Annotated in this window: 51 protein-coding genes and 1 tRNA gene (2 of these 52 only partly in view); 19 read left to right on the top strand and 33 right to left on the bottom strand. The window is 64.8% G+C overall.

What is annotated here, in order from left to right:
- The 10 genes from ACFODV_RS05840 to ACFODV_RS05795 form a co-directional block, all read right to left on the bottom strand.
- Nucleotides 1-1,217, bottom strand: the 5' portion of a protein-coding gene (locus tag ACFODV_RS05840) for an ABC-F family ATPase (protein ID WP_379756296.1). It extends 394 nt beyond the left edge of the window; only the first 1,217 of its 1,611 coding nucleotides appear in the window; the start codon lies at nt 1,215-1,217; its stop codon lies beyond the left edge, outside the window.
- A gap of 59 nt (nt 1,218-1,276) precedes the next feature.
- Complete coding sequence (locus tag ACFODV_RS05835; RefSeq protein ID WP_379756046.1) at nt 1,277-1,708, bottom strand: hypothetical protein; 432 nt, start codon at nt 1,706-1,708, stop codon at nt 1,277-1,279.
- Nucleotides 1,709-1,718: 10 nt separating this feature from the next.
- Complete coding sequence (locus tag ACFODV_RS05830; RefSeq protein ID WP_379756043.1) at nt 1,719-2,183, bottom strand: 2-hydroxyacyl-CoA dehydratase; 465 nt, start codon at nt 2,181-2,183, stop codon at nt 1,719-1,721.
- A gap of 136 nt (nt 2,184-2,319) precedes the next feature.
- The gene (locus ACFODV_RS05825) at nt 2,320-2,793 is read right to left on the bottom strand and encodes a LabA-like NYN domain-containing protein (RefSeq protein WP_379756293.1); all 474 of its coding nucleotides are present in this window, start codon (nt 2,791-2,793) and stop codon (nt 2,320-2,322) included.
- A 29-nt stretch (nt 2,794-2,822) separates the two neighbouring features.
- The gene (locus tag ACFODV_RS05820; RefSeq protein WP_379756040.1) at nt 2,823-5,969 is read right to left on the bottom strand and encodes an efflux RND transporter permease subunit; all 3,147 of its coding nucleotides are present in this window, start codon (nt 5,967-5,969) and stop codon (nt 2,823-2,825) included.
- A complete protein-coding gene (locus ACFODV_RS05815) occupies nt 5,966-7,120 on the bottom strand; it encodes an efflux RND transporter periplasmic adaptor subunit (protein WP_379756037.1) in 1,155 nt (384 codons plus the stop codon). Before ACFODV_RS05815 ends, ACFODV_RS05820 begins: the two co-directional genes overlap by 4 nt.
- The gene (locus ACFODV_RS05810; RefSeq protein WP_379756034.1) at nt 7,117-9,348 is read right to left on the bottom strand and encodes a TolC family protein; all 2,232 of its coding nucleotides are present in this window, start codon (nt 9,346-9,348) and stop codon (nt 7,117-7,119) included. Before ACFODV_RS05810 ends, ACFODV_RS05815 begins: the two co-directional genes overlap by 4 nt.
- A gap of 34 nt (nt 9,349-9,382) precedes the next feature.
- Nucleotides 9,383-9,847: a DUF6586 family protein gene (locus ACFODV_RS05805; protein WP_379756031.1), complete on the bottom strand. Its 465-nt coding sequence runs from the start codon at nt 9,845-9,847 to the stop codon at nt 9,383-9,385.
- Nucleotides 9,844-12,483, bottom strand: coding sequence for a type I DNA topoisomerase (topA, locus tag ACFODV_RS05800; protein ID WP_379756028.1), 2,640 nt, complete (start codon nt 12,481-12,483; stop codon nt 9,844-9,846). The genes ACFODV_RS05805 and topA overlap by 4 nt, the downstream gene beginning before the upstream one ends.
- A 245-nt stretch (nt 12,484-12,728) precedes the next feature.
- Nucleotides 12,729-15,182 (bottom strand): DUF3141 domain-containing protein, encoded by a 2,454-nt coding sequence (locus tag ACFODV_RS05795; RefSeq protein ID WP_379756025.1) that lies wholly within the window; start codon nt 15,180-15,182, stop codon nt 12,729-12,731.
- A gap of 302 nt (nt 15,183-15,484) precedes the next feature.
- Here ACFODV_RS05795 and lipA point away from each other — a divergent pair, with 302 nt between their 5' ends.
- A complete protein-coding gene (gene lipA, locus ACFODV_RS05790; protein WP_379756022.1) occupies nt 15,485-16,552 on the top strand; it encodes a lipoyl synthase in 1,068 nt (355 codons plus the stop codon).
- Here the strand turns inward: lipA and lipB are convergent.
- The 11 genes from lipB to ACFODV_RS05735 form a co-directional block, all read right to left on the bottom strand.
- Entirely contained in the window at nt 16,539-17,240 is a 702-nt protein-coding gene (gene lipB / locus ACFODV_RS05785) for a lipoyl(octanoyl) transferase LipB (protein ID WP_379756019.1), read from the bottom strand. The genes lipA and lipB overlap by 14 nt on opposite strands.
- Nucleotides 17,240-17,551 carry an HP0495 family protein gene (locus ACFODV_RS05780; protein ID WP_379756016.1) on the bottom strand — a complete coding sequence of 104 codons (312 nt, stop codon included), beginning with the start codon at nt 17,549-17,551 and terminating at the stop codon, nt 17,240-17,242. The genes lipB and ACFODV_RS05780 overlap by 1 nt, the downstream gene beginning before the upstream one ends.
- 68 nt (nt 17,552-17,619) lie before the next feature.
- The gene (locus ACFODV_RS05775) at nt 17,620-18,792 is read right to left on the bottom strand and encodes a D-alanyl-D-alanine carboxypeptidase family protein (RefSeq protein ID WP_379756290.1); all 1,173 of its coding nucleotides are present in this window, start codon (nt 18,790-18,792) and stop codon (nt 17,620-17,622) included.
- A gap of 89 nt (nt 18,793-18,881) precedes the next feature.
- Nucleotides 18,882-19,874 (bottom strand): septal ring lytic transglycosylase RlpA family protein, encoded by a 993-nt coding sequence (locus ACFODV_RS05770; RefSeq protein WP_379756013.1) that lies wholly within the window; start codon nt 19,872-19,874, stop codon nt 18,882-18,884.
- Complete coding sequence (mltB, locus tag ACFODV_RS05765) at nt 19,871-20,926, bottom strand: lytic murein transglycosylase B (RefSeq protein ID WP_379756010.1); 1,056 nt, start codon at nt 20,924-20,926, stop codon at nt 19,871-19,873. The genes ACFODV_RS05770 and mltB overlap by 4 nt, the downstream gene beginning before the upstream one ends.
- Nucleotides 20,927-20,969: 43 nt before the next feature.
- Nucleotides 20,970-22,130, bottom strand: a complete 1,161-nt coding sequence (gene rodA / locus ACFODV_RS05760) for a rod shape-determining protein RodA (RefSeq protein WP_379756007.1) — start codon at nt 22,128-22,130, stop codon at nt 20,970-20,972.
- Between the two features lie 18 nt (nt 22,131-22,148).
- Nucleotides 22,149-24,041: a penicillin-binding protein 2 gene (gene mrdA / locus ACFODV_RS05755; RefSeq protein ID WP_379756004.1), complete on the bottom strand. Its 1,893-nt coding sequence runs from the start codon at nt 24,039-24,041 to the stop codon at nt 22,149-22,151.
- 24 nt (nt 24,042-24,065) lie between these two features.
- Entirely contained in the window at nt 24,066-24,533 is a 468-nt protein-coding gene (gene rlmH, locus ACFODV_RS05750; protein WP_379756001.1) for a 23S rRNA (pseudouridine(1915)-N(3))-methyltransferase RlmH, read from the bottom strand.
- Entirely contained in the window at nt 24,530-24,895 is a 366-nt protein-coding gene (rsfS, locus tag ACFODV_RS05745; RefSeq protein WP_379755998.1) for a ribosome silencing factor, read from the bottom strand. Before rsfS ends, rlmH begins: the two co-directional genes overlap by 4 nt.
- Before the next feature lie 75 nt (nt 24,896-24,970).
- Nucleotides 24,971-25,654, bottom strand: coding sequence for a nicotinate-nucleotide adenylyltransferase (gene nadD, locus ACFODV_RS05740; protein WP_379756287.1), 684 nt, complete (start codon nt 25,652-25,654; stop codon nt 24,971-24,973).
- An 8-nt stretch (nt 25,655-25,662) separates the two neighbouring features.
- Complete coding sequence (locus tag ACFODV_RS05735) at nt 25,663-26,955, bottom strand: glutamate-5-semialdehyde dehydrogenase (RefSeq protein ID WP_379755996.1); 1,293 nt, start codon at nt 26,953-26,955, stop codon at nt 25,663-25,665.
- 104 nt (nt 26,956-27,059) lie between these two features.
- Between ACFODV_RS05735 and ACFODV_RS05730 the strand changes: the two genes are divergently transcribed.
- Genes ACFODV_RS05730 through ACFODV_RS05720 form a run of 3 tightly spaced genes read left to right on the top strand, consistent with a single transcriptional unit; the run spans nt 27,060 to nt 30,298 of the window.
- Complete coding sequence (locus tag ACFODV_RS05730; RefSeq protein ID WP_379755993.1) at nt 27,060-27,929, top strand: hypothetical protein; 870 nt, start codon at nt 27,060-27,062, stop codon at nt 27,927-27,929.
- Complete coding sequence (locus ACFODV_RS05725) at nt 27,922-28,848, top strand: diguanylate cyclase domain-containing protein (protein ID WP_379755990.1); 927 nt, start codon at nt 27,922-27,924, stop codon at nt 28,846-28,848. The genes ACFODV_RS05730 and ACFODV_RS05725 overlap by 8 nt, the downstream gene beginning before the upstream one ends.
- 40 nt (nt 28,849-28,888) lie before the next feature.
- Nucleotides 28,889-30,298 (top strand): bifunctional DedA family/phosphatase PAP2 family protein, encoded by a 1,410-nt coding sequence (locus ACFODV_RS05720; RefSeq protein WP_379755987.1) that lies wholly within the window; start codon nt 28,889-28,891, stop codon nt 30,296-30,298.
- A gap of 13 nt (nt 30,299-30,311) precedes the next feature.
- Here the strand turns inward: ACFODV_RS05720 and ACFODV_RS05715 are convergent, their stop codons facing one another.
- Genes ACFODV_RS05715 through mpl form a run of 3 tightly spaced genes read right to left on the bottom strand, consistent with a single transcriptional unit; the run spans nt 30,312 to nt 32,948 of the window.
- A complete protein-coding gene (locus ACFODV_RS05715; protein ID WP_379755984.1) occupies nt 30,312-30,935 on the bottom strand; it encodes a LysE family translocator in 624 nt (207 codons plus the stop codon).
- Nucleotides 30,932-31,564, bottom strand: a complete 633-nt coding sequence (locus ACFODV_RS05710; RefSeq protein WP_379755981.1) for a flavin prenyltransferase UbiX — start codon at nt 31,562-31,564, stop codon at nt 30,932-30,934. Before ACFODV_RS05710 ends, ACFODV_RS05715 begins: the two co-directional genes overlap by 4 nt.
- Nucleotides 31,557-32,948 carry a UDP-N-acetylmuramate:L-alanyl-gamma-D-glutamyl-meso-diaminopimelate ligase gene (mpl, locus tag ACFODV_RS05705; protein WP_379755978.1) on the bottom strand — a complete coding sequence of 464 codons (1,392 nt, stop codon included), beginning with the start codon at nt 32,946-32,948 and terminating at the stop codon, nt 31,557-31,559. The genes ACFODV_RS05710 and mpl overlap by 8 nt, the downstream gene beginning before the upstream one ends.
- A 189-nt stretch (nt 32,949-33,137) precedes the next feature.
- On the opposite strand from mpl, the gene ACFODV_RS05700 reads away from it, so the two are divergent.
- Nucleotides 33,138-34,394: a 6-phosphofructokinase gene (locus ACFODV_RS05700; RefSeq protein WP_379755975.1), complete on the top strand. Its 1,257-nt coding sequence runs from the start codon at nt 33,138-33,140 to the stop codon at nt 34,392-34,394.
- A gap of 9 nt (nt 34,395-34,403) precedes the next feature.
- Here ACFODV_RS05700 and ACFODV_RS05695 read toward each other — a convergent pair whose 3' ends face one another.
- On the bottom strand, nt 34,404-36,131 hold the full coding sequence (locus ACFODV_RS05695) for a protein kinase domain-containing protein (protein WP_379755972.1): 1,728 nt from the start codon (nt 36,129-36,131) through the stop codon (nt 34,404-34,406).
- Nucleotides 36,132-36,396: 265 nt separating this feature from the next.
- On the opposite strand from ACFODV_RS05695, the gene ppa reads away from it, so the two are divergent.
- A complete protein-coding gene (ppa, locus tag ACFODV_RS05690) occupies nt 36,397-36,927 on the top strand; it encodes an inorganic diphosphatase (protein WP_379755969.1) in 531 nt (176 codons plus the stop codon).
- Nucleotides 36,928-37,030: 103 nt separating this feature from the next.
- Here the strand turns inward: ppa and ACFODV_RS05685 are convergent, their stop codons facing one another.
- On the bottom strand, nt 37,031-38,086 hold the full coding sequence (locus ACFODV_RS05685) for a DUF2333 family protein (protein ID WP_379755966.1): 1,056 nt from the start codon (nt 38,084-38,086) through the stop codon (nt 37,031-37,033).
- Nucleotides 38,087-38,299: 213 nt separating this feature from the next.
- Here ACFODV_RS05685 and dsbD point away from each other — a divergent pair, with 213 nt between their 5' ends.
- From dsbD to purH, 7 genes are all read left to right on the top strand, one after another.
- Nucleotides 38,300-40,156: a protein-disulfide reductase DsbD gene (gene dsbD / locus ACFODV_RS05680; protein WP_379755963.1), complete on the top strand. Its 1,857-nt coding sequence runs from the start codon at nt 38,300-38,302 to the stop codon at nt 40,154-40,156.
- Between the two features lie 239 nt (nt 40,157-40,395).
- Nucleotides 40,396-40,854, top strand: a complete 459-nt coding sequence (accB, locus tag ACFODV_RS05675) for an acetyl-CoA carboxylase biotin carboxyl carrier protein (protein WP_379755960.1) — start codon at nt 40,396-40,398, stop codon at nt 40,852-40,854.
- Between the two features lie 43 nt (nt 40,855-40,897).
- The gene (accC, locus tag ACFODV_RS05670) at nt 40,898-42,241 is read left to right on the top strand and encodes an acetyl-CoA carboxylase biotin carboxylase subunit (protein WP_379755958.1); all 1,344 of its coding nucleotides are present in this window, start codon (nt 40,898-40,900) and stop codon (nt 42,239-42,241) included.
- 77 nt (nt 42,242-42,318) lie between these two features.
- Entirely contained in the window at nt 42,319-43,239 is a 921-nt protein-coding gene (prmA, locus tag ACFODV_RS05665) for a 50S ribosomal protein L11 methyltransferase (RefSeq protein WP_379755955.1), read from the top strand.
- A gap of 78 nt (nt 43,240-43,317) precedes the next feature.
- Nucleotides 43,318-44,373 carry a tRNA dihydrouridine synthase DusB gene (gene dusB, locus ACFODV_RS05660; RefSeq protein ID WP_379755952.1) on the top strand — a complete coding sequence of 352 codons (1,056 nt, stop codon included), beginning with the start codon at nt 43,318-43,320 and terminating at the stop codon, nt 44,371-44,373.
- A complete protein-coding gene (gene fis / locus ACFODV_RS05655) occupies nt 44,370-44,702 on the top strand; it encodes a DNA-binding transcriptional regulator Fis (protein ID WP_379755949.1) in 333 nt (110 codons plus the stop codon). The genes dusB and fis overlap by 4 nt, the downstream gene beginning before the upstream one ends.
- Nucleotides 44,703-44,795: 93 nt before the next feature.
- Nucleotides 44,796-46,376, top strand: a complete 1,581-nt coding sequence (purH, locus tag ACFODV_RS05650; protein WP_379755946.1) for a bifunctional phosphoribosylaminoimidazolecarboxamide formyltransferase/IMP cyclohydrolase — start codon at nt 44,796-44,798, stop codon at nt 46,374-46,376.
- A gap of 113 nt (nt 46,377-46,489) precedes the next feature.
- Here the strand turns inward: purH and ACFODV_RS05645 are convergent, their stop codons facing one another.
- The 4 genes from ACFODV_RS05645 to folE form a co-directional block, all read right to left on the bottom strand.
- The gene (locus tag ACFODV_RS05645; RefSeq protein ID WP_379755943.1) at nt 46,490-47,947 is read right to left on the bottom strand and encodes an NAD-dependent succinate-semialdehyde dehydrogenase; all 1,458 of its coding nucleotides are present in this window, start codon (nt 47,945-47,947) and stop codon (nt 46,490-46,492) included.
- A 149-nt stretch (nt 47,948-48,096) separates the two neighbouring features.
- Nucleotides 48,097-48,450 (bottom strand): hypothetical protein, encoded by a 354-nt coding sequence (locus tag ACFODV_RS05640; RefSeq protein ID WP_379755940.1) that lies wholly within the window; start codon nt 48,448-48,450, stop codon nt 48,097-48,099.
- 103 nt (nt 48,451-48,553) lie between these two features.
- A complete protein-coding gene (folX, locus tag ACFODV_RS05635; RefSeq protein WP_379755937.1) occupies nt 48,554-48,964 on the bottom strand; it encodes a dihydroneopterin triphosphate 2'-epimerase in 411 nt (136 codons plus the stop codon).
- Nucleotides 48,965-48,989: 25 nt separating this feature from the next.
- A complete protein-coding gene (folE, locus tag ACFODV_RS05630; protein WP_379755934.1) occupies nt 48,990-49,547 on the bottom strand; it encodes a GTP cyclohydrolase I FolE in 558 nt (185 codons plus the stop codon).
- 228 nt (nt 49,548-49,775) lie between these two features.
- On the opposite strand from folE, the gene ACFODV_RS05625 reads away from it, so the two are divergent.
- Complete coding sequence (locus ACFODV_RS05625) at nt 49,776-50,303, top strand: hypothetical protein (RefSeq protein WP_379755931.1); 528 nt, start codon at nt 49,776-49,778, stop codon at nt 50,301-50,303.
- 81 nt (nt 50,304-50,384) lie between these two features.
- On the opposite strand, the gene ACFODV_RS05620 is transcribed toward ACFODV_RS05625, so the two are convergent.
- Nucleotides 50,385-51,371, bottom strand: coding sequence for a serine/threonine protein kinase (locus ACFODV_RS05620; RefSeq protein WP_379755928.1), 987 nt, complete (start codon nt 51,369-51,371; stop codon nt 50,385-50,387).
- A 141-nt stretch (nt 51,372-51,512) separates the two neighbouring features.
- Entirely contained in the window at nt 51,513-52,286 is a 774-nt protein-coding gene (locus tag ACFODV_RS05615) for a ComF family protein (protein WP_379755925.1), read from the bottom strand.
- 13 nt (nt 52,287-52,299) lie between these two features.
- Between ACFODV_RS05615 and bioB the strand changes: the two genes are divergently transcribed.
- Both bioB and ACFODV_RS05605 read left to right on the top strand, forming a co-directional pair.
- On the top strand, nt 52,300-53,412 hold the full coding sequence (gene bioB / locus ACFODV_RS05610) for a biotin synthase BioB (RefSeq protein ID WP_379755922.1): 1,113 nt from the start codon (nt 52,300-52,302) through the stop codon (nt 53,410-53,412).
- Nucleotides 53,413-53,546: 134 nt separating this feature from the next.
- A tRNA-Leu gene (locus ACFODV_RS05605) sits at nt 53,547-53,631 on the top strand.
- A gap of 10 nt (nt 53,632-53,641) precedes the next feature.
- On the opposite strand, the gene ACFODV_RS05600 is transcribed toward ACFODV_RS05605, so the two are convergent.
- Nucleotides 53,642-54,055, bottom strand: a complete 414-nt coding sequence (locus ACFODV_RS05600; RefSeq protein WP_379755919.1) for a CocE/NonD family hydrolase C-terminal non-catalytic domain-containing protein — start codon at nt 54,053-54,055, stop codon at nt 53,642-53,644.
- Nucleotides 54,056-54,069: 14 nt separating this feature from the next.
- Between ACFODV_RS05600 and ACFODV_RS05595 the strand changes: the two genes are divergently transcribed.
- From ACFODV_RS05595 to ACFODV_RS05585, 3 genes are all read left to right on the top strand, one after another.
- Entirely contained in the window at nt 54,070-54,372 is a 303-nt protein-coding gene (locus ACFODV_RS05595) for a winged helix-turn-helix domain-containing protein (protein WP_379755916.1), read from the top strand.
- On the top strand, nt 54,369-55,409 hold the full coding sequence (locus tag ACFODV_RS05590) for an alpha/beta hydrolase (protein ID WP_379755913.1): 1,041 nt from the start codon (nt 54,369-54,371) through the stop codon (nt 55,407-55,409). Before ACFODV_RS05595 ends, ACFODV_RS05590 begins: the two co-directional genes overlap by 4 nt.
- 189 nt (nt 55,410-55,598) lie before the next feature.
- Nucleotides 55,599-57,107 carry the 5' portion of a hypothetical protein gene (locus tag ACFODV_RS05585; protein WP_379755910.1) on the top strand. 357 nt of this gene lie beyond the right edge of the window, so the window shows 1,509 of its 1,866 coding nt (coding positions 1-1,509); the start codon lies at nt 55,599-55,601; the stop codon falls past the right edge of the window.

Genomic DNA, 57,107 nt, shown 5'->3' with positions numbered 1-57,107 from the left:
GCGTCATTGGCGAAGTCGTCGGCGTGATCCTGGGCGTAAATGCCCAGGTCGGCGCTGTCGGTCCACTTCACACTGCCAGCGAGCGGCGGAAGCTCACCGGCCAGGGTGCGCAGCAGCGTGGTCTTGCCGATGCCGTTGGGGCCGATGATGGCGATGCGCTCGCCGGCCTCAACGGTCATGCCGAAGCGCTCGAGCAGCGGCGCCTCGCCGGGGTAGCCCTGGGTCAGCCCTTCCACGTTGACGGCGTTGCGATGGATCTTGCGCGCCTGGTCAAAGCGGATGAAGGGGCTGACTCGACTCGAGGGCTTGATCTCCTCGAGCTTGATCTTGTCGATCTGGCGCGCCCGGGAGGTGGCCTGCTTGGCCTTGGAGGCATTGGCCGAGAAGCGGCTCACGAAGGCCTGCAGATCAGCGATCTGCGCCTTCTTCTTGGCGTTGTCGGCGTGCTGGCGCTCGCGGGCCGCGGTGGCCGCGGTCATGTAGTCGTCGTAGTTGCCCGGGAAGAGGCGAATCTCGCCGTAGTCCAGGTCCGCCATGTGGGTGCAGACGCTGTTGAGGAAGTGGCGGTCGTGGGAAATGATGATCATGGTGCTGTTGAGCGCCGTGAGCATCCCCTCCAGCCAGCGGATCGTGTTGATATCCAGGTGGTTGGTGGGCTCGTCGAGGAGCAGCACGTCGGGGTCGGAGAACAGCGCCTGGGCCAGCAGAACGCGCAGTTTCCAGCCCGGGGCCACTTCGCTCATGGGGCCGGTGTGCTGCTCGAGAGGAATGCCGAGCCCCAGCAGGAGTTCGCCAGCCCGGGCTTCGGCGGTATAGCCGTCGAGTTCTGCGAAGCGCACCTCCAGGTCGGCCACGGCCATACCGTCCGCCTCACTCATCTCGGGCAGCGAATAGATACGTTCGCGTTCGGCAGCCACCTGGGAAAGCTCGGCATTGCCCATGATCACGGTGTCGATAACCCGCTCCTGTTCATAAGCGAACTGGTCCTGGCGCAGCTTGCCGAGCCGGGCGCCGGAATCGACCATCACCTGGCCACCGGAGGGCTCCAGGTCGCCGCCAAGGATCTTCATGAAGGTAGACTTGCCGCAGCCGTTGGCGCCGATCAGACCATAGCGGTGGCCGTTGCCGAACTTGATGGAGACGTTCTCGAACAGGGGCTTGGCCCCGAACTGCATGGTGATGTTGGCGGTGGAGATCAAGGATAGGGCCCGGTTGATGCATGAAAGGGTCGCGATTGTACCGGTTATGGCCGCGCGTGACGCCGTGGGAAGGCCGCTCAGTCGTGACGCTCGACGTTGAAGATGCTCTGCAGCTTGTGCTTCTTGCCGTAGAGATGCACCGTAGTGGCGTCGAAGGGAAAGCGATCCAGATAGGGGCTGTTGCTGTTGAAGCGCGGCTTGTGAGCGTTGATCATGGCGGCCGCCAGACGTTCCCGGTTGGCGCTTCCGCAAAGCCCCACCGCGTACCATATCTCCTCGTCGGGCGGCGGGAAGGCATACCAACTGTCCCGGTGTTCGTCGTGTTGCAGGCCGAAGCGGGTGCTGCGGTGCTCGCCCACATAGAGCAGTTCCTGGACATCCATCTCCCCGGTCTCTGGGTCCTTCGCTGCGCGAAAAACGCAGTAGATGCCGGACTCATCCGGCACCTCCTTGAGCGTCTCATCGGTCCAGTAGCCTAGCATCTTGGGGGACAGCATCTGTTCGCTCATGGTGATCTCCTCAATAGTCCTCAAGCCGCTGCATATCGCGGGCGATACGCCGCACTTCGGCCTCGTGGCCAACCGCCAGGGCCTCGAAGAAGCCCCGCTCGTCATCTCCCCCGGCCAATTCGGCCCGGTGTGAATAAAGGTCCTGGAGAGTCCGCTGAGCCGTGAGGGCGGTGGACAGCACGCTCTGAACGGTCTCGCAGTCGATGCAGTCTGGCAGACGCTCGAGTACCGGCGGGTGGGGGAAGTCGATGGGATCATCGAACCAGGTCTCCAGCACCTTGCGGTGGTCGCTGCCATCCTCCAGATAGCCGATAAGGTCGTTTTCCTGCTTGCGCTCGTGCTCCGCCAGATACTCCAGCGCCATGCGGACCCGCTCGCCCACATCGTCGCCGGCAAGATGGGTGTACTGCTCGGCGAGCCGCCGATGGTAGCCGGCCGCCCAGTGGACCAGATCCTTCACTTGTTGGAATCGCATGGCGCATCCTCCTCTTTGTTGTCGTCATCGCGGCCACTTTTCGGCTGCAACTCGCCCTATCTTTATCCTAGCCAAGGGCGGAGCGAAGCGCTTGACGTGTATCAACGAGAGCCGATGAAGGCGGGTCCAATGGCGGCTAGCGGAGCAAGGAGGCGTCCACGGGAACGAAGTCGTTAGCCACACGCACCAGGGAGTCCGCGGTAAGAGGCGCCACCCCGACAACCGTCACCCTGACCCCGAAGCGTTCGCGCAGGCGGGTCACAAGCAGATCGAAGTCGCCGTCGCCGGAGACCAGCACCACGTGATCGGCGAGGGGGCCCGCCTCGATGGCGTCCAGGGTGATCCCGACGTCCCAGTCGCCCTTGGCGGAGCCATCGCTGCGCTGGATGAAGGGCTTGAGCTTCACGGTGAAGCCAATGCCGCGCAGGATGGCCTGAAACTGTTGCTGGCGAGGGTCGCCGCGCTCCACCGCGTAGGCGTTGGCCATGACCACCTCTCGGCCCGCCGCAAACCGCGCCCAGAAGGCGTGGTAGTCAAAGTGCCGCCCAAAGGCATCCCGGGTGGTGTAATAGACGTTCTGGACATCGACGAAGATGGCGACACGCTCCATGGTGCTGGCCTCAGCCGGGAAGTTGGCCATCAGCGTGACACAGACGATGCCTCGCCGTCGCGACGGGGTTCGAAGGGCACCCGCATCAGCAGCGAGTAGAGTACCGGTACCACGCAGAGGGTGATCAGTGCCGCGGCCAGTAGACCGAAGATGATGGCGATGGCCATGGGCGCCCACAGCAGCCCACCGCCCAGCCACAGCGGCAGCAGGCCGCCGCTGGTGGTCAGTGTCGACATCAGCACCGGACGCAAGCGCCGGCGCCCCGCCTCGAGGATCGCCTCCTGAGGCGAGCCATTCTCACGCTCCAGGTCAATGCGGTCGATCAGCACAATGGCGTTGTTGATCACGATGCCGGCCAGCGCCACTACGCCCAGAAAGGTCATGATGCCGAAGTGGGAACCGGTGATCGTCAGCCCGAAGATTACCCCGATCAACGACAGCGGGATGGTAGTGAGGATGATCAGCGGCCGGCGCAGAGAATTGAACTGCACCACCAGCAGCAGCAGGATCACCAGGGCGCCAATGGGCAGCTTCTGGGCGATAGAGGCAGTGGCGACGCCCGAGGACTCCACCTCGCCGCCGAATTCGAAGAAGACGCCATCAGGCCAGCTCGCCTGCTGCGCCTCGAGCCACGGGCGCAGCTCGCCGGCCACTTCGGCGGCGGTAATGCCCGGCGCAAGCTCCGCCTCCACGGCAATGGTGCGGAAGCGGTCGCGGCGTAGGATTCGCGCCGGCCCCCAGTCCAGTTCCACCTCGGCCACCTGGGCCAGCGGCACCCCTACCCCGCCGCCGACAGGCATCACGGTGACGCCCTCCAGATCGTCGGGGGTGCGCGCCTCGCCGCGCTCGTTGCGCAGCTGGATAGGCACCAGGGTATCGCCGTCGCGGAAGATGCCCACGGTCATGCCAGAGAGCGCCGTCTGCAGGCTCAGCGCCACGTCGCGCTCGGTAACGCCGGCGCGCAGCGCCCTGGCCGGGTCGACGTCGATACGCAGGCGCTTGATCCACTCGCCCCAGTCGTCACGCACATTGCGGGCACCCGGCACCTCGACCACTCGCTGACGCACCTCCTCAGCGATGCGTTTGAGCGTCGCCTCATCGTCTCCGGAGAGGCGCACAGAGAGCGGCACGGTGACCGGCGGGCCGAAGCTCGTCGCCTTGACGCTGGCCTGCAGGTCGGGGAACCGCTCGGACAGCCAGCCACCCAGGCGTTCGATCACGTCATCCACCGCCTCCCAGCGGTTGGCCTGGAGCAGCAGGAAGGCATACTCGGGGCTGGGCGGCTCGGGGGCATGGTTGATGATGTAGCGATCCCCACCAAAGCCAATGAAGCTACCCCAGCGGTCGACGCCGTCCCGCGCCCAGTTGCCTTGGGCGTCACGCTCGGTGGCAAGTGTATCGTTCAGGAAGGCCTCTATCTCCTCTACTACCGCCCGAGTGCGCTCGATGGGCGCCGAGAAGGGCAGGCGCAGCTCCACGGTGACGAGGGTGCGCTCCGCCTGGGGGAAGAAGATCTTGGGCAGGGGCCCGTAGCCCAGCCAGGCCAGTGCCATCAGGCCCCCTACCGCCGCAATCGTCAGGGCGCGATGGCGAAGCAGGGCGATCAGCAGGCGGCCATAGCCCGCGTAGATACGCTCGGCCAGGCGCGCCGTCAGACCGGGACGCGATTCGTCTTCGCCCGTCCTGTCGTCGTCTCTCTTCTCCTTGACCCGGATAAAGGCCACGCAGAGCAGCGGAATCATGGTCAACGACAGCAGCCAGGAGGAGAGCAGCGTGATGGTTACCACCTGGAACAGCGAGCGGGTGTACTCGCCCACGTCGGAGACCGCCAGAAACTGCGGCAGGAACGCCGCCGAGGTGGTCAGCGAAGCAGTGAGTAGCGGAAAGCGCAGCTGCTTCGCGGAGTCGAGCGCCGCCTGGCGTATCGTCTTGCCTTCCCGGGCCGAAACCTGGATGGACTCCACCATGACGATGGCGTTGTCCACCAGCATGCCCAGCGCAATGATCAGCGCACCCAGCGAGACCTGATCCAGACCAATCTCGAACAGCCCCATGAAGGCCAGGCAAGCGAGGATCGCCGAGGGCACCAGGCTTGCTACGATTAGCCCTGTACGCAGCCCCAGAAAAAGCAGCATCACCAGGCAAACCAGCGCCACCGACTGCAGCAGGTTGACCAGAAACTCGTTGATGCGCTCCTCGACCCGGTCGGGCTGATCGGCCAGCACCTCGAACGCAATGCCCACCGGCAGTTCTCGCTCGAGCCGGGCGATGGCTTTCTCGACCTGCACGCCCAGGTCCAGGATATTGCCCCCCTCGCGCATGGCGATGGCAATGGCCAGCCCCTGGACGCCGCTGGCGTGATAGCGGGTCATGGGCGGGTCGGCATAGCCTTGGCGCACCTCCATCAGCGAGCCCAGCGGCACCAGGGCGCCGTCGGGCAGCGGCATCAAGGCCCGTCGGATATCATCGATTTGGGTGAAATTTCCTGAGGGTTCCAGCACCAGACGCTCGTCGCCGGTACGGATCGCCCCGCCGGGGAGCACGATATTGCGCGCCGCCAGCAGCTGGGCCAGCCCCTGGGGCGAGACGCCAAGTTCGGCCAGGCGCGCCTCGCTGTACTCCAGAAAAATGCGCTCCTCGGCGAAGCCATGGATATTGACCTTGGCCACATCATCGAGCATGAGCAGGCGATCGCGAACGTCGTCGGCAACCCCCTTCAGCTCCGACTGCTCATAGCCCTCGCCGGTCAGCGAGAGCATGATGCCGAAAACATCGCCAAATTCGTCGTTGATGATCGGCGCCATGGCTTCGTCAGGGAGCCGCCGACGGCTGTCATCAATCTTGCGTCGCAGTTTGTTCCAGCCAGCCTGGACGTCGGTCACCTCCGGACGCAGCTCCACGCGAATAATCGAGACGCCGGCCCGGGAAGTGCTCTCCACGTGGTCGAGTTCGGGCATCTCCATGATGGCGGTCTCCAACGGGTCGGTGACCAGCTGTTCGACCCGCTCCGGGGTGGCGCCAGGCAAATAGGTGACCACCTGGGCCACCCGCACGGTAACCGCGGGATCCTCGGCCCGGGAGATGGAGAGGTAGCTGATCACCGCGCCCAGCAGCACGACCAGAAGGCCGGCGATGGTGACGCGGTTGTAGCGCAGCGCGCCCTCGGTGAGGGTCACGGCAAGGCCTCCCCACCCTCTCGGTGGTCGTCCAGCAGCCGCACGCGCATATCGTCATGCAGCCGACTCATGCCGGCGACGATCAGGTGCTCACCGGGCGCGAGACCGGCCACTACCTTCAGGCGCTCTCCGTGACGCCCGCCCAGGGTCAGGGTTCGGCGCCGCACCGTCGCCTCGCGACCGTTTTTAACTTTATTTCCGCCCGACTCGTCGAGGTCATCGGGCTCGGCGACGAAGGCATAGTGGCCGTCGATATCCTGCTGCACCGCGACCATGGGCACCCAGAGCCCGCTCCCGGGGCCGCCCAGGGGCAGCGTGATCTCCGCCGCCATGCCGGGGCGCAGCCGCGTCTGCTCGGCGTCGGTCAGCCCCTGCAACGCCACGCGCAGCGGCCAGGTGGCCTGACGCGGATCCACCGGCAGGCCGATCTCGGTGACCTCACCGGCCAGAGTAAGATCGGCGAGAGGCAGGCGCACCCGCACCCGCGCGCCGGCCACCAGCTCTCCCAGAAGGTCCTCGGAGAGGGCGGCGCGCACCTCCAGATCATCGCCGCAGGCCAGCACCATTACCGGCAGGCCCGCGGCGACGTTCTCACCGGCTTCCACCAGTCGGCTGGCCACCCGGCAGTCACCGGGGGCTTCGAGACGGCTGAAGCTCAGCTGCCTTTCGGCCAGGGCCAAGGTGTCAAGGGCACTGTCGCGCTGGGCACGGGCCGCCTCGACCTGAGCCCGAGCGGCATCCAGATCGCGGGCCGGGGCACTGCCGGCCTCATAGAGACGCCGCGCGCGCTGCCACTGGGCCTCGGCGTTGGCCGCCGCCGCCTCGGCGCCGGCCAGAGTCGAGCGGGCGCGATCGCGCTGCAGGCGCAGGTCGGTGGCCTCGAGGCTGGCCAGGCGCTGGCCGGCCTCGACGGTGTCACCCACGGAGACCTCATGAGACGCGAGCTGTCCCCCTACCCGAAAGCTGAGGCGTCGGTTGGCGGCGGCCTCCAGGCGACCCGGCAACTCCCGCGCATCCTCCACCCCGCTGGCCTCCACGGCGAGCGTACGCACCGGGCGCAGGGGGGCCTCCTCCACCGGCTCGTCGGCACAGCCGGTCACCACTAGCAGCGCCACCAGCAACGCCGCCAGCCGGGCTTCACGATTGATCATCGCCCCTCTCCTCTGCGTTCCATCGTCGCGGCACTCATGAGCAGCCGATCCCGGGCGAAGGCCTCCATGGGGCCCGGCGTCATGCCCAGGGCCCGCTGCAGGTGCACCAGCGCCTGCAGTGCCAACCAGCGCGCCTCGGCGGCGGCGAGCCCTGCCTGGCGAGCGCTGGTTCGGGCATCAATCAGCGCCACCTGGGGCAGCGCCCCCTCGCGCCAGGCCACCTCGGCGAGTTTCAGCGCCTCTTGCGCATGACCCTGGGCCTCCTCACGCAGCGTGATACGACGCCAGGCGGCCACCAGTTCGACGCTGGCCGCACGCAGGCGGGCCTCCAGCCCGAGGCGCGCCTCGGCGTCCTCCAGCGCCACCTGCTCCAGGCGCGCCGCGGCCCGGTCACGCTCGATGCTGCGCCGTCCGCCGGCATAGAGAGGCAGCCGTGCCGAGACGCCAATGCTCCACTGGTCGCCGCCGGTCTCGGGCAGCGACAGGCCCGCTCTTTCCAGCGCCCCGACACCGAGCTGTACCACCGGACTGGGCGATTCCCAGGGCGCCCGGGCCCCCTCACCGCCACGGTAGAGCTCGCCGGTATAGCGGGCCTCGAGCCCCACTTCGGGCAGCCAAAAGGCCCGACGACGCGAGGTAAGCTCCCGCTGGACGGCGTGGCGCAACTCTCCCAGCGCCTCAAGCTCAGCCGCGTCGCGCAGGGCCGCAGTGACCAGCCGCTCCTGCCAAGCGGCCAGGCTTTCGGGAGAGTCGAGCACCTCACTGAAGCGGGCATCGCCCCCTAGCCACTCGAGGCTCTCCAGGTCTGGTTCGGCCGGCGCCAGCGACGCGGCAGGAGTCCGGCCGAGGCGACGATTGACGGCGATTTTCAGCCGCTCGCGGTCCGCCACCACCTGCTCCTGGCGCTCACGGGCCTGGGCCAGCTCCGCCTCGAAGCGCGCCACCTCACCGCGCCCCACCGCCCCCGCGGCTTCGCCGCGCACCGCCTGGTCGCGCTGAGCCCTGGCCAGTTCTAGGTCGGCCTCTAGCACCGCGCGGCTAGCCTCAAGCCTTAGCAGATCAAGAAACTCTCGAGAGACGTCGAGTGCCAGATCCAGGCTCTCCACCTCCAGTTCGGCGCGTCGAGCGCGGTCGAGGCTGTCGGCAATCTCGATCGCGGCCAGGGCCGGCTCCGAGAACAGCAGCTGTTCAAGCACTGCTCCGCCGCTGGCCAGGCGCTCCGGCTGCTGTCCCAGGGCCGCGCGGGCTCGAGTCTCGTCGATCAACCGCCCGGTTGCCTCCAAATAGAGGTTAGGGCGATAGCGCGAGGCCGCCAGTTCCCGGCCGAAGGCCTCCACGTCGACTTCTTGGCGCGCGGCGGCCAAGCCCAGATTGTCGGCAAGCGCCAGGGCCACCGCCTGACCCAGGCTCAGCGTGCTGGCGGTGGGAGAAGCGGCCTCGCCCAGCAAGCGCGAGCGGCTAAGCAGGGCAAAACTCGGCGACCAGTCGAGCCTGGCGGCCGTTTCAAGATTGAGCCAGGAACGTGACAGCTCGGGGCGTGAGTCGATAGCCTCGGGGGCTCTCCCAGCGGCGATATCATCCAGGCGCAGCGCCACTCGGCGCAGCCAGGCCTCGACATCCAGGGCCCCGGGTGAGGAAAACAGGGCGCCACGCTCCACCTGGCGGGCGTCGGTGAGTGCTACGCTGGGCACGCCGGCATCGGTCAGTCTGGCGAAAAGCCCGCGCTGGGCGGCCGCGTCGAACTCGGGCAGAGCCAATATCAGAGCAGCATCGGCGTCCTGCAAGATGGCATTGCCAGGCTCGGCGTAGACGTCGACGGCCAGAGGGATCAGCGCGATGCCGCGGCCGCGGGCCTGATCGGCCAAAGCCTCAGCGGCGGCGTCGACCGCCCAGGCAGAGCCGATCAGCAGCACCCGGGAGGCACCATCGAGAGGCTCGAGGCCGAAGGGATCTGTGGCGGTGAGAAACGTACGCGTTTCCAGGACATCCAGCCCAGGAAGGCGGGTGCCGGCACCGGGCATGGCCGGCATGACCACAAGCGTGGGCCGTCCAGCGGAGAGTCGCTCGAGTTCCTGTTGCAGGAAGGGCAGATCAGCTTTGCCGCCAGGCAATAGCCGGGGGTCAAGGGTGGCGTCGGCCGCCTGAGCAGCAGCAGGCACCAGCAGCAGGATCAGCAGCGGCGCATGAAGAAGGGCAATGAACAGACGCTTCCATGCGGTAACGTTCATGTCGGTCTGCCCCCTATGAAACTTGCCAGGCGCCCTACCACTCCTGGCTGGTTTCACGCAGGGCAGCGAGCTCGGCCTTGGCCTCGGCGAGGCACCAGCGCACCTCGTCTCCTAGCGCCGCTCCACTGCCCACGGCGATCAGCCCGGATGCGGCCCCGGAACGACGGCGGGCCACGCCGTCGCTTGAGTGCAGCGCCTCAAGCCTACCGATCAGCCAGCTCAGCCAGCTGTCGGGCTGGGCGACCAGCTCCCGCAAGCGATGAAGCTCGGCGATGCCGGCGCCATCAGCGCCCAGCAGCTCACGCCACTCATGGCGCTCGAGCCGAGCGTGCTCGGTGACCTCGCGCAGCAGCGACTGCAGCGCCAACTCGAGAAATGCCAGGGCGCCCTCCTCAACCGCCATGCGCCGCGTTTCCGCGTGCTCGTCGTTACCGCCGGGCATATCGAGCAACAGCTCTGCCTGATAGAGCAGCTGATTGGTGCGAGATCTTGGGGTCACTTGCGCTTATCCTCCACCTGCCAGCGGTTGCCGTCGAAAGTGGCTTTCCAGCCGGTGGCCTTGCCCTCCTCATCGGTCATCACGAACTGTTCCTTGGCCTTGCGCGAAAAGCGGATCTGGGCCGGGCGACCGTCCGGATCCTCGCTGGGCGCGTCGAGCAGGTAGCGGTGCTTCTCGGGGAGCTCCTCGGCGTGGGCCTTGATCTCCTTGACCAGGGGCGGTCGGGTCTCGCGGTTCTTGGGGAACTTGCTGGCCGCCAGAAACAGGCCGCTGGCCCCATCGCGCAACACGTAGTGGTCATCGACCTTCTGGCACTCGAGTTCCGGCATGTCGATGGGATCCATCTTGGGCGGCGCCACCTCGCCGCTGCGCAACAGCTTGCGGGTGTTCTTGCACTCGCTGCTGGTGCAGCCGAAGTACTTGCCGAACCGACCGGACTTGAGCTGCATTTCGCTGCCGCACTTGTCGCACTCGATGGTGGGTCCGTCATACCCCTTGATGCGGAACTTGCCCTGCTCGATTTCATGGCCGTCACAGTCCGGGCTGTTGCCGCAGATGTGCAGCTTGCGTGTCTCATCGATCAGGTAGCTGTCCATGGCGGTGCCGCACTTGGGACAGCGGTGCTTGGCGCGCAAGGCATCGGTCTCGGCTTCCTCGTCGGCATCGGCGGCTACCGCCTCCTCGCCGGGGAGCAGATCGATGGTGGTCTTGCAGCGCTCTTTGGGCGGCAGGTTGTAGCCGGAGCAGCCCAGGAAGACACCGGTAGAGGCGGTGCGGATCTGCATCTTGCGCCCGCAGCTGGGGCAATCGATATCGGTAGGCACCGGCTGGTTGGGGCGCATGCCGGATTCGCTCTCGGCCTCTTCGAGCTCCTTCTTGAACTCGGCATAGAAGGCGTCGAGCAGCGCGCGCCAGTTGCGCTCTCCCTCGGCCACTTCGTCGAGACCGTCCTCCATGCGCGCTGTGAAGGAATAATCCATCAGGTCCGGGAAGGATTCCTTGAGGCGCTCGGTGACGATATCGCCGAGCTTCTCGGCATAGAAGCGCCGATTCTCCAGCTTGACGTAGCCGCGATCCTGGATGGTGGAGATGATCGAGGCGTAGGTGGAAGGCCGACCAATGCCGCGCTTCTCCAATTCCTTGACCAGGCTCGCCTCGGTGTAGCGTGCCGACGGCTTGGTGAAGTGCTGCAGCGGGTCCAGGGACGCCAGGGCCATAGGCGTGCCTTCGGCGAGGTCCGGCAGCGTCTGGTCCTCGTTCTTGCCGGCCGGCTTCATCACCCGGGTGTAGCCGTCGAACTTGAGCACGCGTCCCTTGGCCCTGAGCTCGAAGCCTTGGACCTCGACGGTCAGGGTGCTGGAGAGGTACTGGGCCGGGGTCATCTGGCAGGCCACGAACTGACGCCAGATCAGCTCATAAAGGCGCTCGGCGTCGCGCTCCATGCCGGCCAGGTCCGTGGCGCGCTTACCGACATCAGACGGGCGAATCGCTTCGTGGGCTTCCTGGGCGCCCTCCTTGCTGGAGTAGCGATTGGGCGCCTCAGGCAGGTAGCGCGGGCCGAACTCATCGCCGATGAACTCGCGCACGCTCTCTACCGCATCCTTGGAGAGGTTGGTGGAGTCGGTCCGCATGTAGGTGATGTAGCCCGCCTCGTAGAGGCGCTGGGCCAGGGTCATGGTCTTCTTCACCGAGTAGCCCAGCCGGCCGCTGGCGGCCTGCTGTAGCGTCGAGGTGATGAAGGGAGCATTGGGCTTGGAGCTGGTCGGTTTGTCTTCCCGGGAGGTAATGGCAAGGGACGCATCGCGCAGCGCGGCGATGCGTTCCAGGGTCTCGGCCTCGGAGGTGGGCCGGAAGGCCTTGCCGTTCTGGCGCACCAGTTCGAAGCGCACCGCCTCTCCGTCTGACCCGTCGGATTGCGGAATCAGGTCGGCGTGGACATCCCAGAACTCCTCTGGCACGAAGGCGCGAATCTCGCGCTCACGCTCGACGATCAGGCGCATGGCCACCGACTGCACCCGCCCGGCCGAGAGACCTCGGGCGACCTTGGCCCACAGCAGCGGCGAGAGCATGAAGCCGACCACCCGATCCAGGAATCGTCGCGCCTGCTGGGCCTCAACCCGCGGGATGTTCAACGTACCGGGGTCCTGGAAGGCGTCCTGGATGGCGTTCTTGGTGATCTCGTTGAAGACGACACGCTTGTAGCGTGCATCGTCGCCGCCGATGGTCTCACGAAGGTGCCAGGCAATGGCTTCCCCCTCGCGGTCGAGATCGGTAGCGAGATAAACAATGTCCGCCTTCTGAGCCAGCTTCTGGAGTTCGGCGACCACCTTTTCCTTGCCCGGCAGGATCTCGTAGTGGGCCTCCCAGTCGTGCTCGGGGTCGATACCCATGCGCCGGATCAGCTGCTCCCGGGACTTGCGCTTCTTGTAGTCGACCTTTTCGTCCGGCGACATCTTGCGGGTCAATGCTGCCTGCCGCGCCCGCTCCTTGGGATCCGAGGACGCCTTGCCCGAGCCGCTGGTCGGCAGATCACGGATATGACCCACACTGGACTTCACGATGAAGTCGGTGCCGAGATACTTGTTGATCGTCTTGGCCTTGGCCGGCGACTCGACGATGACCAGTGACTTTCCCATATTACTCCACTGAAAGTGCACGGCGCGGACATCGAGTCCTCGCCTGACAATGCTATACCGCCCTGATACGAGGGGCGAAAATGCGCCTACCCTAACCCAGCGCCCTGGATCGCGCCAGTGGACACACAGGGTTGGCGCCTTCTGACCCTAGACCGCACTCTCGCGAGAGAGCAAGCACCCGTCAATGACAACGCCCCTGCCACCGAAGTGACAGGGGCGCTGCTAGGAGACTCGCCACGCTTGGATCAGCGCTTGTTGTCATCCGGTTTGCGACGAGTGGATGGGGTGCGGCGACGCGGAGCGGCGGGCTCGGCCTTGGCTTCGGGCTCGGCCTTGGCTTCGGGCTCGGCCTTGGCTTCGGGCTCGGCCTTGGCTTCGGGCTCGGCCTTGGCGACGGGCTGAGACTCCATCAGGTCCTCCATCTCATTCAGAGCAAAACGCTGGGCCTCTGCCTGGCGGCTGATCCAGGCCTGGGCCTCGGCCCGCGATTCGGCCTCGATAATCGGTGCCTGGTCGATGGCCTGTTCGAAGAGTCCCCGCACGCGCTCCAGACGCTCGGTAGAGTGCTCGGAGAGCTCGCCACTGGCCGCCAGCACATGCTCGATGTGGGTCAGATGACCGGCGATCTGCTCCGCCGTCTGCCCCTTGAGCATTTCGGGCAGCGCCTCGACAGCGTCTTCACGATCCAGTTTCAGGATAAAGAACTGCTCGCGCATCAGCCGCTTGAAGTCTGCCACAGTGAGCTGAGGCTCCAGCTCGGCGTGGGAGGCGCGCAGGCGCTTGAAGTTGCGCTCGTCGGTGGAGGGCGCCCCGCCCAGCACGAAGATAAGGGCGCGGATTACCGCCTCGTGGCTGCCGCCCTCGGCGACCTGCTCGCGCAGCTCTGCATGGCGGCGCTCGATGAAGCGAAGATGCTCCGGCTCTGAGCCCGGGCGGCGGCGGTGAACGTGGGCGTCCCCTCCCAAGCCCACTAACGACTGCAGCAACGGCTGGCCGAAGGTATCCAGGAACATCCGCTCGGTGGCACCGTCGCGGAAATCACGCCAGGCGTTGAGGCCGCCGGTGATCTGGCTGGAGGCGATGGACTCCAGCACCCGGAAAACGTTTTCATCGTCCGCCGGGTGGCGATCGGCGCGAATCTTCTCGGCCAGCACCGGGATCGCATTCATCAGCGGGTTGCGATCGGAGAAGAGGCGATAGCCCATGCGATTGGGATGCATGCGTCGCATCCACTGGGCCGATTCGGGCGTGGATAAGGCACGAACCCATGGCTGCATGAATAGCCGGTAGAGGCCCAGGTTGATTTCCGATACCCGTGCCACAGTGGCAAAACGGGTGTCGTCCTCAGTACTGTGCTGAACGACCTGATCAAGTTCTGCGATGGTCCGCGGGGTGAACTCCAGCAAGTAATCGCGTTCGATCAGTTCGGCATCGTCGCGCTGGGAAGCGTCGGAGACGGTGGTCTCGTAAAGCCCCGGGGGCAGCACGTCGATATAGTCCATGTTAGCCGTGAACTCGGTGTGCTCCTTGCGGGAGACGCTGCCCGACACGAAGATGCCCAGATGACCGGTAGTATCGTGCACGCAGTAGACGATGGTCTGCTCGCTGGCCACGATGTCCTCCACGCCTTCGTAGAGGTCACGAATCCAGCCCAGGGCCTGGGGAGGAGGCGTGATGTCATCACCCTTGGAGCAGAACACCACCACCGGCGAGCGCAGATTGCGCAGATCGATGCGACGGCCGTCGGAGGTCACCAGTTGGGCAGTGGAGAGACGATTGCCGATAAAGAGGTTGTCGACGATGTACTGGATCTCGTTACCGCCGAGCACCACGTGACCGCCCCACCAGCGTTCAAACTCCAGGTAGCGGCTGGCCTCGGTGTCAATGTTGGAAAAGAGCTGATACTGCTTGGTCCAGAGCGTATTGGCCGGATTGAGGTTCTCGAAGTTCTGCACCAGCCAGGCGCCATCGAACTGGCCATCGCCCATGTCGCTGAGCAGAGAGGTCATCCAGCTACCACCTGACATGCCGCCGGCATAGCGCATGGGCGCTCCACCGCGCTCGCCGGCCCAGTAGGAGAGCGGCGCACCGGCTATCAGGATCGGCCCGAAAAGATCGGGCTCCAGGGACGCAGCCATCATGATCTGCCAGCCAGCCTGACAGTTGCCCACCACCATGGGCTTCTCGGCACCGCGCTCGCTGTGAAGGCGATTGACATGACGCAGGAAGGCAACCTCCGCCTCCACCACATCTTCCACACTCTGACCCGGCTCCGGGTAGGGCAGAAAGCCGATGAAGTAGCAGGAGTGGCCGGCTCGCAGCGCCACGCCCAACTCGCTGTCGGGCTTGAAGCCGCCGATCCCCGGGCCGTGACCGGCTCGGGGGTCGACCACCACAAAGGGGCGCATCTTGGGGTCTGTGGGGTATCCGCTCGGGGGCAGAATCCGCAGCAACTCGTAATTAACGGGACGCGGCAGATCGCGGCCGTCCATCAGCACCTCGGAATCGAAGCCCAGCACGCTGGGGCGGGTCTTTTCGATGTGTTCGAGGTACTGGTTACCACGCTGGCGCATTACGTCTGCGAACAGCACGCTGCGCTCGAAAGCATCCAACCAGTAGCGGCCCGCGGCGCGTCCAAACCCGAAGGGATCGAACAGCGTCAGCGTGGCGGCCGGGGGAGTCGGCATCGGAAGATTCATCGCGAGCTCCAGGCATTGCGGTCAGAGGAAGAAGAAACGGCTGCGGCAAAACAGCGGCATTTGCTGCATCGCAATATAACGCAGTTTTGACGTTCCGGCGAGTGAAAACTCCATGAGTGACGGCGCTGACGATGCCCGATGGCCACAGCGGCAATGCCCACGCTACGCGACTATGTTAAGTTATCTTGCCAATACCCAGTAACCAGCAGCACGCCCAGCGGCCCTGGACCCTTGCCAGCGAAGCGAACGGCAAGGAGCGTTCTTGACCCACGCGGCGAGCCGAGCGAAGGGGGCTCACACCCATGAGCGACAGCACCTCGAAACACGTCCCCAGCGGCGAGAAGTTCCGCACTGAACAAGGCTTTGCCGCCATCAAGGATGGCATCAAGCAGCGACGTGCGAGCACAGAAAAGGCCGCTGATGAGGGCGCCGACCCGGGCCGAAAACCCAAGTGGCTGCGCGCCCAGATTCCCGGCGGCGAGCGCTTCGAGGCCGTCAAGCGTAACGTCAGCGAACATCGCCTGAGCACCGTGTGCGCCGAGTCCCACTGCCCCAACATGGGGGAATGCTGGAGCAACGGCACCGCCACCATCATGCTGATGGGCTCGGTATGTACCCGTGCCTGTCGTTTCTGCGCCGTGGACACCGGCAACCCCGGCGGATGGCTGGATGCAGAAGAGCCCGCCAACACTGCCCAGTCGGTGGAACTGATGGGACTGCGCTACGTGGTGCTCACTTCGGTGGATCGCGACGATCTTGACGACGGCGGCGCCGCACACTATGCAGCCTGTATCCGCGCCATCAAGGCCAACACGCCCGAGGTCGTCGTGGAGGCGCTGACCCCGGACTTCGACGGCAGCCCTGCCGCCATCGAACAGGTGGTTGACTCCGGCCTGGAGGTGTTTGCCCAGAACGTCGAGACCGTGGAGCGCCTGACCCGCAAGGTGCGTGATCCGCGGGCCGGATACCGCAAGACCCTGGACGTGCTGGCCCACGCCAAGCGTCACCGCCCCGGCGTGCTCACCAAGACCAGCTTGATGCTGGGCCTGGGCGAAGCTGACGAAGAGATACTGGCCACCTTCAACGACCTGCGCGAGATCGGGGTAGACATCGTCACCCTGGGCCAGTATCTGCGCCCCACCCGCAACCACTTGGCCGTGGAGCGCTGGGTCACCCCGGAAGAGTTCGAGCGCTATCGCCAGATCGGCCTGGAGATGGGCTTCATGGAAGTGGCTGCCGGCCCCCTAGTGCGTTCCAGCTACCGCGCCGACCGGGTGTTCGAGAAGAACAACCTGGGCCTGTCCGCTCCGGCCGAGGTGCCGGGCCAACCTTCCAGCGCCGACCGTATCGACGCCGTCAACGTCGGCTAACCAGCCCCCTGCCCAACTCGAGCGCCAGGCACTCCGCCAGGCGCTCACCCACCGTGTCTACGCCAGGCGGCTCCACCCCGGGGGCATTGGCGACCAGATCCACCAAGCGGGTCATCGCCATGCCGGCATAGCCGCAGGGATTGATGCGCAGGAAGGGGGAGAGATCGCCGTCGACGTTCAGCGCCACGCCGTGGAAACTGCCGCCGCGACGGATCCGCAGACCCAGCGAGGCGATCTTGGCCTCCCCCACGTCGGTTTTCACATACACTCCCGGCGCATCGGGGCGCGCCCGCGCCTCGACGCCGTACTCGGCCAGCAGGGCGATCACCGCGCGCTCCAGGCCGCTCACCAGGTCACGAACGCCCAGGCGTGAGCGTCGCACGTCAATCAGTGGGTAGAGCACCACCTGGCCGGGGCCGTGGTACGTGACCTGGCCGCCCCGGTCGGTCTGCACCACCGGGATATCACCCGGCATGAGCAGATGCTCGGGCCGGCCGGCCTGACCCTGGGTAAACACCGGCTCATGCTCCACCATCCAGAACTGATCGGGCGTCTCGGCATCGCGGCTATCGGTGAGCTCGCGCATCGCCTGCCACACGGGCTGATAGGGTCGTCGGCCAAGACGATGCAGCTCGATGGGCGGCAATGAAGGTGGCTGAGAAAGCGTTTCAGATAGGCCGTCGACCATCACAACACCATATGCACGCGGCCAGTGGCCTTGAGCTCGACGAAAAGCGCCTGAAGCTGGGGTTCACCGGTGGCGAGAAGGGTGAGGCGAACCGATTGGTAACGGCCGTTGCGACTGTCCACCACCCGCATGTCAGTGGCGTCGAAATGCGGGTCGTGGCGAGTGACCACCTGACAGACCACGGCGGCGAAGTCCTCGGCGGCATTGCCCACCACCTTGATCGGGTAGCGGCAAGGAAAGGTGATCTTGGGGGGCTTGCCGTCGGTCGGCCGGCTCGGCTGGCGCAGGTCGCGCAGAGAGTTGTCATTCATGGGCATTCCAGCGGGTCGAGGATATCAGAGTATGTTACTCAACCCGCCGGAGAGAGGCCACCGGAGCCCTAGTCGAACCAGCCGCCAACCAGATTGGAAAAGAAACGGCGAACCTGATCGAAAAGCTTCTTGACGAAACCGCCCTCCTCTACCGTCGCCAGCGCCACCAGCGGCTGTTCGCCGACGACTTCCTCGCCGAGGCGCACCTCCACGGTGCCGACTCGCTGACCCGACTCGATGGGCGCAGTCAGGTCGCCCTGGATATCCAGACGGGCAGACAGTTCCTGGTTGCGAGCCCGCGGCATCGTCATCATCACATCTTGGTCAACGCCTACCGGTAGCTCGTTGCTATCACCTCCCCACACGCGGGGAGTGTTGAGCACCGAGCCGGCGTCGTAGAGCTTGACGGTCTCGAAGTAGCGGAACCCGTAGCTCAGCAGTTTCTGGGTCTCCTGGGCGCGCGCCTCCTCGGAACTGGTGCCCATCACCACGGAAATCAGCCGCATGTCGTCGCGCTTGGCGGAGGCCACCAGGCCATAGCCGGCCTCGGTGGTCCAGCCTGTCTTCAAACCATCCACGGTGGAATCACGCCAAAGCAATCGGTTGCGGTTGGGCTGCCGGATGTCGCTGAAGGTGAAGTACTTCTCGGCGTATATCGCGTAGTGCTCGGGATAGTCGTTAATGATGTATTGGGAGAGCAGCGCCATATCACGGGCCGAAGAATACTGTTCGGGATGTGGCAAGCCAGTAGCGTTGGCGAAATTGGTGTTGTGCAGACCAAGGCGGGTGGCGTGCTGGTTCATCAAGTCTGCGAAGGGCACTTCGCCGCCGGCCAGATGCTCGGCCACCGCCACGCTGGCGTCGTTACCGGAAGCGATGATAATGCCGTACAACAGATCTCGGATCTTTACCTGAGTATCTACCTCGATGAACATCTTGGAGCCCCCGGTGCGCCAGGCGTTCTCACTGATGCGCACCATGTCATCCAGGGTAATATTGCCACGGTCCAGTTCACGCTCCACCAAGTAGGCGGTCATCAGCTTGGTCAGGCTTGCCGGCGGCAGACGCTCGTCGGCGTTATGTTCCACCAGCACTCGACCGCTGGCGGCATCCATCAGAAACCAGGATTTGGCCGCGAGCTGGGGCGGCGAGGGGATCATCGTCTGAGGCTGAGGCTGGGGTACCGGCACACTCTGGGCAGAAGCCAGCGTCGATACCATCAGTAGACAGGCGAGCAGCATCGGTATCAGCCGCAGGCGGTGCAGTATTAACAACTCTCTCATCGGAACAAGTCTCATGAAACACTCGGGGAAAGGAAATGGGGCGCCAATCAGTCGGCGTCGTTGACGACAAAGCTCTGTTCGAAGCCGGCACGGCGCAGTTCGCCGCGCACCGGCTCCACCTGGTCGGCGCTGGCCAGCGGCCCCACCTGGACACGATGCACGCCCGGCGAAGCGGCAATCCGCACCGGGCGAGAGAGCTCGGCCTGGAGCCGAGCCTGCAACGCCTGGGCGCTCTCGGCGGAGCCCAGGGCGGCAATCTGAAGGAAGATGGGGCTGCCGTCAGCCGGGCGGCCTGACGCAGCGGAACCGTTGGCCGCCGTGACGGCCCGCGGCGCTGGGGCAGATGCTAACTGGCTGACCGCCGGACGTGCCGGCGAGGCCACCGAGGCACTGGCGGCGCCGTTGCTAGCACTACCCCCTGAGCTGCCGCCGTTCTCGGCCAGCCACTGCTCCACATCGATCGCCTCTACCTTCACCCGACCGGTGCCACGGTCCAGGATATCCAGCCGCGCGGCGGCGGCATAGGAGAGGTCGATCTCACGGTCATTGTGGAAGGGGCCGCGGTCATTGACCCTCACGATCGCCGAGCGACCATTATCCTGATTAGTCACTCGCACATAGCTGGGCAGCGGCAGCGAGCGATGGGCGGCACTCATCTTGTACATGTCGTAGATTTCGCCATTGGAAGTGGCGTAGCCGTGGAACTTCTCGCCGTACCAGGACGCCGTGCCCTGCCGGACATAGCCGCGGGCATCGGGCAACACCCGATAGGTCTTGCCCCACACTTCGTAGGTGGGACGGTTGCCACCCCGGGAAGGCGCTTCGACCCGCGGCACCGCATCGGCAATGCGGCTGATGTCAGGGGGGTCCATGGGATAGGCATCGCCGGTCATCGCATAGCGCCCTCCCCCTCCGGTGGAGGCCGCCGCGGGTGAGGAGGCAGCCTTTCCAGGCTCGGACGGCGCCTGACCACCTCCGCCGGCGCAGCCGGCCAGCAGCATCGCCACCACTGCCGCCAACAGCCATCGACGAGACGTCATGAGCGTTCCTCCTCGGCATGCACAGCATCCAACCAGTGGGCATCCAGCGCTCTTGCCGCGGCGATGGCCTCGGCAAGCTCGGTGACCGCCATGGCATAGAGATGACTGTGGTTGTAGCGGGTGATCACGTAGAAGTTGTGATCGCCTAGCACATAGCGCCAGTTGTTCTCGCCGTCCTCCAGCGAGACCGGCAGCAGCAGCTGCCCGGGGTCGAGCTCGTCGGGCACCGCGATGCCGGCTTCGGCCACGGCGCTGGCCGCAACGGCCGGCGGACGCGCCGCCCGGTTGAAGTCGATGCTGGAAGGCGGCGTCGCCGGCCCCTCGACGTCGTGATAGATAGGCGCACCGGCGCGCCAGCCGTGCTCGGCAAAGTAGTTGCCTACGCTGCCGATGGCGTCCACCGGATTGGTCCAGAGATCACGAAGGCCGTCGTCGTCGAAGTCCACGGCGTAGGCGCGATAGCTGGTGGGTATAAACTGCGGATAGCCCATGGCACCGGCGTAGGAGCCCATGAGCTCACCGGGCGAGACGCCCTGCTCGTGGGTGATCTCAAGAAAAGCCGCCAGCTCGCCGCGAAAGAAACCGCCGCGAGTCGGGTGGTGAAAGGCCAGGGTGGCCAGGGAGTCGATTACCCGGTGACGACCGGTGAAGCGGCCATAGCTGGTCTCGACACCGATAATGGCTGCGACCACTTCGGGGGGCACGCCATACACCGCCTCGGCGCGCTCGAAGGCGTCCCGATGCACCTCGAGGAAGGTGACGCCGCGGTGGATGCGCTCCGGCTGCAGGAAGATCGCACGGTACTCGTCCCAGCGCAGGCGGCGCTCGGCGGCACCGGCCATGGCATCCAGCACACCCTGCTGAAAGTCCGCGGAGGACATGGCGGCATCCAGCCAGCCGCGCTCGATGCCCTTACCGGCCAGCTCATCGACCAGCTGGCGCGTTTCGGCGTGGCTGGACGGGTCGAAGTCCGCCGCCAGTGGGCTCATCGATACGCCCAGGGTGGCCATCGTCAACAGCGCCATCGCGCCATGGTTTCGAATCCGTAACATGCAGCCCTCTCCCTGATTCGGCATCCGGATGCCCGCAGCAGAACTAGCGCGGGAGCAAGCGGCGATGCGCATGAATGGCCATGAGAATACCGAAACCCGCCATCAAGGTCACGCTGGAGGTGCCGCCGAAACTGACCAGCGGCAGCGGCACGCCGACTACCGGCAGAATGCCGCTGACCATGCCCACGTTGACGAAGACATAGATAAAGAAGGTCAGTATGATGCTGCCCGCCAACAGGCGCCCGAAGGTATCCTGAGCGCCGGTGGCCAGCCAGAGACCACGGCTGATGATCAGCAGATAAAGCAGCAGGATTGCCACGATACCGACCAAGCCAAACTCCTCGCCAAGCACGGCAACAATGAAGTCGGTATGCCGCTCGGGCAAAAACTCCAGCTGGGACTGGGTGCCCTGTAACCAGCCCTTGCCGAAGACCCCGCCGCTACCGATGGCGGTGGTGGATTGGATGATGTTCCAGCCGGACCCCAGGGGATCACTGTTAGGGTCGAGAAAGGTCAGCACACGCTGGCGCTGGTAGTTGTGCAGGTTCATCCACATCAGCGGGAGGGCTGCGGCGGCAATCGCTGTCAAAGCGGTGATAAAGCGCCAGGAGAGCCCCGCCAGCAGCACCACGAAGACGGCCGCCGAGGTCACCAACAGCGAGGTGCCGAGGTCAGGCTGCTTGGCGATCAGCACGACAGGAACAGCGATCAGCCCCACGCACACCGCGATGTCGCGCAACCGCGGGGGGAGCTCCTGGCGGCTAAGGTAGGCGGCCACCATCAGCGGCACCGCCAGTTTCATCATTTCTGAGGGTTGGAAGCGAATAACGCCGGGGATCACCAGCCACCGCTGGGCGCCCATGCCAACGTCGCCGACCAGTTCCACCGCCACCAGCAGCAGCACGCCGAGCACATACACCGGCAGCGCCCAGCGCAACAAGGTCGCCGGCGACAGCTGGGCAAGCACAAACATCACCGACAGTGCCACCCCGAAGCGAATACCCTGGGCGATGACCGTCTCGATGCGCTGGCCGCTGGCGCTATAGAGCACGACAAGGCCCGCTGCCAGCAACAGCAGCAGCATGCCCAACAGCCAGGGATCCAGGTGCAGGCGCTCCCAGAGGCTGCGGCGCCGGGATATCCCGCTGGCCGGTGCGCGAACCGGATAGGGACGCAGCATCCGGGAGAGGTCGATCATGCCCATGACTCTGCTCTCCGCCACTCAGGCATCGTCATCCTCCATTGCTTCGAGCAACTCCTCCACGTCGGGCTCTCGATCCCTGAGCAACCAGGCATCGGTCATAGCTCTGGCCAGGTGGGCAGCATGGGTGCTTCCGCCGCCGGCATTCTCGACAATCACCGACACGGCGATCTGGGGGTCTTCCAGCGGCGCGAAGGCCATGAACAGAGCGTGGTCGCGCAGCCGCTCCGCCAGTTCCTCGGCGTTGTACTTCTGGTCCTGACCCAGCGAGAAGACCTGGGCAGTGCCCGATTTCCCGCCCATACGGTACTCCAGCCCTACGCCGGTGCGCCGCGCCGTCCCCTCATGGCCTGAGAGGACCTTCTCCATGCCGGAAAAGATCCTGTCCCACCAGCTGTCGTTAGGAATCTCGATGTCCGGGGGAGTCTCTGGGACCCGATCGGGGACCGGCGTATCGCCGATGCGGCTGGCCAGGCGCGGCTTTACCCACTGACCGCGGTTGGCCAACACCGCAGTGGCCGTGGCCAGTTGCAGCGGCGTGACCTGCCAGTAGCCCTGGCCGATACCCACGGAAAGGGTCTCCCCCGGATACCAGGGCTGACCGAAACGTCCGCGCTTCCATTCCCGAGAGGGCATCAGCGCGGTGCTCTCGCCGAACACATCGTGACCCACCCGCTGCCCGAAACCGAAGGCGCTCATGTTGTCGTGGAGCCGATCGATGCCCAGATCATGGGCCAGGGAATAATAGTAGGTGTTGTTGGAGACAGCGATGGATCGCTCCATGTCGACACGGCCATGCCCCCAGCGCAGCCAATTACGGTAGCGCCGGGAATCGTTGGGCAGCTGGTAGAAGCCGGGGTCGTGGATGGTCCGGTCCGGCGTTATCACCCCTTCCGCCAGGCCGGCCAGCGCCAGGAAAGGCTTGATGGTGGAGCCCGGCGGGTAGTGGCCGCGTATAGCCCGGTTGTAGAGCGGCAGATCAAGATTTTCCTGAAGCCCCCGGTAGGAAGCCACGTCAATACCGGTGACGAACTGGTTGCTGTCGAAGCCAGGGGCCGAGACCATGGCGAGGATCTCACCGGTCTGCGGTGCGATGGCCACGATGGAGCCCCGACGGCCGTCCATCAACTTATACGCCAATTTCTGCATCTCCGTGTCCAGGGTCAGCGTCAGGTGCTTACCGGGAACCGGATCGGTGCGCCCCAGCTCGCGCAGCACCCGGCCGCGAGCGTTGGTCTCCACCTTGCGCAGTCCTGCCTCGCCATGCAGCTCCTCTTCGTAGAAACGCTCGGCGCCGGTCTTGCCGATGAAGTGGGTGCCGGCATAGCGGCCGGTGTCCAGGGTCGCCATCTCCTGGGCGTTGATGCGCCCCACATAGCCCAGGGCGTGGGCCATCACCTCGGCATCCGGGTAGTAGCGCAGCAGCTGGGCTTCCACCTCGACACCGGGCAGCAGGTGACGGTTGACCGACACCCGGGCAATCTGGTCCTCGTCGAGATCGCTCATCAGCAGCGCCGGCTGAAAGGGGCGCTGCCGCTGCCGGGATCTCAGCCGAAACGCCTCAGCCTCCTCGTCGGGCAGCTCGAGCAGATCGACCAGCAACGACAGGGTGGCGTCGAGGTCGTCGACCCGCTCGCGCACCAGGGTGAGGTTGTAGGTGGGCCGATTCTCGGCCAGCAGCACACCGTTGCGATCATAGATCAATCCCCGGGTGGGCGGCAGCGGCTCGACCCTCACGCGATTCTTTTCGGACCGCGTGCTATAGACCTCGTGCTGAACCACTTGAAGGTAGGCCAGCCGCCCCATCAGCAGACCGGTCATGGCAATTATCACCACCACGGCCAGCAGGGCGCGCACCCGGAAGATGCGCAGTTCCTGTTCGGGTCTCTTGAGGTTGTCGCGATTCTTGCGCATCGCTCTCTCGGCCGGACGGCTCGTTCAGCGGTGGTAGGGGTGGCCCACCATCAGGGTCCAGGCGCGGTAAAGCTGCTCGGCGAGCAAGATCCGCACCAGCGGGTGAGGCAGGGTCAGCGGCGACAGCGACCAGCGCTGCTCGGCGGCAAGGGAGAGCCCCGCCTCGATGCCATCGGGGCCTCCCACCAGCAAGACCACGTCGCGCCCGGCAAAGCGCCATGCCTCGGCCTGCTGGGCGAGTTGCTCGGTGCTCCAGGGTTTGCCGTCGACCTCCAATGCCACGACATGCTCATCACCGCGCAGCCGAGCGCGAATCCTCTCTGCTTCCTGGGCGATGGCCCGGGGAATATCGGCATTCTTGCCACGCTGTCCGGGGGATATTTCCTCCACCTCGAGAGCGAAATCCCGGGGGAGACGTTTACGATACTCCTCGACCCCCTCGTTGACCCAGACGGGCATGCGAGTGCCTACCGCCAGCAGGCGGACCCTCATGCGCCGGTGGCCTCGCCTTCGCTGCGCTCCGAGTCGCTGGGCAGATCGGCCCAAAGACGCTCGAGATCATAGAGCTGACGGGTTTCCGGCAGCATCACGTGTACGACCACATCCCCCAGGTCCACCAGCACCCAGTCGGCGCCGCTCTCACCCTCCACGCCCAGAGGTCGAAGACCAGCCTGCTTGGCTTTCTCGACTACGTTTCCGGCCAGGGCGGATATATGGCGAGAGGAAGTGCCGCTGGCAATGATCATCAGGTCGGTCACGCTGGTCAGGTGCGAGACGTCCAGCAGGGCGATATCCTTGGCCTTGAGGTCCTCCAGCGCGTCAATCGCAAGAGTCTTGAGTGCGTCAGTTTGCATAGGGTCTTCTGTCTGAATGTCGTTGGAATACCATTGTACCGGGTTGACCGCCTGCTGGCAGCGCTCGTTCCACCGTCAGTACCGATAGAGTCCGTGAGCCAGCAGGTGGTGTTCCACCGCCTCGGGCAGCAGGTAGCGAACGCTATTGCCCTCGGCCAGGCGGCGGCGCACCTCGGTGGCAGAGATCGCCATGCGCGTGGGAAGCGCCAGGCGCAGCAGGCCGCCGGCGGGGCGTGCCATCAGCGCGTCGGGGCTATCCACTTCTCGGCCCGTGATCAGCGCGTCGAGGGCCGCCGACAGGGGCGCCTCGTGATCGGGCCGGTCGATCACCACCAGATGAGCCATGGCAAATAGCCGCTCGGGCTCGTGCCAGTCGGCCAGGCGCAGGAAGGCGTCGTGGCCCAGCGCCATCACCAGGCGTGCATCGACGCCGAACTCCTTGCGCAGCGACGCCAGGGTATCGGCGCTGTAGGAGGGACCTTCGCGGTGCAGCTCCCGAGGATCGGCGACCAGGCCGGGGGTATCGCCGATGCCGAGTCGCAGCAGCAACAGGCGCTCTTCGGGGGAGACCCGAGGTTCGCCACGCAGCGGTGGAACGCTGGCCGGAATCAGATGGACCCGGTCCAGTTCCAACACCTCGAGAAGCTCGACGGCGCTGCGCAGATGACCCAAATGCACCGGGTCGAAGGTGCCGCCGAGCATGGCAAGGCGCGGCGGACGCGGCGGATCGATCACTCCCGTCGGCAGCGGCAGGTGCATGCTCTCGGTCACTGGCGGATCTGGCCGTCGCCCAGCACCACATATTTGCGGGTGGTAAGCCCTTCGAGGCCCACCGGCCCACGGGCATGCAGCTTGTCGGTGGAAATGCCGATCTCGGCCCCCAGGCCATATTCGACGCCGTCGGCAAAGCGGGTGGAGGCGTTGACCATCACCGAGCTGGAATCCACCTCGGCCATGAAGCGCCGCGACAGGCCGTAATCGTTAGTGACGATGGCATCGGTGTGATGGGACCCGTAGCGTTCGATGTGCTCGATGGCTGCCTCGATACCGTCCACCACGCGCACCGCCAGTATCGGTGCCAGGTACTCTGCGCCCCAGTCCGCCTCGCCGGCCACCGTAGCCTCAGGCAGGATCAACCGGGTGCGCTCGCAACCGCGAAGTTCAACCCCGTGCTCGGCATAGGCGACCGCGAGCCGTGGCAGCAGCACCTCCGCCACCGGCGCATCCAGCAACAGAGTCTCCATGGTGTTGCAGGTGCCGTAGCGGTGAGTCTTGGCATTGACGGCGATGGCGATGGCCTTGTCGAGATCCGCCGTGGCGTCCACGTAAACATGACAGACGCCGTCCAGATGCTTGATGACCGGCACCCTCGCTTCCCGCGAGATGCGCTCGATCAGTGACTTACCACCACGGGGAATGATGACGTCGACGTACTCGGGCATAGTAATCAGCTTGCCCACGGCGGTGCGGTCGGTGGTGGCCACTACCTGCACCGCCGCCTCGGGCAAGCCGGCATCAGACAGGCCGTCGCGGATGCACCCGGCAATGGCGGCGTTGGAACCGCGGGACTCGCTGCCTCCGCGCAGGATGGCCGCGTTCCCTGATTTGAGGCATAGGCTCGCAGCCTCAACGGTGACGTTTGGCCGGGACTCGTAAATAATGCCGATCACCCCCAGCGGCACTCGCATCTGCCCTACCTGGATCCCGCTCGGCCGAAAGCGCAGTCCGTCGATCTCGCCCACCGGGTCGGGTAGGGCCGCTACATGATGCAGGCCCTCGATCATGGCGTCGATGCGCGCCGGAGTGAGTTCCAAGCGGTCGAGCAACGCGGCATCGAGCCCGCTCGCCCGGCCGCGTGACATATCCTCGGCGTTAGCCGCGGCAACCGCCTCGCGCCGAGACTGCAGTCGTGCCGCAATGGCCAGCAGGGCGGCGTTCTTGGCACCGCCGGAGGCGCGGCGCATTGCCGCAGCAGCCTGGCGGGCTGACTGGCCGAGGCCGGTCATGTAGGCCTCGACGTCCCGGATCGCCTCGTCGGTGGGGATGACTTGAACTGACATGCCGAAAAGGATCTCCTGTTCCCGTGGCCAGAGGGGTCGGCCACAGCGTTATACTGGCGCGACTGTTCCACGCGCTTTCTATAAAAGGGTCATAGTAAGCCACCATGCAGAGCAAGTACAAAGTCGGTCTGCTGCGCCTGAATCTGCTGCTGGCAGCCCTGTTGCCGGCCCTGATGGCGCCGGCATCGGGGAATCTGACCGAAGCCCTGCTGCTATGGATGGCCGCCGGCTGGCTGGCCGTCTCGGCGGCGCTGGTGGAGTTCAGCCATCGTCGCCCTGCTCTAGTGCCCTGGCAGCTGCTGCCCAGCCTGCTTTTGACCGCTCTGCTTTTCACCGCCCCTGAGCGCTTTCCGTTGTGGCTGTGGGCTTGGGCGGCGCTGGTCATGCTCCCTCAGCCGGGCTGGATGTCCGGCCTCAATCTGCTGCTGGCCGCACTCTCCTGGTATTGGCTGGCTCGCGCCATGCCACCGGAGCAGGCGGCATTCGCCGGGACTGTCCTGGCGGCGCTGCTGCTGCTGGGATTTTCCCGCTCCCGGGATCTGGCACCGCTACGCGGAGTGGCCCGACGCCGTGCCCATCTGGTCCCGGGCCTACGCCTGTGGCCTCGCGCTCAGCTGAGCCGTGACCTGTCCCGCGAGCGATCTCGCGTCCATCGCGACGGCGTGCATGGTGAACTGCTGCTGCTGCGAACCGGACGGCATCGTTTCTGGCCCCAGGCCCAGCGTCTATGCACTTTTACCCGGAGTTTCGAGCATTGCTACCGGCTCGATGGCCGCACCCTGGCGGCCCTGCTGCTCTCCCCGGATGCCGAACAGGCCGAGGGGCGACGCACCGAGTTGCTGGCCCAGATGGGGCCTGTCCGGCGGCTGCGCACCACGCCCCTGGACCAGGTCGTTTCACTGGCGGAAGAGTGTCGAGCCCTGGAGCATCAGCCCGGGGCGGCAAGCGTGCAGCAAGGGGTAGAGCATGTCTGAGCTGCATCACGCCAAGCTTCATGCCGGGCTTTACACCCTCGCCGCTCTCCTGCTGGTCGGCCAGGCCACCTGGTTCTATCTGGTAGGCGACTACACCCGTATCTTGCTGCCAGCACTGCTGTCTCCGCTGCTGATCACCGCCGCCCTGATGCGACTGGGCCAACCCGAGACCGCCCGACTCTCTGCCTACCTGGTGCTGGTTTGCGGCTACCTGCTGGTTGCCATGGAGCTGCCTACACAGTCGTCGCTGGCCAATTTCTGGCTGGGTCTGCCACCGGTGCTGACCCTCCTGCTGCTGCCTCTGGGTCCTGCCATGCTGCTCAACATCACCCTGACCCCGATCTGGCTGCTGCTGGGTGAAAGCCTGCTCGACCTCGACCTGACGCTGGGCTATCTCAGCCTAGTGATGCTAGCTGGCCTCGCTCCCTGGGAAATCCTTCATCAGCGTGCCCTCTTGCAGGCCACCGACCCCCTCGACGAGGAGTGCGATGCCATCCGTCGCGGCGCCCTGCACGACCGCCTGCAAAGCGAATGCGAGCGAGCCGAGCTGCTCAACCAGCGCTTGGCGGTTCTGGTCATCCACCTGCCTCAATTGGAGATGGCCGGCGAGCAGTTCGGCCCCGGCGCCAGAGGGGCACTGCTCAGATCACTCTGCGACGCGGTGGCGCGCAGTAGCCGCGACCACGACTTGTTGGGGCGCGAGGACGAGGCTGACTTTTGGCTGGTGCTACCGGACACCAGCGAAAATGGTGCCCTGCTGGTTCGCCAGCGTCTTGAGGAATCTCTGCAGCGAACGGTGCTCCTGGACACCGGCCCCGTGGAGTCGCGACTGACACAATGTCATCTGGGACAGGGAGAATCGCCGCAACGTTTCATCCAGAGATTGCAGGCCACCGCCCAGCGACACGCCGAATCCTGACCCCATTTCCGATCCAGGCCAGCACGACACGGAGCCCTCCTTGAACCTTGCCGACGCCCTCTACCAGCTGACGCCCTCTCCTACCCTGCTGCTGTTGATCATCGCGGCCATCGCTCTGGTCGAATCCCTGGCGCTGGTCGGCCTGCTGGTCCCCGGGGTGGTACTGATTACCGCCGCCTCCTCCCTGGCAGGCCATCAGGAACTGGCGCTGCCGGCTATCATGCTGGCCGCGTTTCTGGGCGCGGTGGTTGGCGACTGGGCCAGCTTCTGGCTGGGCTATACCCAGCACCAGCGGGTAACACGACTATGGCCGTTGTCGCGCCACCCCGAATGGCTTGCCCAGGGTGCTCGCTTTTTCCAACGCTACGGCACCCTGTCGGTTTTCTTCGGGCGTTTCGTCGGTCCGGTTAGACCGATGATCCCGCTGATCGCCGGCATGCTTCGAATGTCGCCACGGGCCTTTACCTGGGCCAACCTAGCCTCAGCGGCACTTTGGGCTCCCGCCTATGTGCTGCCCGGCTATCTGCTGGGACGTACCTGGCAGCAGCTGCTCGACATTCCCGAGGGCAGCCGGTCGCTGCTGGTGGCTCTGGCCATCATCCTGGTCGTGCTGGCGATCGTCTTCTCCTGGCTACGCCAACAGGTCGGCCGCAGCGGGCGGCTCTACCGCTTGCTCGCCAACGGCGCCCGTCGCCATCCGGTCATGCGCCGACTCTGGCTGTCACAGAGTGCCGGCGCGGGAAATGAGGTCCCTCTGGCCAGCTGGCTGCTGCTCATCCTGTCGCTGGGAGGCGCGTCCGGCTGGACGCTGATCGTGATGCAGCACGGCAGCGATGGCCCGCTGGCTATGGATGCACGCCTGAACGCGCTCTTCGCCTATCTGGCCAGCCCCGGGCTGGAAGCCTTCAGCCAGGCACTGGCCCGGGTGGGCGACACTTATGGCGTGCTGGCCCTGGTCCTCCCCTGGGGGGGCTGGCTGCTGTGGCGGGGGCGATTTGACGCCTTCGCGCATATCGGCGGTGGGCTGGGCCTCATCGCCCTGCTCAACACCTGGGGCAAAGCGTTCTTCGCGCGCGCCCGGCCAGACGCGCCAGACTACCTCACCGGCTCCATGGCCTATCCCAGCGCCCATACCTCAACGGCAGTGGTGCTGGCGGGAATGACCGCCGCTTTTATCGCCCATGAGCTACCCCCGCAGCAACGCCACTGGGTCTATTGGGGCGCCATTCTGTACGCCATGATCATGGCACTCTCGCGATTGGCAATCGGCGTGCACTGGTTCAGCGACCTGGTAGGCGGTGCCCTGCTAGGTCTGGTGGTCTGCGCCGTGGTCCAGCTCACCTGGCAGGCGAAGCCGCACGCTCCTCTCACCCCTTGCCCATGGGTCTGGCTGACCGGGACTTCCCTGGCGATGGTGGCAGCGCGCATCGCCTGGCTGCCACCGATCTAGCGCGGGAGTCCTGTCAGCCAAACGCCAGCCAGGCCCCGACGCCTACCATCAGCGCCCCAGCGATGCGGTTGAGCAGGCGCACGTTGCCATCCTGGCCAAGCAGAGACCGCAACCGGCTGCCGCCAGCCGCATAAAGCATCAGGCAGGCAAACTCGATGCTAAGGATCATGGCGATGAGAACAGCGAGCTGACCGGCTAGCGGACGTGAGGCCTCAAGAAAGGGCGGCAGCAGCGCGACGAAGAAGGCCCACCCTTTGGGATTGGCCACGGCGGTCACGAAGCCCTGCAGGGCCAGCTGACCGCGACCGGCCGGTGCAAGTTCGACTTGCTCAAGGGGGATCGCCATCCGCCCCCGTGAGCGCCACATCATGACCCCGAGATACCCCAGATAAAGTCCGCCCAGCCACCTGAAGACCGCGAACAGCTCCGGCTGGCGCAACATCAGCGCAGCCACCCCCGCCCCAGCGGCCACCGCCACCAGGCCGACACCGACCAGTTCGCCGGCCATCATCCACAGGGTGCGCCGCACCCCCTGGGTCATGCCCAGCACCATGGCCAAGGTCATGCACATCCCGGGGGTCAGCGACACGAACAGGAAGGTCGGCACGAAGACCGACAGCAGCGCCGGACTGATCATGTTTCGCCCCAGCGCGGCACTAGACGGTGCGCGATACCGAGCTGATTAAGAATCCTGGCCACAATGAAATCGACCAGGTCATCGATCGTCTTCGGCTGGTGGTAGAACCCCGGCGCTGCGGGCAGGATCACCGCTCCCATTCGCGTCAGCGCCAGCATATGCTCCAGGTGGATCGCCGAGAAAGGCGCCTCGCGCGGGACAAGGATCAGCTGGCGGCGCTCCTTGAGGGCCACGTCGGCGGCACGTTCTATCAAATTGTTGCTGGCCCCCGTGGCCACCGCAGAGAGGGTGCCAGTGGAGCAGGGGCAGATCACCATGGAGGATGGCGCCCCAGAGCCGGAGGCCACCGGCGCCATCCAATCCTCGCGACCGAAGCAGCGGACCTGCCCGGGCAGAGCGCCGCTGCGCGAAATGAGCGCCTCGGCAAGCCGCTCGGGCCGGGCCGGCAGGTCCACGTCAGTCTCGGTGGCGATCACCAGATGCGCCGCCTTGGAGATCATCACCCATACCTCGTGGTCGGCCGCCACAAGCGCCTCGATCAACCGCAGGCCGTACTGGGCACCAGAGGCGCCGGTCAGCGCCACGGTCACCGGGGGATGAAATCTCGCGGCCTGCTGCGCCTCAACCATGGGCCACCTCCAGAGCGGCAATGAGCTTTTCGTGGATGCCGCCAAAGCCGCCGTTGGACATCACCACGATGCGGTCAAAGGGTCGGGCTTCCTCGACCAGCGCGGCGATCAGGGCATCCAGATCCTGCTCCAATCGCGCCGGTACCGGGCTCGTCTCGAGCAGCGGCGCAAGCGACCAGTCGAGTCCTGCGGGCTGGTACCAGAAGGCGGCGTCCGCGGCGGCCACACACTCGGCTAGCCGGCTGCGCAGGGTGCCCAGGCGCATGGTATTGGAGCGGGGCTCGATCACTGCCAGCAGGCGACCGCGCGCGGTGGCGGCTCGCAGACCCTCGAGGGTGGCGGCGATGGCCGTGGGATGATGGGCGAAATCGTCGAGCACCTGGATGCCAGCCACCTCACCGCGCACTTCCTGGCGCCGACGCGGGGTCTCGAAGCGCGACAGCGCCGCCGCGCCGCGAGCGAGATCGACGCCGCAGGCATGGACAGCGGCCAGCGCCGCCAAAGCGTTGCGAGCGTTGTAGGCGCCGGTCAGGGGCCAGTCCACCACGGCGTCTTCATCGATACGCGCCGCGCCTTCGCCCTCCTGGTGAATCACCTGGAAGCGCGAGGCGTCCTCGCGCTCGAGCTCGTAGCGCCAGGGGCTCTCGGCCGCGCTGCCGAAGCGGAATACCGGCGTCCAGGCGCCCATTGCCAGCACTCGATCCAGGGCCGGCTCGTTGTCGGCCACCAGCAGCCTCCCCTTCCCCGGCACGGTACGTACCAGGTGATGGAACTGCCGCTCGATGGCGGCGAGGTCGTCGAAGATGTCCGCGTGGTCGAACTCCAGGTTGCCCAGCACCGCGATCTCGGGTCGGTAGTGGACAAACTTGGAGCGCTTGTCGAAGAAGGCGGTGTCGTACTCATCGGACTCGACCACGAAAGGGGCATCGGGAGCGCCGAGACGCGCCGAGACACCGAAGTTGCGCGGCACCCCGCCGATCAAAAAGCCAGGGGCGAGCCCCGCCGATTCCAACAGCCATGCCGCCATGCTGGCCGTCGTGGTCTTGCCATGGGTGCCCGCCAGGGCGATTACCCGTCGACCGGGTAGCACTTCCTCGGCGAGCCACTGGGGGCCGGAGACATAGGGCAGGCCCAGATCCAGCACCGCCTCCACCTCGGGGTTGCCCCGCGACAGCGCATTGCCGATCACCACCCGGTCCGGACGCGGCGCAAGATTATCCGCCGAGTACCCCTCGAACAGGCTGATGCCTGCCTCCTCGAGCTGGGTACTCATGGGCGGGTAAACGCCCGCATCCGAGCCGCTGACCGTGTGGCCCAACTCCCTGGCAAGCAGCGCCAGGCTGCCCATGAAGGTGCCGCAGATACCGAGGATATGGACGTGCATGCGCTCTCCTGACTGCCGACTTGCGTCACGGCATCCCACCGCGACAGAGTGTGGCGAGACTAGCATGGCGCCACAGGCCCCTCCAGCGCCCGTCAGCGGCGGGTGCAGCCCCGGCCGCTTTCGGCTAGAATCCTTCGACTTTCGCCAGCTCATCCCCGAACAGAAGCGACCAGGAGCAGGAACAGCGCCATGGCCCACAATGCCTTCTACGCCCAGTCCGGCGGCGTCACCGCCGTGATCAATGCGAGCGCCTGCGCCGTGATCGAGACCTGCCGCCGTCACCCGGATCGGATTGGCAAGGTCTACGCCGGCCACAACGGCATCATCGGTGCCCTCACCGAGGACCTGATTGACGTGAACCGGGAGTCCGACGAGGCGATCGCCGCGCTGCGCCACACGCCTGGCGGCGCCTTCGGCTCATGTCGCTACAAGCTCAAGGACATCGAAACCCATCGAACTCAGTACGAGCGGCTGATCGAGGTGTTTCGCGCCCACGATATCCGCTACTTCTTCTACAACGGCGGCGGCGACAGCGCCGATACCTGCCTGAAGGTCTCCCAGCTCTCCGAGAAGCTCGGCTATCCGCTCACCGCCATCCATGTGCCCAAGACAGTGGACAACGACCTGCCGATCACCGACAACTCCCCCGGCTTCGGCAGCGTAGCCAAGTACATTGCCACGTCCACCCTGGAAGCCTCCCTGGACATCGCCTCCATGTGCGCCACCTCGACCAAGGTGTTCGTGCTTGAGGTGATGGGCCGTCACGCCGGCTGGATCGCCGCATCCGGCGCTCTCGCCGGCAGCGGTGAGGGTGAGCCGCCCCACCTGATCATTTTCCCGGAGGTGGCCTTCAATCGAGAAGCGGTGATGGCTCGGGTCGACGAGGCCGTCAAGACCTATGGCTACTGCGTGATCGTGGTCTCCGAAGGCGCCCGTTACGAGGATGGCACCTTCCTGGCCGACTCCGGCAACACCGACGCCTTCGGCCATCGCCAGCTGGGTGGCGTGGCGCCGACGCTGGCGGGCATGGTCAAGCAGGATCTGGGCTACAAATATCACTGGGCAGTGGCCGACTATCTGCAGCGCGCCGCGCGCCACCTGGCCTCAAGGACCGACGTGGAGCAGGCCTACGCGGTGGGCGAAAAGGCAGTGGAGCTGGCGCTGGCGGGCAAGAACTCGATGATGCCGGCCATCAAGCGGGTTTCCAACACGCCCTATGCCTGGACCATCGAGCCGGCCCCGCTGGCGGAGGTCGCCAACCGCGAGAAGTTCATGCCCAGGGAGTATATCCGCGAGGACGGCTTTGGCATCACCGAGGCATGTCGCCAGTATCTGTCGCCGTTGATACAGGGCGAAGATTTTCCGCCCTTCGAGAACGGCTTACCCAAGGTCGCAAAGCTTGCCCTGCACCGGGTCGAACGCAAGCTGCCAGCGTTCAAGATTTAAGAACAAACGTTATCTGAGCAGCCAGGTGAGAACCAGCAGCAGCAGCAGAATGCCGGCCACCCCCTGCCAGAAACTGGCCGGGTCACGCAGAATGCGGTGGCCGGGGCGCCGAACGCCGCTCTCGCCTGTCACCGATTGACGCAGCGCGTGGCGGAACTCTGACATGCGCCGGTAGCGCAGGGCTCGCTGAGGATCCAGAGCACGACGCAGCGCCTCATCCAAGGCGAGTGTTACCTCCGGGTTGCGGGTCCGGGCGCTTCGATAGACCAACTGCTCCAGATCCGTGTGGCTACGCAACTGGTTGGGCGCCAACTCATAGGGCGGCTCGCCGGTCAGCAGCCAGTAGACCGTCGAGGCCAGGGAGTACTGGTCGCTTCGCCGCCCGACACCGTCGTCGAGCGCGTACTCGGGCGCACTGTGTTCGGTGAGGCCCACCTGGCGAGCCAACTCCCGTGACTCATTCTGGTTGCCGCCCTCGCGCATGCGACAGGCGCTGAAGTCGGTAAGCACCACCTGCCCATGGCGGTCGATCATGACGTTGCTGGGGTGGATCTGCTGGTGGAGCAGGTCGCGGTGATGCAGGGCCTGCACCGCCTTGCCAAGCTGGTTGGCAATATCCAGGCGCTGCACCAGACTGGCCTGGGGATGGCGCCGCGCCCAGCCCGCCAGATTCTCCCCCTCAATATAGGCCATTAGATAGTAGAGATAACGCCGCGGCCGCGACGACTCCATGATGCGCACAACGAAAGGAGACTTGACCCGCTCTACCACCCATTGCTGAAGCAGGAAATGCTCCAGGTAGGCATTTCGCGTGGAAAGCTCAGGACTCGGCGCTTTCATCACCATCTCCCGCCCGGTTTGCACGTCGCGCACCCGGTAGACCCGCGACTGGGCGGTGCGAGACAGTACCGCTTCTATCTCCAGGCCGTCCAGGCGATCCCCCAGTGAGAGCTCAGGCGGAATCGGCAGATCACCATAGGCGCGACCGGGATGGTCGGGCTGCTCGTCGGGCAGCTCGTCAATGCGCACCAGCTGGAAGCAGAACTGCTCGGCGCCGTATCCCCGGGCCTGGGCCCGCTGCACCGCTGCTGCAGCCAGGCGATCGGAGGCGGCGTTCAGGTCGCTGGCATCCTGACGAATGAGTTGGACATACTCGGATGGCATCAAGGTGCCCATCACCGCCTGGGTGGTAAACAGGAAGATATCACCTTGCTTGATCGGGAACTGTACGTAGTCGATCTCGATACTGACATCCATGCCCAGCGCCCGGGAAGGGTAACGGTAACCGCCCAGATCGGCGACATGATCGCGGCTGAGCTGCTCGAACTCGGCGCCGCGTAGGCGAAACACTAGCGTATCGCCCAGGTGGAAGAGATGGGCGCTGCGTCCGCGGTAGACCATAGCCGACAGCGACGAAACATAGCTCCCATCGGTCACGCATTGGCTCTGGCTGAAGCACCAGCCGTTCAGTGCCCGCAGTACCCGGGTGGCTGAGGTCTTGACGTCCCAGTGGTCAGGCGTCGAGTAATAGTCGGCCAGAAAACCGCGTACGCTGAGATCGCCCGCTTGCTTGGCCATGGCGTTGCGCCGGGTGGAATCGCTGATTACCGCGCAGGCGCCCTTGGCATTGAGCTGCCCGTCCTGGGGCAGGGTCACCGACATGGAGCTGCGGTGATAGCGCCGATCCGGCGCCACATAGGCCTGGCCGTAACTCAATGCCAGCTGAGCAGATCCCAAGAGGCTTCTCCTTGACCGCCGGGTCGATCTTTCTGAGGCTGCGGGCCAACCTGGTCGGTCCCCGGCGAACCCCGCCGGTCGTCATGATACACTTCCGAGGCTTGTGCGTGACGTCAACCATAGCCGCACCGTCATGCTTGGCGTTTTGAATTCCACACCGCGACACCTATGTCGCATTGGTAATCCCCGCGTCCGCTTCGTATAATTCCGCAGATTTTTTCGCTCAGCGATGTGACAAGCTGATTTCCAACCCAAGGAAGCGACGATGAACTTCGACAACATCCCCGCCGGCAAGGACCTACCCAACGACGTCTACGTGGCGATCGAGATCCCGGCCAACCATGCCCCGATCAAGTACGAGATCGACAAGGACATGGGGACCCTGCTGGTCGACCGCTTCATGGCCACGCCGATGTTCTATCCGGCCAACTACGGCTTCATTCCCCACACCCTGGCAGACGATGGCGATGCGCTGGACGCTCTGGTGGTCACCCCCTACCCGGTCCAGCCCGGCTGCATCATTCGTGCCCGCCCGGTCGGCATTCTCAACATGACAGACGAGGCCGGCGAAGACGCCAAACTGGTCTGCGTGCCCCATACCAAGCTCACCAGCCTGTACGACGACATTCAGGAAGTGACCGATCTGCCCGAACTTCTACGCCAGCAGATTGCCCACTTCTTCGAGAACTACAAGGATCTCGAGAAGGGCAAATGGGTCAAGGTAGAGTCCTGGGAAGGTGTCGATGCCGCTCGCAAGGCCATCGAGAAGTCAGTCATTGCCTACGAGAAGGCCTGAGCCCTCGCCGCCATGACGTGATTGGATACCAGACCTATTGCAGCAGGGCCGCTCCATGGGGCGGCCCTGCTGCGTTGGACACTGGGAAGGAACGCGAATATAGCTACTCGGGTGCCTCGACGGGGTCATCGTCAGGGGTCGCCGGCTCGGGTGATGCCAACGGCGGTTCGGCGAGACGCTCGGCCAGATGAGCGGCGAGATCTCGTGCCCGGGTCATATGCAGTGCCATGACGAGGGAGTGGTTGGCAAAGATCCCAAAGCCAGAGCCATTAAGCACCAGCGGGCTCCATAGCTGACGCTGGGTCATCGCCAGCTCTGCCAGCAGACCCTGCCACTCGGCCAGCACATCCGCCTCGCGCAATACATCGTCCTGGTCGCGCTGCACGCCCTCGAGCAGCTGCGAAAGGGCCCAGCCGGTGCCACGAGCCTCGAAAAAGATATTATCGACACGATGCCAGGGGGTGCCTGGCGGCAGCGCCTCGGCATCCACTGCGAGCTCAATCAGCGCCTCATGACTGCCGACGCTAGCTGCCAGCCGCAGGGCGAGATCATCCAGCCGGGCAACCAGCGACGCCAGCCAGTCGGCAAGGCCCTCGCCGGGCGCGAACCCCCCATCCTCATCGTTCAAGGCAGAAAGCTGGCGATCCAGGGCCTCCAGCGACTGCGCCAGCCGTTGCTCGGTGGCGGGATAGAACCAGTCGCGATCATCGCCCATCAATGCCTCTCGCGCCGTTTCCAGATCCGCGTTATCGCCACCGGCCATCTGCGGCAGCGCCTGAGCGAGCCCCCGGGAAGATTCCAGCACGCCCAGCTCCCAGCTGGGCATGTTGTCGAGCCACACTCCCGGTGGCGCCAGGTCGTTGCGCAAGTAGCCGCCCGGCTTCTCCAGCAATATCGCCACGCTGGTGGCCAGGGTCGCAACGGTCACTGTGCCTCGCGCGCCTGGCAAATAGGCGGCCTCACCGCGCCGATCCAGGGTGGCCTGCTCCACATCGAAGGGCGCCGGCGGCTGACTCCACCAGATTCCCAGACCGACGCTGACCAGCAGGTAGAGCCCCGCCAGCGCCAGCACAGGCTTCCAGATCCAGCCATACCGGGGGCGCTCCAGCGCCTCCTCCTTCCTGCGACGCCGGGAGGCGCGCCAGCTTTTCCAGGCCATGACGTGATAATCCCTGTGTAATGAACGTTGGCCCTCGGCAATGCGACAATGAGGCGCATCGCCGAGGAACGCAGCACGCCAACAACGGCATGCTTCTGCGATATCCTAACACCCACTGAGAGCGCCAGCGCCCCGGCAGCCTAAACACGGGGAACCGCTCCGCCGGCCACGAGTCTGACGACCGAGCTTGCCTCGACACCCGCAAGGATAAAGATGCCCAACTTGATCGCCCGACGCCTTGCCCTGCTGCTAGTTCTGATGCTGCTGCCACTTGCCAGCCAGGCACAGTGGTTTTCATCGTCCAACTCCCGGGATTTCCTGCCGGTCCTCGAGGCCTTTCAGCCCCAGGCCTGGCACGATGGCGAAACCCTGTATGTGGGAGTCGAAGTCACCCCCGAACACTACCTCTATCGCCATCAGTTCAGCGTCGAATCCGACGCCGTGGCTTTGGGCGAGCCCGCGATCCCCCAGGGAGAGTTCACCAGCGACGAGTTTCTCGGCGACGTCTACGTCTTCCGCGACAACGTGGTCTTCCAGGTTCCCCTCGTTGAGAGTGCCAGCGGCGTCTTTCCGCTCACCGTCACCTTCCAGGGCTGCGCCGACGCCGGCCTATGCTATCCCCCGGAGCGGGTTGCCCTCGATGCGCCTGAACGCAGCGCGCCTCAGGCCTTCGCCGCCCTGGTCGGTGGTAACGGCAGCGCCTCGACAGGCTCGAGCGACGGCGGCGGTGGCACCGCTGCGGCTCCGGCCGCTCTCCAGAGCGAAGACGGTCGTTTCCAGCGCCTGATGAGTGATGCCAGCCTACCGTTGGCACTGGGTCTGTTCTTCCTGGCCGGCCTGGGGTTGACCTTCACGCCCTGCGTGCTGCCCATGGTGCCGATCCTCTCCTCGATCATTGTTGGCCAGAATGCCACACGCCCACGCGCCTTTGCGCTTTCCGCCAGCTATGTGGGTGGCATGGCGCTGACCTACGCCGTCGTCGGGGTGCTGATGGGCCTGTTCGGTGCCGGCCTCAACCTTCAGGCACGGCTGCAGTCGGCGCCGGTGCTGATCACCTTTGCCATTCTCTTTACCCTGTTCGCTCTGGCCATGTTCGGCGCCTTCGAGCTGCGCATGTCATCCCGACTTTCCGGGCGCATAGACGCGTGGCAGGCACGCGCTCAGCAGAGTGGCCCGGCGGGGCTAGCTCTGGCCGGAGCGCTGTCGGTGCTGGTGGTGTCTCCCTGCGTCTCCGCGCCCCTGGCCGGCGCACTGGTGTTCATCTCCACCACCGGCAACGCCTTGATGGGCGGCGCCGCACTCCTCGCCCTTGGGCTCGGCATGGGCCTGCCGCTGCTGCTGGTGGGCACCTTCGGCACCACCCTGCTGCCGCGCAGTGGCGCCTGGATGAACGGTGTGAAGATCGCCTTCGGCATCCTGATGCTGGGCGTGGCCGTCTGGCTGGTGGAACGCCTGCTGCCCCCGGCGGTGTCGCTGCTGCTGTGGGGGGCGCTGGCCATCGGCAGCGCCCTGGCCCTCGGCGCCATGTCGGTCAACCTGCCTCAGGGATGGCCGCGGGCACGACAGGCCGCAGGCCTGCTGCTGCTGGCCTGGGCACTGGCTCTGGTGCTGGGCGCAGCCAGCGGCGCCACCGATCCGATGCGTCCCCTGGCCAACCTGGGTGGCTCCGGCGGCACTGCCGCCGTGGAGCCCGCCGAAATCACCACCGTTGAGAGCCTCAATGAACTGCAGCGGGCGCTGGCCTCGGTGGGTGAAGGCCGGCCCGCCTTCGTTCATTTCACCGCCGACTGGTGCATCTCCTGCAAGCAGATGGAGCGTCAGGTCTATCCCGACCCGCGGGTAGCCGGACACCTCTCGGCCTTCGCTCGCATCAACGTGGACGTGACAGACACGGGAAGCGTCAGCCGCGAATTGCTCGACCATTTCGGCCTGTTCGGTCCGCCCAGCCTGCTGTTCTTCCAGGGCACCGAAGAGCTTCACGAGGCGCGTATCCTTGGAGAAGTGCGGGCGCCCGGACTGGCCTCTCATCTCGAAGGCGTGCTCGACTGGCTGGACGACAGGCAAAGCTGACCGGCACGGGTTTCGGCGCGATCGTCGTCAAACATCCGTTCAAATCCCTGCTTCGAACAGCGTTCTCCACGCCACTGGACATGCCTGCGGATTTTCGGCAAACTCTGCGCCTATCTACTTTCAATGCCATATGAGCGGCAAGAAACGCCATCTTGCCGCGATCTCTGGCAAGTTGGCCCGAGTTGACAGCGCCGCCCGGCCAGCCTTATTCACAGCACCCAAGCGATCGAGACAACGTCATGGATATCCGCAAGGTCAAGAAGCTGATCGAGCTGCTCGAAGAGTCCAACATCAGCGAAATCGAGATCCAAGAGGGCGAGGAGTCGGTACGCATCAGCCGACATCCCAACGGCACAAGCTGGCAGCCCACCATGCCCCAAGGCTATGCCGCCCAGACTCAGCTCGCCCCTGTGGCGCCTGCCAGCCCTGCTCCCGCTGAGGCCGATGAAGGCCCAGGCTATCAGGGCCAGGCCGTGACCTCGCCCATGGTAGGCACCTTCTATCGGAGCCCGGCGCCGGGCGGCAAGCCCTTCATCGAAGTAGGCTCCAGCGTGAAGAAGGGCGACACCGTGTGCATCGTCGAAGCCATGAAAATGATGAACCAGATCGAGGCCGATCGCGATGGCGTAGTTGAGGCTTTCCTGGTCGACGACGGCGAGCCGGTGGAATTCGATCAGCCGCTGCTGGTGCTCGGATAAGATCTCCGCGCTTTTTCATTCACCTGACACTGGCGGATTCCTCATGCTGGACAAGGTACTCATCGCCAATCGCGGCGAGATCGCCCTGCGCATTCTGCGCGCCTGCAAGGAGCTGGGCATCAAGACGGTGGCGGTTCATTCCAAGGCCGATCGCGAGCTGATGCACGTGCGCCTAGCCGACGAAGCCGTCTGCATAGGCCCAGCCTCTTCAGCCCAGTCCTATCTCAACATCCCGGCCTTGATCAGCGCCGCGGAGGTCACCGATTCCAGCGCCATTCACCCTGGCTACGGCTTCCTTTCCGAGAACGCCAACTTCGCCGAACAGGTCGAACGCTCCGGTTTCGCCTTCATCGGTCCGCGCCCAGAGACCATTCGCCTGATGGGCGACAAGGTCAGCGCGATCGAATCGATGAAAAAGGCCGGCGTGCCCACGGTGCCAGGTTCCGATGGCCCGTTGCCCGAAGATGACGAGGGCGAGATCGTCGCTGTGGCAAGGCGCATCGGCTACCCGGTGATCATCAAGGCGGCGGCTGGGGGCGGCGGTCGCGGCATGCGTGTAGTGCACACCGAGGCGCATCTGCTCTCTGCGGTCAATGTGACTCGCACCGAGGCGCACTCGTCGTTTGGCGACGGCACCGTCTACATGGAGAAGTACCTCGAGAACCCCCGCCATGTGGAGGTTCAGGTACTGGCCGACGGTCAGGGCAACGCCATCCACCTCTACGACCGCGACTGCTCCCTGCAGCGCCGCCACCAGAAGGTGATCGAGGAGGCGCCGGCGCCGGGCATCGACGAAGACGCTCGCGCCGAGGTGCTAGAGTCATGTCGCCAGGCGTGCATCACCATCGGCTATCGCGGAGCCGGCACTTTCGAGTTCCTCTACGAGGACGGCAAGTTCTTCTTCATCGAGATGAACACTCGCGTGCAGGTGGAACACCCGGTCACCGAGATGGTGACCGGCGTCGATATCGTCCGCGAGCAGCTGCGCATCGCCTCCGGACTGCCGCTGTCGCTCTCCCAGGAAGACGTCAAGCTTACCGGCCACGCCTTCGAGTGCCGCATCAACGCCGAGGACGCACGTACCTTCATGCCCTCCCCCGGCAAGGTGACCCTCTACCACCCACCGGGCGGTCTCGGGGTGCGCATGGACTCCCACATCTACACCGGCTACACGGTGCCGCCCCACTACGACTCCCTGATCGGCAAGCTGATCACCTGGGGCGCAAACCGTGAGACCGCTCTGATCCGCATGCGGGTCGCCCTGGACGAGCTGCTGGTAGAGGGCATCAAGACCAACATCGACCTGCACAAGGATCTAGTGCGCGACGGCTACTTCCAGCAGGGTGGTGTCAATATTCACTACCTGGAAAAGAAGCTGGGTCTCTAGGCCCGCGATATATTGCCTGCGGGGCGGCCCTGGCCGCCCCGCTTGCGTTGATGCCCCTTTCTCATCGGGAGATCCCCATGCCCTGGCTGCAACTCAAGGCCCATATCCCCCCCGAACAGGCTGAGACGCTCGAGGAGCTGCTGCTCAACGAGGGCGCCACCGCCATCACCCTTCAGGACGCCCATGATGATCCGGTGTTCGAACCAGAGCGCGGCAGCACGCCGCTGTGGAACGAGACGGTGCTCACCGGCCTCTATGACGACCTGGAGGGCGTCGATGCCATGCTCGACCGAGTTCGGCAGGCCTGGGCCGCTGAGCTATCCGATGAGTCCTGCCCCGAGATCGAAGTAGAACTGGTCGCCGACCGGGACTGGGAACGTGAGTGGATGGATGACTTCCAACCCATGCAAATGGGCGAGCGGCTATGGATCGTACCGAGCTGGCACGAACCGCCGGTGCCAGGCGCGGTGAACCTGCAACTGGATCCGGGCCTGGCCTTCGGAACCGGCACCCACCCCACCACGTCGCTGTGCCTTGCCTGGTTCGACGGTCTCTCGGTTACCGAGGCCCTCGACAATCAATCCGTGTTGGACATCGGGACCGGCTCCGGCATTCTGGCCATCGCCGCCCTGAAACTCGGCGCCGCCCGCGCGGTAGGCACCGACATCGACCCCCAGGCCCTTCAAGCCAGCCGCGACAACGCCGAGCGCAACGACATCGCCGAGGCAGACTTCCGACTCTGCTACCCCGAGCAGCTCGACGACGCCGAGACCTTCCCTTTCGTCGTGGCCAATATCCTCGCCGGCCCGCTGGTCGAACTGGCGCCGATGATCGTCGGCCACCTCGCCCCCGGCGGGCGCCTGGCACTCTCCGGCATCCTCGCCGCCCAGGCCGAAGAGGTGCTCGACGCCTACCGCGACCAGGGCCTGCGCATGGACGAGCCCATGATCAGCGAAGGCTGGGCACGTTTGACCGGCCGCCGACCGACCGAGACCTAGGCGCGACCCTTCACCACTTCACCCTATACGACCAGGGGCGTATGATATGTCCCCCCTTTGCCAGCGTCGTTCGCCATCATGCCCGATACCCGCTCGCCCCTGCCTCGCATCGGAGATCACCCCCTGCTCAACCGGGTGATCCTGGCGCCGATGGCCGGCGTCACCGACCGTCCCTTCCGCCAGCTTTGCCGGCGACTGGGCGCCGGACTGGTGGTGGGCGAGATGGTGACCTCGGACTCCAGCCTGTGGCACACACGCAAGTCGCAGCTGCGCATGGACCACCGTGGCGAACCCGGGCCTCGCACCGTGCAGATCGCCGGTGGTGACGCCAAAATGCTGGCAAGGGCGGCGCGGCTCAACGCCGACCAGGGCGCCGAGATCATCGATATCAACATGGGCTGCCCGGCCAAGAAGGTATGCAACAAGGCCGCAGGCTCCGCGCTGCTGCGCGACGAGGCCCTGGTGGCCGAGATCCTCGAGGCGGTGGTGGCCTCAGTGGACGTGCCGGTGACCCTCAAGATCCGCACCGGCTGGTGTGCCGACAGCAATAACGGCTTGCGCATCGCTCGCCTGGCCGAGGCCGCCGGCATACAGGCATTGGCCGTGCACGGCCGCCACCGCCAGCAGCGCTATACCGGCAGTGCCGAGTACGACACCATCGCCGCGATCAAGGCGGCGGTGGGCATTCCGGTATTCGCCAACGGCGACATCGACTCGCCGGAGAAAGCTGCCGCCGTCCTCGACTATACTGGGGCAGATGCGGTGATGGTGGGCCGCGGCGCCCAGGGCAACCCTTGGATCTTCCGCGAGATCGACCACTATCTTCGCCATGGGGAGCGCCTGGCGCCCCCGGCCGATGATGAGCGCGCAGCCGCGCTGCGCGACCACCTCACGGCCCTTCACGACTTTTATGGTGAGCACATGGGCGTTCGCATCGCGCGCAAGCACGTTGGCTGGTATCTAGCCGATGACAACCGCCTGACGGCGGAGACCGAGCGCGAACTCAAGGCCACCTTCAACGGCCTCGAGAACGCCACCGCCCAACATCGCTTCATCGACGACTGCTTTCGTCACGCCTGTCCGTTGGCCGATGCGCCGAAGAGCGTGACGTCGAAAGGAATCCGAGCCGCATGACCAGCCAAGCCTTTCCCCCGAACCCCGAGATGCCTGGACACCACCAGGAACTCACCGGGTTGGACGGCGAACACCCGCAGGCGCTCGACGAATCCGTTGGCCAGCGACCGCTGCGCGAAGCGGTGGACCTCGCCATGCGCCGCTATTTTGCCCATCTCGATGGCGGCGAGGTTACCGGGCTCTTCGCCATGGTGATGACCGAAGTCGAGGCACCGCTGCTCGCCGCCGTGCTCGAACACACCCAGGGCAACCAGACCCGCGCCGCCGAAATGCTCGGCCTCAATCGTGGCACCCTGCGCAAGAAGCTCAAGCAGTACGACCTGATCTGAACGTTCACGAAGGCAGCCTGAGGGCTCCCTTCCGCATGTCAAGCGCATGCCCACCGGATTCTTCGTCCCACCCGTCAGCAGAGAGTGACTCCCATGGTTCAAGCCTCCCCCCCCCCGGTCCGCCGCGCCCTGATCAGCGTCTCGGACAAGACCGGCATCGTCGACTTCGCCCGCGGCCTCAGCAAACGTAGCGTCGAACTGCTCTCTACCGGCGGCACCTTCCGCCTACTTCAGGAGAGCAACATTGCCGTCACCGAGGTGTCTGAACACACCGGCTTCCCGGAGATCATGGACGGCCGAGTCAAGACCCTGCACCCCAAGATCCACGGCGGCATTCTCGGTCGCCGGGGCCAGGACGACGCGGTGATGGCCGAGCACGATATCGCGCCCATCGACATGGTGGTGGTCAACCTCTACCCCTTCGCCCAGACCGTGGCCAGGCCCGACTGCACCCTCGAGGATGCCATCGAGAACATCGATATTGGCGGCCCCACCATGGTGCGCGCCTGCGCCAAGAACCATGCCCACACTACCATCGTGGTAGACGTCGACGACTACGCCCGGGTACTGGGTGAGATCGACGCCCAGGAAGGCGCGGTGTCTGATGCCACCCGCTTCGACCTGGCCGTAAAGGCTTTCGAGCACACCGCCGGCTACGACGCCGCCATCGCCGACTACCTGGGCCAGCGAGTCCCCGGCGGCGAGGACGGCTTCCCACGCACCTACAACCTGCAATTCGAGAAGAAGCAAGCGATGCGCTATGGCGAGAACCCGCATCAGAATGCGGCCTTCTATATCGAGGCCGGCGCCAGCGAGGCCAGCGTAGCCACCGCCAGCCAGCTGCAGGGCAAGGCGCTCTCATTCAACAATGTGGCCGACACCGACGCCGCCTTCGAATGCGTCAAGGCCTTCACCGACACCGCCTGCGTGATCGTCAAGCACGCCAACCCCTGTGGCGCGGCGGTAGGTGCCAGCGCCCTGGAGGCCTACGACAAGGCCTTTGCCACCGACCCCACTAGCGCCTTCGGCGGCATCATCGCCTTCAACGTGCCGCTGGAGGCCGAGACCGCCCGCGCCATCATCGACCGCCAGTTCGTCGAGGTGATCATCGCCCCCGGGGTCGAGGCCGAGGCGGCCGAGATCGTCGCCGAAAAGAAGAACGTGCGTCTACTCGACGTCGGCGCTCACTGGCCCGGTGAGCGTGAGCGCGCCCACGACTTCAAGCGCATCACCGGCGGCCTGCTGGTGCAGGACCGAGACCTGGGCATGGTAGGCCGCGACGACCTCACCGTGGTCAGCGAGCGGGTTCCTACCGAGCAGGAGCTGCGTGATCTGGCGTTCGCCTGGAAGGTAGCCAAGCACGTCAAGTCCAACGCCATCGTCTATGCCAAGAATGGCCAGACCATCGGCGTGGGTGCCGGCCAGATGAGCCGCGTCTACTCGGCGAAGATCGCCGGCATCAAGGCCGCCGATGAAGGCCTCTCGGTGCCCGGCTCGGTGATGGCCAGCGATGCTTTCTTCCCCTTCCGTGACGGCATCGATGCCGCCGCCGCCGCGGGCATCGCCGCCGTCATCCAGCCTGGCGGCTCGATGCGCGACCAGGAGGTGATTGACGCCGCCAACGAAGCCGGTATCGCCATGGTATTCACCGGCATGCGCCACTTCCGCCACTGACGCCGGCGACCCCGCGTGAGTAGCCACAAAAAACCCGCCGAGGAGATACTCCTCGGCGGGTTTTTCAGTTCCTGACCCCGCATCCTATAAGGGGAAAACAGGCCAAATGGCTGTCAGCCCAGGTCGATGCAGAGGTACTTGGTCTCGAGATACTCCTCCAGGCCCTGGTGGCCACCCTCGCGGCCGAGGCCTGACGCCTTGACCCCGCCGAAAGGCGCGGCGGCATTGGAGATGATGCCGGTATTGATACCCACCATACCGTACTCCAGGGCATCGGCGACGCGCCAAACGCGGCCCAGGTCCCGAGAGTAGAAGTAGGCAGCGAGGCCATACTCGGTATCATTGGCCATCTCCACCGCGCTCTCCTCGTCGTCGAAGGGGAAAACCGCTGCCAGCGGACCGAAGGTCTCCTCCTTGGCTACCTTCATGCTGGCATTGGCGAAGCTGATCAGGGTCGGGGTAAAGAAACTGCCACCCAGGGGGTGCGGATGGCCGCCCATCAGCAACTCGGCGCCCTTGTCCACGGCATCCTGAACATGCTCGCTAACCTTGGCCACCGCGTTGTCGTCGATCAGCGGGCCGATATTGATACCGGGCTTGGTGCCGTCGCCCACCTTGAGTTCGCTGTGCATGGCCACCGCGAGCTTTTCGCAGAAAGCATTGACCACGCTGGACTGAACCAGGAAGCGATTGGTACAGACGCATGTCTGACCGGCATTGCGAAACTTGGCGGCCATGGCACCTTCCACCGCCGCGTCCAGGTCGGCATCCTCGAAGACGATAAAGGGCGCGTTGCCACCAAGCTCCAGGGAGATCTTCTGGATATGCTGGGCGGCATTGGCCATCAGCTCGCGACCCACCTCAGTGGAGCCGGTGAAGGTAATCTTACGGACTAGCGGGGACTCGGTCATGGCCGCAGCGATCTCGCTGGCACGGCCGGGGACCACGTTGAAGACACCGCGGGGGACCCCGGCGCGCTCGGCCAGCAGCGCCAGCGCCGTGGCGGAGAAAGGGGTCTGGCTGGCCGGCTTGCACACAATGGTGCAGCCGGCCGCCAACGCGGCACCCGCCTTTCGGGTAATCATCGCCGCCGGGAAGTTCCAGGGGGTAATGGCTCCAACCACGCCCACCGGCTGTTTGGTGACAAGAAGACGCTGGTTGGGCTTGGCAGCTGGGATGGTCTCGCCATAAACACGCCTGGCCTCCTCGGCGAACCAGCGCAGGAAGCTTGCTGCGTAGGCAATCTCGCCGGCCGCCTCCTTGAGCGGCTTACCCTGCTCAAAGGTCATGATCATGGCCAAGTCGTTCTGATGCTCGAGCATCAAGTCGTGCCACTTCATCAAAATGTCGGCCCGCTCCTGAGCGGTCAACGCCTTCCAGGCCGGCAGGGCGGCATGGGCGGCCTGAATGGCACGCTCGGTCTCGGCGCGCCCCAGACGCGGCACATCGCCCATGGGCTTGCCGGTAGCCGGATTGAGCACCTGGATCTGCTCGCCGCTATCGGCGGCGACCCAGCTGCCGTCGATATAGGCAAAAGGGCAGTAGAGCTGAGTTTCCTTGAGGGCTTCCATGGGGATCTCCTAGGGGCAAGGCGGTGTTGTTATAAAGGCGGCAGGGCGCGGCCAGTTGGCAAGGCAGATTCTAGGATACGGGACCTTGGCTGGCCTGCGCTATGTCTCTATGAGAGTTCGTCATCAGAGTTCGTCATCAGAGTTCGTCATCAGAGTTCGTCAATGGCGTTTTCGTCTTCCGCAGGCACCATCGGCGCTTCATTGGACATCCGCTGCTCTTCATCAGACGTCGTGAACTGGGCAGGCGGCTCCAGCATGGCGGTCATCAAGGCGAGGATCAGCACCAGAGCGATGGCCAGCCAGCAGAAGGCGCGGCCAATGTAACGAGATGGATCGCGGCGAATCTGGCGAAGACCGATCAGTGCCATGACCGCGACAGCCATGTTGAGGGGGACCAATGCCCCCTGAAACAACAAGGCAAATAAGGCTCCGACCATGGCACCCATGGCCCAAGGGGAATAGCGGCGCCGGGCAGGCGTCGGGGTTTGATTATCGACGTTCAAGATGACTCCCGATCGATCAATGTGATGAGGCCAGTCATATGCTAAGCGCAAAAACCCCGCCACTCAAAGCGACGGGGCCTCACGAAAGCTCACCGTTGGTCGTTCAAGCGTTGCGACGTGGCTCACGGCTGGCGGACAGGGTAATCGAAACCGAGTCGGCAAAACGAAGCGCATGGGGCTTGTCGATCTCCACCTGGGCCGTAAGCACAGGTTCATGCCCCATGATGAGGTCAAGGACTTCTCGGGTCATTCGTTCGAGCAGCAAGAAACGGTTACCCTCCACATGGGCAATCACCTCTTTGGTAATGGTGCGGTAGTTGAGGGCCTGTTCAATATGGTTGAAGACCACCGCCTTGTCGGCATGATAGCGAATCACCACATTGATTATCACGTCCTGGCGATTCTTTATCTCCTCCTCCTTGATCCCTATATGGGTGCGCAGGCGAAGGTTCTTGATACGAATGGTGGCCAGATCATGATCGAAGTGCTGATCATCGATGGCGTGCATCGGCATGGCCTTTCTCCTTGGCGTGATAGCCTCAGCGTCCGTTGACCAGGGTCAGGAACTCGTGACGAGTGGAAGGGTTGTCGCGGAAGGCGCCCAACATGACCGAGGACGTCATGCTCGAATTCTGCTTTTCTACTCCCCGCATCATCATGCAGAGGTGTTTGGCCTCCACCACCACCGCTACGCCTCGGGCGTCGGTCACCTGCTGCACCGCTTCAGCGATCTGGCGAGTCAGGTTTTCCTGTATCTGCATGCGGCGAGCAAACATGTCGACAATGCGCGCGAACTTGGAAAGACCCAATACCTTGCCGCTGGGCAGATAGCCGATGTGACACTTGCCGATGAAAGGTAGCAGATGGTGTTCGCACATGGAGTAGAGTTCAATATCCTTGACAAGCACTATCTCATCGGTTTCGGACTCAAATACCGCACCGTTGACAATCTCTTCCAGAGACTGCAGGTACCCATGGTTCAAGAATTGCATAGCCTTGGCAGCACGCTTGGGCGTATCACGCAGGCCCTCTCTTTCCGGATTCTCGCCGAGAGCAATCAGTATCTGCCGGTAGTGGTTGGCGATTTCTTCGGTCATCGTCGGGCCCATCCTGGTCGTTTTACATGTACAGAAGATATACATGAAATCGATTATGTACAACCTAGTTTGTCTTGACTTCGCATTCTAGCGCAAGCTGCACGGCGGCGCAGGTCCGTCACGTGACAACCTGACGCACCCTGCAGACCCTGTGAACAGGAGGGCTCTTCTCCCCTGTGCTAAAATCGTCCCTTCCATGCAGTGCACGACTTCTGCCGAGAGCTCGACATGACCAAGACACCTACGATTCTGCTGCTGGCCGCCCTGTTCACTCCGTCTCTGGCGCTGGCCGCGACCCTGGAATTGCCCACTGAGACACGTCTCCAAGTACAGGTGATCGATTCGCTTTTCCTGAATGAGAACGAATCACGTCTCGACGATATCTTGATACGCCCGGCCGCCAGCGCCCAGGGTTCCCACGAACTTCCGAGCCACTGCGTCATGGTGGGCGATGCTCTGATCGATGGAGAGCGAGTGCGCATCACAACCAAATCCGTGACCTGTATCGCGACCCAAGGCAGTGAGAGTGAGATCTACAGCGGTGACATCTCGGCGGCAGCTTATGATGAAGATGGCAGCTTCGGCATTGCCGCCTGCGAAGGCTCACGCTGCGAGATTACCCCCGAGCAAATCTTCGAACTGCGCCTGGCAAGTGACCTGGTCATCGAAGAGCAGGAAAATACTTCCGAGCAGATCAATATTCAGCGTCGTCAGCTCGATGATGGCGAAGCTGCCGCCCCGTCCCCCACCGAATAACTGTTTCACGACCAGACGTCGCAGTGTTCCCCGTTGTCAAAGCCCCCTCCGAGGGGGCCTTGGCAACCCGGTTTTCAAGGGTCAGGACAGCCAGCGAGGATCACGCTCCAGTATCTGTCTTTGCTGCTCCAGTGAGCGGATCTGACCGTCCCAGTAGCCCTCATCGGCCAGCCAGGGAAACGCTGCTGGAAAGGCCGGATCCTCCCAGCGAGCCACCAACCAGGCGCTGTGGCGCAACAAACGTAAGGCGCGCAGGGGCTCCATCAAGGAAAGCTCACTGCGGTCAAAATCGCGCTGCTCCTCATACCCTTCCATCACCTCCGATAGTTGCATGTGGCGCTCCTCGGGCTGGTCCGCGGTAATCAGCATCCACAGATCCTGTACTGCCGGAGCCATCAGACAGTCATCGAAGTCCACCAGCGCAAAGTGCTCGTCGCGCCCCAGGATATTGCCGATATGGCAGTCGCCGTGGACGCGGATCGCCCGATCGGCGGGCCAGGCGGAATCTGCCAGCCGTTCGTGGAGCGCATCGGTGATACGCGCATAGGCATCACGCTGACGACGACCTAGCCAGGAACTGGCTAGCACTCGCTCACGTGCCTCTCGAACCATCTCATCCAAGTCCATGGCGCCACGATGAACAAAACAGCCGCGCTCGCCCACGGCATGAACGGCGCCGATCAGTTCGCCGAGGGCAAAAAGATGCGCCGGGTTCTCCAGTTCCGGGGCCTGGCCAGGCAGGCAGGGAAAAAGCGAGAAGCGAAAGCCCTCCGCACGATGAAGGCTTGTGCCCTCGGCATCGCGCCAGGGAGCCGCCACCGCCACACCGGCCGCCACCAGCTCGGCCAGGAAATCGTGCTCCTCCTGAATCCGCTCATCGCTCCAGCGCTCCGGGCGGTAAAACTTTACCACCCAGCGTCGACGATCCTCGTCATGCACCAAATAGACCCGATTCTCGTAACTGTTGAGGGTAAAGGGTTCACCCGGCAGCCAGAAGCCCAGCGATTCCACCGCCGCCACCACCCGAGCGGGAGAGAGGGTGGCAAAGGGATGAGGCGAAATTTCCATTGGGACAGTCCCGGCAGTAAAACCCACATGCTAACAGAGCCGTCGGCTTTCAAGGCTATTGCCGATAGCGTCCAACGCTCGGGCTGATCTGTCGGAAACGCGCAAGCCTCCCTCGCTTTTCGTAACGGCGAGAGCCCTACGTCAGCTTTCCTGCAGCGGCGTACGCGCTATCGCCCAAGCCTCGACCTCTCCAGCGCCGGCCGCAAGGCAGGCCACGGCCAGGGACCCCAGAGTCGCTCCTGTCGTCATCACGTCGTCCACCAGCACCACCCGTTGCGGTAGCGCCGCCTCGATCACGAAGGCGCCACTCAGATTACGGCGCCGCTCGTCGCGGTCCAGCCCACGCTGGGTCGGCGTATCGCGGCGACGCTGAGCCCGCACCAGCGGCAATTCGAGACGGCGAGCCAGACGCCGCGCCAGCCACTCTCCCTGGTCGAAGCCGCGTTCCCGTGCGCGCCGGGGATGCAGCGGCACCGGCACGAGCGCTTCCGGCCAGGCCAGCGCCGTCTCGGGCAGTCCGGCTTCCAGCAGCGCCAGCAACACCGCCCCGGCCCGGGGTGAGGCCTCGAACTTGAAGCGCTGCACCAGACGAGCCACCTCCTGCTCGTAGCGCAGCGGCACTCGGCTGCATTCGAAGGACGGCGGGTGGCGCAGGCAGCGGCCACATAGCCTCGCCTCGGGCCGCCCGGGCAAGGGCTCTGCACATCGCGGACAGGCCGGCAGGTTCCAGGGCAGCGCGACGAAGCAGTCCTTGCACCAGGGGCGCTCCCTGTCGGTTATCCCCAGACAGAAAACACAGCGTCCGGGCAGCTGACGGCGGAGAAAATGGTCAACTTTTATGCTCACTCGGGTTGACAAAACCCGCCACTGGGATAGGCTTCCCGTCAACTTGTCTATGACATCAAAGTTTACCATAAGCGAGCCCCCTATGCCGGATGCGACCTCAACCGCCGATTCCTTTACCCTAGCCGCCAGTGCCCAGGCGCGCCACGACTGGGCCATCGACGAGATCGAGGCGCTCTTCGCCCTGCCCTTCAACGACCTGCTGTTCCACGCTCAGCGTGTCCACCGCACCCACTTCGACCCCAATGCCGTACAGGTCTCCACCCTGCTGTCGATCAAGACCGGCGCGTGCCCGGAGGATTGCAAATACTGCCCCCAGTCCGGCCACTACAACACCGGACTCGGCAAGGAGAAGCTGCTCGAGATCGAAAAGGTGGTGGAGCAGGCCCTCGCCGCCAGGGAGGCAGGTGCCAGCCGCTTCTGCATGGGGGCGGCCTGGAAAAGCCCGCGGGATAAGGACCTCGGCGCGGTGTTGGAGATGGTACGGCGGGTCAAGGCGCTGGGGCTCGAGACCTGCATGACCCTGGGCATGGTGGACAACGACCAGGCGGGCCGACTCGCCGAGGCCGGGCTCGACTACTACAACCACAACCTCGACACCTCGCCTGAGTTCTACAGTGAGATCATCACCACCCGCACCTACGCCGACCGCCTGGAGACCCTGGGCCATGTGCGCGAGGCGGGCATGAAGGTATGCTCCGGCGGGATCCTTGGCATGGGCGAAGCACCCCGGGACCGCGCCGCCCTGCTCCAGCAGCTGGTGCGGCTCGAACCGCACCCGGAATCAGTGCCGATCAACATGCTCGTCAAGATACCGGGCACTCCCCTCGAGCACGTGGAGGACCTTGACCCGGTCGAGTTCATCCGCGCCATCGCCGTGGCACGCATCCTGATGCCAACGAGCCACGTGAGGCTCTCCGCTGGCCGCGAGCATATGAACGAGTCCACCCAGGCACTGGCCTTCCTGGCCGGGGCCAACTCTATTTTCTATGGCGAACGGCTGCTGACCACCGCCAACCCCCAGGCCGAGCGCGACCGGGCGCTATTTGCCAAGCTCGGCCTGCACCCGGAGCAGAGGGACACCTGTGTCGATGACGACCGCGCCCAGGCCATCGTCGAGACCGATCTCTCGCGTCAGGCAGCGCAGCAGGCCGCAGCACTGGCCACCGAGCTGACCTACGACGTCAGCGGCGCCTGAGCTTGAGCATCGATTTGTCCTCGCGACTCGCCTCCCCGACCCCAGGTTCGCCGCAGCGGCAATGACCAGGGACTTCTCGATGCTCATTGACTTCCGAGTCAATATCCGTAAAATGTTGACGCCTGCTAGTCCGTGCGGATGTGGTGGAATTGGTAGACACGCCAGGTTTAGGTCCTGGTGCCTTCGGGCGTGGAGGTTCAAGTCCTCTCATCCGCACCATTTGATTTCATTAGCCTTTCTCCCTTCTTGCTTCATCTAGCCGACGCACTTGATTATCGGCTGTGCCTGGATTGTGACCCATCCGATTGACCGCTTGTCTCACTCGATGATGAACATCCTGCGTACCTTTGATGTCGATGGACGCCGCGACCTCCGGCTCCGCAAAACCAGGCAATCGATCATCCTCGTCGCGCGATGGACGTACCGGCAGGTGCAGGGCGCTGCCCTTGTCGAAGAGCGTCAGACGCACGTCCTCGGGGGGCGCCCAGGCCAGGGGCCAATAGGACGTGGAGAGCAAGAGCCTTAGCCGATGACCGCGGGGAAATACCTGATCCACATCGTTGAGCTGCACGCAAACCCATTGCTGCCGGTAGACTTTCCAGTGCCTCCACCTCGACTCAACGATCCCGTCGGCCTGCAGCACGAAGGATACGCCGCATGTCCCTGAGCAAGACCCAGTCCAGTTTCTACCGCCGCCTCTACGTCGCCCACCTGGTGGCGGGGGGCACTGCCAGCGTGCCTGCCATCACAGCGGCTACCGGCATGCCGCGCCGCACCGCCCAGGACACCCTGGCGGCGCTGGCCGAGCTGGATATCGTCTGCGAGTTCGAGCGCGACGAGGGGGAGCGTCACAATATCGGGCGCTACGTGATCCGCGACTGGGGCCCCATCGACCCGCGCTGGGTGGCGGCCCATGCCGACCGGCTGAGGCAAGCCCTGGGCTATCCGGAGATGGCGTGAGACGCCTTGGCAATGGCATCGCGCGTGCGTTGGCGGGGCTGCTGCTGACGGTGAGCCTGGCCGGCTGCGCCCAGGCGGTGCAGCAACAGCCCGGGCCAGGACCCGAGGCCGTCCGACTGGAGCCTGACTGGGCAGTGGCAGAGGACGGCTACCGGCTGCCGCTACGCCACTGGCCCGCCAACGATGAGCGTCACCACGAGCCCCGCGCTCTGGTGTTGGCCGTGCACGGCTTCAACGACCATGGCGGAAGCTTCGACGTCATGGCCGAGGCGCTGACACCTCACGGTATCGCGACCTATGCCCATGATCAGCGAGGCTTCGGCCTGACCGCCCAGCGGCGGATCTGGCCCGGTCACGAACGACTGGTGGACGACGTTCGCCACCTGGTCACGCTGCTCCAGGCCCGCTATCCCGAAACGCCCCTCTATCTGGTGGGCAAGAGCATGGGCGCCGCGGTGGTACTGCTCACCCTGGAAGAGGACCCGCCGCCGGTGGCCGGCAGCGTGTTGATTGCCCCTGCCGTATGGGGCCTCGACGCCATGCCCTGGTACCAGCGTGCCGGCCTCTGGCTGGGGATTCGGCTGATTCCCTCGGTCAGCTTCTCATCGAACACGCTGCGCCGGCTGGGCATCGAACCCACCGACGATCCCGAGATCAAGGCGCGCCTGGCCCATGATCCGCTCATCCTGCGCCGGGCCCGGGTCGACACCCTGCACGGCGTCAGCGTGACCATGGACCTGGCCCTGGAGGCCGCCCGCGACTTGCCCGCCCCGGCGCTGATCCTTTACGGCGACGAGGACCATGTGATCCCACCCGAGGCAATCTGCGCGCTGCTCGAACGGCTGCCAGAGTATGGCAATGATACCCCCGGCTGGCGCCTGGCCCTTTATCCTGACGGCTACCATATGCTGACCCGCTATACGCAGCGCGAGCGCACCGAAGCCGACCTCACCGCCTGGCTGCTCGACCCGAGCGCCGACCTGCCCTCCGGCCACGAGCAAAACCGAGACCAGGCTCGGGGCACCCTCTGCCGCTGAGGCTAGCACCGACTAGCTTCTGCAAATGTGATTGACATGTATCGAGATAGGACAGACATTGCGCTGATGAGCCCCAATCCATACGAATCCGACCCCCACGATGACGCCAGTTCTGGCCAGCTGCTGACACAGCTCGATGCCGCTATCGAGCGGCTTGCCGCCGCGAACGCCGTGGCAAAAGTCTCGCCCGTGTTCGAGGTCATCGACGCTGCGCGCCCCTTGATGTTCGATGCCAGCTGGCTTGAAATGCTTTACGCCCGTATTCCGGCGATCGAAGCCGCGGGCTTCTTTGGCGGTAGCGACTGGGACTATCCCCAGACGCTGGTCCCTTCGCTCGCCGTGCGTACCGTGCGCCATGGTGACCCCATCGCCACCCTGGTCGAGAGTCTGAGCCAGATTCGCCTGCTGGCCGTTGCCAAGGGCGACTACTCGCACCCATCGGTCTCGGCGGAACATGCCAATCACTTCCTCGCGCAGGTGATGGCCATGAACCTTGATATCGTGGTCAGCGACCTCCAGGAAAGCGACCGGCTGCGACCTGACCGGCTGGGTTATGCCGTCCAGAATCTCTACCACTACCTGCTCGAGCACTTGGGCTACCAGAATCTTCTGGAGCATTTGGTGGCAGAAGTCTGGCGGATCCTGGCACAGCGCCCCGTTCAGGTCGGTGGCGTCAAGCATATGGTGACCCAGATCGCCGCGTGCTTGAACTCGCCGGATACCCTGGTGGGAGAGGCCAGCGAGGATGCTCGCCAACTCGTCGATGCCGTCTTCGGCCCCACCGCAGGCTGCCGCGAGGACCCCGGCCTCGATGTCTACGCCGAGCGACTGGCGAGCATGGACGATGCGACCCTGTTGCAGGAAGCCATTGCCTTCGCCCAGGCCATGCATAGTACCGGCCTGGTTTCCCCCTACATGCCGGGATTTATCCGTTACCTGAGAATCCGATGGAATGCGCTGATCCCCACCGCACTGGGGTTAAGCCAGACGGGGGCAGATGCCTTTCACTGCTACCCCGCGCTGATCCACACCTTGATCGATGAGGCGCTGTTTCCCGAAACCAGTCAGGCCGCTTATGGGCTCGCCATGATGCTTGAACGAGGTATTCTGTACTCGCCCCCGGTAGCTCCCTCGCTGTGGCGACAGCTGAGGCTCTCGCTATGTGATGCCGCGGCAAAGAAGATTGCTGCTGTCTTCGGGAACCGGCGGTCGCCGGCGTGTTTTCTGCTTGCCGACGTTCTCAATGTGCTTGGTCGACCGCTAGGAGTGGGTCAAGGCAACTACCCCACGTGCCAGTCGACGCGTGCCCTCTCCATGTGGGCCTACAATACCCCGGCGGAACTGCTGCGGGTCGTCGCCTGGGCGGCGCGCGACGATGAAGTGGTCATGCGCTTCGAAGGCAACAGTATTTCCTCGCGTGAGCTCCGGACTGGCCTGGCGACCGAACCCCCCGTGGATGTCGATGCTGTTTCGCTATTGACCGTGCCACATCTCGATCGGGTTTACTTCGAAATGGGGCGCCGAAGTATCGGCCGCGGCGAAGACCCGCACAAGTGGGTCAACGCCGAATTCCATGGTGATCATGTAGGCCATGGGTTCCGCATTGCGGTCGATGTATTTACCGGCGGATTGAAGGACTTCGAAGGTTTTATCCGTGACTTCTATGCGGCGTATCACCCCTTCTATAACGGCAACATT

The organism is Halomonas tibetensis, from assembly GCF_042643535.1.
GTDB classification, from domain to species: Bacteria; Pseudomonadota; Gammaproteobacteria; order Pseudomonadales; family Halomonadaceae; genus Halomonas; species Halomonas tibetensis.
This window is presented reverse-complemented; position numbering and strand designations above follow the sequence as displayed.

Bases quoted from the DNA above. Each gene is read 5' to 3' on its own strand.
- ACFODV_RS05700 (WP_379755975.1), top strand. From the start codon at position 33,138: ATGGCCCACAATGCCTTCTACGCCCAGTCCGGCGGCGTCACCGCCGTG.
- ACFODV_RS05710 (WP_379755981.1), bottom strand. From the start codon at position 31,564: ATGGTTGAGGCGCAGCAGGCCGCGAGATTTCATCCCCCGGTGACCGTG.
- ACFODV_RS05770 (WP_379756013.1), bottom strand. From the start codon at position 19,874: ATGACGTCTCGTCGATGGCTGTTGGCGGCAGTGGTGGCGATGCTGCTG.
- ACFODV_RS05725 (WP_379755990.1), top strand. From the start codon at position 27,922: ATGTCTGAGCTGCATCACGCCAAGCTTCATGCCGGGCTTTACACCCTC.
- ppa (WP_379755969.1), top strand. From the start codon at position 36,397: ATGAACTTCGACAACATCCCCGCCGGCAAGGACCTACCCAACGACGTC.
- dusB (WP_379755952.1), top strand. From the start codon at position 43,318: ATGCCCGATACCCGCTCGCCCCTGCCTCGCATCGGAGATCACCCCCTG.
- ACFODV_RS05595 (WP_379755916.1), top strand. From the start codon at position 54,070: ATGTCCCTGAGCAAGACCCAGTCCAGTTTCTACCGCCGCCTCTACGTC.
- ACFODV_RS05825 (WP_379756293.1), bottom strand. From the start codon at position 2,793: ATGGAGCGTGTCGCCATCTTCGTCGATGTCCAGAACGTCTATTACACC.
- prmA (WP_379755955.1), top strand. From the start codon at position 42,319: ATGCCCTGGCTGCAACTCAAGGCCCATATCCCCCCCGAACAGGCTGAG.
- bioB (WP_379755922.1), top strand. From the start codon at position 52,300: ATGCCGGATGCGACCTCAACCGCCGATTCCTTTACCCTAGCCGCCAGT.
- rodA (WP_379756007.1), bottom strand. From the start codon at position 22,130: ATGGGCATGATCGACCTCTCCCGGATGCTGCGTCCCTATCCGGTTCGC.
- ACFODV_RS05735 (WP_379755996.1), bottom strand. From the start codon at position 26,955: ATGTCAGTTCAAGTCATCCCCACCGACGAGGCGATCCGGGACGTCGAG.
- ACFODV_RS05780 (WP_379756016.1), bottom strand. From the start codon at position 17,551: ATGAATGACAACTCTCTGCGCGACCTGCGCCAGCCGAGCCGGCCGACC.
- purH (WP_379755946.1), top strand. From the start codon at position 44,796: ATGGTTCAAGCCTCCCCCCCCCCGGTCCGCCGCGCCCTGATCAGCGTC.
- ACFODV_RS05730 (WP_379755993.1), top strand. From the start codon at position 27,060: ATGCAGAGCAAGTACAAAGTCGGTCTGCTGCGCCTGAATCTGCTGCTG.
- ACFODV_RS05775 (WP_379756290.1), bottom strand. From the start codon at position 18,792: ATGCTGCTCGCCTGTCTACTGATGGTATCGACGCTGGCTTCTGCCCAG.
- dsbD (WP_379755963.1), top strand. From the start codon at position 38,300: ATGCCCAACTTGATCGCCCGACGCCTTGCCCTGCTGCTAGTTCTGATG.
- lipB (WP_379756019.1), bottom strand. From the start codon at position 17,240: ATGGTCGACGGCCTATCTGAAACGCTTTCTCAGCCACCTTCATTGCCG.
- ACFODV_RS05815 (WP_379756037.1), bottom strand. From the start codon at position 7,120: ATGATCAATCGTGAAGCCCGGCTGGCGGCGTTGCTGGTGGCGCTGCTA.
- ACFODV_RS05620 (WP_379755928.1), bottom strand. From the start codon at position 51,371: ATGGAAATTTCGCCTCATCCCTTTGCCACCCTCTCTCCCGCTCGGGTG.
- accB (WP_379755960.1), top strand. From the start codon at position 40,396: ATGGATATCCGCAAGGTCAAGAAGCTGATCGAGCTGCTCGAAGAGTCC.
- ACFODV_RS05625 (WP_379755931.1), top strand. From the start codon at position 49,776: ATGACCAAGACACCTACGATTCTGCTGCTGGCCGCCCTGTTCACTCCG.
- topA (WP_379756028.1), bottom strand. From the start codon at position 12,483: ATGGGAAAGTCACTGGTCATCGTCGAGTCGCCGGCCAAGGCCAAGACG.
- folX (WP_379755937.1), bottom strand. From the start codon at position 48,964: ATGCCGATGCACGCCATCGATGATCAGCACTTCGATCATGATCTGGCC.
- ACFODV_RS05685 (WP_379755966.1), bottom strand. From the start codon at position 38,086: ATGGCCTGGAAAAGCTGGCGCGCCTCCCGGCGTCGCAGGAAGGAGGAG.
- mltB (WP_379756010.1), bottom strand. From the start codon at position 20,926: ATGTTACGGATTCGAAACCATGGCGCGATGGCGCTGTTGACGATGGCC.
- ACFODV_RS05830 (WP_379756043.1), bottom strand. From the start codon at position 2,183: ATGCGATTCCAACAAGTGAAGGATCTGGTCCACTGGGCGGCCGGCTAC.
- ACFODV_RS05795 (WP_379756025.1), bottom strand. From the start codon at position 15,182: ATGAATCTTCCGATGCCGACTCCCCCGGCCGCCACGCTGACGCTGTTC.
- fis (WP_379755949.1), top strand. From the start codon at position 44,370: ATGACCAGCCAAGCCTTTCCCCCGAACCCCGAGATGCCTGGACACCAC.
- rsfS (WP_379755998.1), bottom strand. From the start codon at position 24,895: ATGCAAACTGACGCACTCAAGACTCTTGCGATTGACGCGCTGGAGGAC.
- ACFODV_RS05810 (WP_379756034.1), bottom strand. From the start codon at position 9,348: ATGAACGTTACCGCATGGAAGCGTCTGTTCATTGCCCTTCTTCATGCG.
- folE (WP_379755934.1), bottom strand. From the start codon at position 49,547: ATGACCGAAGAAATCGCCAACCACTACCGGCAGATACTGATTGCTCTC.
- ACFODV_RS05715 (WP_379755984.1), bottom strand. From the start codon at position 30,935: ATGATCAGTCCGGCGCTGCTGTCGGTCTTCGTGCCGACCTTCCTGTTC.
- mpl (WP_379755978.1), bottom strand. From the start codon at position 32,948: ATGCACGTCCATATCCTCGGTATCTGCGGCACCTTCATGGGCAGCCTG.
- ACFODV_RS05615 (WP_379755925.1), bottom strand. From the start codon at position 52,286: ATGGTAAACTTTGATGTCATAGACAAGTTGACGGGAAGCCTATCCCAG.
- ACFODV_RS05835 (WP_379756046.1), bottom strand. From the start codon at position 1,708: ATGAGCGAACAGATGCTGTCCCCCAAGATGCTAGGCTACTGGACCGAT.
- ACFODV_RS05645 (WP_379755943.1), bottom strand. From the start codon at position 47,947: ATGGAAGCCCTCAAGGAAACTCAGCTCTACTGCCCTTTTGCCTATATC.
- rlmH (WP_379756001.1), bottom strand. From the start codon at position 24,533: ATGAGGGTCCGCCTGCTGGCGGTAGGCACTCGCATGCCCGTCTGGGTC.
- accC (WP_379755958.1), top strand. From the start codon at position 40,898: ATGCTGGACAAGGTACTCATCGCCAATCGCGGCGAGATCGCCCTGCGC.
- mrdA (WP_379756004.1), bottom strand. From the start codon at position 24,041: ATGCGCAAGAATCGCGACAACCTCAAGAGACCCGAACAGGAACTGCGC.
- lipA (WP_379756022.1), top strand. From the start codon at position 15,485: ATGAGCGACAGCACCTCGAAACACGTCCCCAGCGGCGAGAAGTTCCGC.
- nadD (WP_379756287.1), bottom strand. From the start codon at position 25,654: ATGCACCTGCCGCTGCCGACGGGAGTGATCGATCCGCCGCGTCCGCCG.